Genomic DNA, 55,254 nt, shown 5'->3' with positions numbered 1-55,254 from the left:
GTCAGGGACGGTCGGCCCCGAGGAGCGCCGGGGAGCGAGGCGGCTCATAGACTGGTGCGCTCCCCGCACGTCCCCGTCCCGAGAGGCCGAAAGCCACCGATGAAGCTCGTCTTCGCAGGCACCCCCGAGGTAGCCGTCCCCGCACTGGACGCCCTGATCGCCTCCGACCGGCATGAGGTGGCCGCCGTCGTCACCCGGCCCGACGCCCCCGCGGGCCGCGGCCGCAGGCTCGTCGCGAGTCCGGTGGCCCAGCGTGCGGAGGAAGCCGGGATCGAGGTGCTCAAGCCCGCGAAGCCGCGCGACGAGGAATTCCTGGCGCGGCTGCGTGAGATCGCCCCCGACTGCTGCCCCGTCGTGGCCTATGGCGCGCTGCTCCCCAAGGTCGCCCTGGACGTCCCGGCCCGTGGCTGGGTCAACCTGCACTTTTCGCTGCTGCCCGCCTGGCGCGGTGCCGCGCCTGTGCAGCACGCCGTGATGGCGGGCGACGAGATCACCGGCGCCTCCACCTTCCTGATCGAGCAGGGGCTCGACTCCGGGCCGGTGTACGGGACCGTCACCGAGGTCGTCCGGCCCACCGACACCAGCGGTGACCTGCTCACCCGCCTCGCCTTCGCGGGGTCGGGGCTGCTCGCCGCCACCATGGACGGCATCGAGGACGGCTCCCTGAAGGCCGTGCCGCAGCCCGCCGACGGCATCACCCTCGCCCCGAAGATCACCGTCGAGGACGCCCAGGTGGACTGGGCCGCCCCGGCCCTGCGCGTCGACCGGGTCGTGCGCGGCTGCACCCCGGCGCCCGGCGCCTGGACCGTATTCCGCGGGGAACGCCTGAAGCTCATCCAGGCCGCGCTCGTCGCGGACCGCACGGACCTCGCGCCCGGCGAGCTCGCCGCCGCCAAGAACAACGTGTACGTCGGTACGGGCTCGCACGCCGTGGAGCTGCTCTGGGTCCAGCCGCAGGGCAAGAAGCCGATGCGCGGCGCCGACTGGGCGCGCGGGGTGCGGATCGCCCCGGGTGAGCGCCTCGGGGCAACCGACGTAGGCTGAACAGGTTCGGCCCTCACCCAATAGCGGAGCACCTTTGAACGACCAGCCTGACCGGCGTCCCCAGAAGCAGGGCAAGTCCGGTAACGGTAAGCCCGGCAAGCCCCACCGCCGTCCCAAGAAGGACCCCGTCCGTTTCCTCGCCTTCGAGGCGCTGCGGGCCGTGGACGAGCGCGACGCGTACGCGAACCTCGTCCTGCCGCCGCTCCTGCGCAAGGCCCGCGAGAAGGAAGGGCCCGAGAAGTTCGACGCGCGCGACGCGGCGCTCGCCACCGAGCTGGTCTACGGGACGCTGCGCAGGCAGGGAACGTACGACGCGATCGTGGCCGCCTGCATCGACCGGCCGCTGCGCGAGGTCGATCCGCCGGTACTCGACGTCCTGAACATGGGCGTGCACCAGCTGCTCGGGACCCGCATCCCGACGCACGCCGCCGTCTCGGCCTCCGTGGAACTGGCGCGCGTCGTGCTCGGTGACGGGCGGGCCAAGTTCGTCAACGCGGTCCTGCGCAAGGTGGCAGCCGACGACCTCGACGGCTGGCTCGCGAAGGTCGCGCCGCCCTACGAGGACGACGCCGAGGACCATCTCGCCGTCGTCCACTCGCACCCCCGCTGGGTCGTCTCCGCGCTGTGGGACGCGCTCGGCGGCGGCCGAGCCGGCATCGAGGACCTCCTGGAAGCCGACAACGAGCGGCCCGAAGTAACCCTCGTCGCCCGGCCGGGACGCACCACAGCCGATGAACTCCTCGACCAGGTGGGCGAGGATTCCGCGCTGCCGGGGCGCTGGTCCCCGTATGCCGTGCGGCTCAGCGAAGGCGGCGAACCGGGGTCGATCGAGGCTGTGCGGGAGGGCCGTGCGGGCGTACAGGACGAGGGCAGTCAGCTCGTCGCGGTCGCACTTGCGAACGCTCCCTTGGAGGGGCGCGACGAGAGGTGGCTCGACGGCTGCGCGGGCCCCGGCGGCAAGGCGGCCATGCTCGCCGGTCTCGCCGCCGGGCGGGGCGCGGCCCTGCTCGCCGCCGAGAAGCAGCCGCACCGGGCCCGTCTCGTCGCCCAGGCACTGCGCGGCAACCCGGGCCCCTACGAGGTCATCGCCGCCGACGGCACCCGGCCGCCGTGGCAGCCCGGCACCTTCGACCGCGTCCTGATGGACGTGCCCTGCACGGGACTCGGCGCCCTGCGCCGCCGCCCCGAGGCCCGCTGGCGCCGCCGCCCCGAGGACCTTGACGGGTTCGCCCCGCTCCAACGGGGGCTGCTGCGCACGGCGTTGGAGTCCGTTCGCGTCGGCGGTGTCGTCGGGTACGCCACCTGCTCGCCGCACCTCGCGGAGACGCGCGCCGTCGTCGACGACGTGCTCAAGCACCACGAGGGCGCCGAGCTCATCGACGCCCGGCCGCTGATCCCGGGCGTCCCGGCGCTCGGTGAAGGACCCGACGTCCAGCTGTGGCCGCATCTGCACGGCACGGACGCGATGTATCTAGCGCTGATCCGGCGCACTGCCTGAGGCGGCCTGCGCCGGAGCCGGGGCCGGGGTGCGGAGCGCCGGGTCCTTGCTCAGTGCGTGCGGCCACCACACCTTCGGCCCCACGTCCAGGAAGAGCGCGGTGACCAGGACGGAACGTACGACGAAGGTGTCGAGCAGGACGCCGAGCGCGACCGCGAAGCCGATCTCGGCGAACGCCACCATCGGGAGCGTGCCGAGCGCGGCGAACGTGCCCGCGAGGACCAGGCCCGCCGACGTGATGACGGCGCCGGTCGCGGAGAGGCCCGTCACCACGCCCGCACGGGTGCCCTGTCGGCCCGCTTCCTCACGGATGCGGGTCGACAGGAAGATGTTGTAGTCGATGCCGAGCGCCACCAGGAACACGAAGACGAAGAGCGGGAAGTCCGTGGACTCGCCCGCGTAGTCGAAGAGGTGGCGGAAGGCGAGCGCGCTGATGCCGAGCGCGGCGGAGAAGGAGAGCACCACCGTCGCGATCAGGAGCAGCGGCGCGATCAGGGCGCGCAGCAGCAGGGCGAGGATCAGCAGGACGACCAGGAGGACGAGCGGGATCACCAGCTTGTTGTCGTGGGTCGTCGCACGGTCCATGTCCAGGAGGGCCGCCGTCCCGCCGCCCACCCGCGCGTCCGCGTCGGGCACGGCGTGCACCGCGTCGCGGACCCGCTCCACGGTCCGCTTGGCCGCCTCGCTGTCCGCGGGGTCGGTCGGGGTCGCCTCGAACAGGACCCTGCCCGCGGACTCCCGTTTCGACCCCGGTGGCACAGCGATGCTCGCGGGGTCCACACCGCGCGTCTTGGCGACCGCGGCGCGGACCTCGTCGCGCCGGTCCGCGGCGGCCACGATCACCAGGGGATCGCCGCTGCCCGCAGGGAAGTACTCCGCCTGAAGCTCCTGGCCCACGATCGAGTCCGGCTTGTCCGTGAACGAGTCCGCGTTGCTGAGCCCCTCGGCCCGCAGCTGCGTCAGGCCAAGCGCCAGCGCCGCGAGGGCCACCGCTGTGATGCCCCAGGTGAGGCGCGGGCGGTGGGCGATGCGGCGGCCCATGCCGGCCCAGACGCCGCGCTCGGTGGGCTCGTCCGAGCCGTTGTGCGGGATCAGCGGCCAGAACAGCCACCGGCCGCAGACCACGAGGAGCGCCGGGAACAGCGTCAGCATCGCGATCAGGGCGACCGCGACACCGATGGCGGCCACGGGACCGAGGCCTCGCGTCGAGTTCATGTCGGCGGTCAGGAGCACCAGCATGCTCACGACGACCGTGGCGCCGGACGCGATGACGGCGGGGCCCGCCCGGTGCAGGGCGAGCTGCATCGCCTCGTGCCGGTCCTCGTGGCGGCGCAGCTCCTCGCGGTAGCGGGCGACCAGGAGCAGGGCATAGTCCGTCCCCGCGCCGAAGACGAGGACGGTGAGAATCCCTGCGCTCTGGCCGTTCACCGTCAGGCCGGCGTGCTCCGCCAGGAGGTAGATCAGCGCCTGGGCGGTGAAGAGCGAGACGACCACCGAGATCAGCGGGATGAGCAGGAGGATGGGACTCCGGTAGGTGATCAGGAGGATCACCACGACGACGATGCCCGCCGAGAGCAGCAGTGTCGAGTCGAGGCCCTCGAACGCCTCGGACAAGTCCGCGGACGTACCGCCGGGCCCCGTGACGTGCACCGAGAGCCCGCCTGCGCTCTTGCCCGTGTGCTCACGGATGGAGTCGACGGCGGGCGCGATCCTCTCCCAGCCCTTCTCGTCCATGGTGATGGGCACGAAGACCTGGGCCGCCTGGGCGTCCGATGCGTCCTTGGTGTCATAGGCGGGGCCGCGGGTCTCCGTGCCGCGGATGCCGTGGGCACGCAGCGCCTTGAGCTCGCCGACGTCCTCGGCGATACGGGCCCGGTCCGCGGAGGTCAGTCCGCTCTCGCGGGCGTACACGACGACCGCGGGAATCTGCTCGGGCCTGAACTCCCCGGAGATGTCCAGGACTTGGGTCGATTCCGCGGAGCCGGGCAGCCAGGACGAGGCCTGGTTGTCCTGGGCGTCCGTGAGCTTCTGGGCGAGGGGCGCGGCGACGACGATCGCCACCAGCCAGAACAGCACCACGAGCCACTTGGTGCGCCGCCCGCACACGAGCCAGGCCACGCCTCGGCCCGTCTGCCGCCGTTCGTCCGACTGCTCGTCCGACCGTTCGTCTGGCATGGTTTCCCCCCGCTGCCCCACGTGGTGCCGGTGGACCGCCCAGCATGGCACGCGGTCCATGGTCAAAGGAGCCGGTTGGCCCACGCTTCGGACCGGGGCGGGCAACGGGCGCCGGGCATGGCAGTCTTGGGGCATGGCCGTGCAGATCAACCCCAGCATCCTGTCCGCGGATTTCTCCCGTCTCGCCGAGGAGGCGAAGGCGGTCGAAGGTGCCGACTGGCTCCATGTCGACGTCATGGACAACCACTTCGTCCCCAACCTCACCCTCGGGGTGCCGGTCGTAGAGTCCCTGGCGCGAGCGACGGACACGCCGCTGGACTGCCATCTGATGATCGAGGACGTCGATCGCTGGGCTCCGCAGTACGTCGAAGCGGGCGCCGGATCCGTCACCTTCCACGCGGAGGCTGCCGCGGCGCCCGTCCGCCTGGCCCGCGAGATCCGCGCCAAGGGCGCCCGCGCCTCCATGGCGCTGAAGCCCGCGACGCCCATCGAGCCGTACGAGGACCTGCTCCCCGAGCTCGACATGCTGCTGATCATGACAGTCGAGCCGGGCTTCGGCGGGCAGTCCTTCCTCGACATCATGCTCCCGAAGATCCGCCGTACCCGTGAGCTGATCAGCAAGCACGGTCTGCAGCTCTGGCTCCAGGTGGACGGCGGCGTCTCGGCCGAGACCATCGAGCGCTGCGCAGAGGCCGGCGCCGACGTCTTCGTGGCGGGCTCCGCGGTGTACGGGGCCAAGGACCCGGCGGCGGCGGTACGTGCACTGCGCACCCAAGCGGCCGGGGCGACGGCCGCAGCCGCGTGGGCATGCGGCCACTGAGCCACGGGAACGTGAACGCAGTCCTTCGGGGCTGATCAAGTACGCCGGATCTGCAAGGATGAACGGCGAACCCAGGTTGCGCTGCGGCAATGGGCGTGAAGCCGTGGCAATGCACGCGAAGCCGCACCAATGCGTGTGAACGCGTGAACAACAGTTGTGAATGACAGTGAGGAGATCGTCGTGTCGACGGGCGGCCGGTCAGCCATGCGGATGGGACCCGCGGAGCTGGTGCAGGCGGCGGCCATGGCCCGCCGCTTCTATCTCGAGGGCAAGTCAAAGATCCAGATCGCCGAGGAGTTCGGCGTCAGCCGCTTCAAGGTGGCCCGGGTCCTGGAGACGGCTCTTGAGCGTGATCTCGTACGGATCGAGATCCGTGTGCCCGCCGAGCTGGACGCGGAGCGCTCGGACGCGCTGCGTGCCCGCTACGGCCTGCGGCACGCGGTCGTCGTGGAGTCACCGGCTCCCGCCGACGAGATCGACGAGTCTCCCGACCCCGAGAACCTCGGCGAGGTCGCGGCCGATCTGCTCGGCGAGCTGGTCAACGAGGGCGACGTACTCGGCCTGGCGTGGGGGCGCTCCACCATCCACATGGCGGCCGCCCTCGACCAGCTGCCGCCGTGCACGGTCGTGCAGCTGACGGGTGTGTACGACGCCGGGACCGCCGAACGCGGTTCGGTCGAGGCCGTGCGGCGTGCCGCGCAGGTATCCGGCGGCGAGGCGCATCCCATCTACGCGCCGATGCTCCTGCCGGACCCGGCCACCGCCGCCGCGCTGCGCAACCAGACCGGCATCGCCCGTGCCTTCGAGTACTTCGACAAGGTCACGGTCGCCGCGGTGTCCATCGGCTCGTGGGAGCGGGGCATCTCCACCGTCCACGACATGCTCAGCGACGAGGAGCGCGCGCACTACGCCTCGCTGGGAGTCGCCGCCGAGATGTCCGCGCACCTCTTCGACGCGGAGGGGCGCAGGGTCGGGCGGGACCTCGGGGAGCGGTGCATCACCGTCGAGGCGGACCGGCTTCGGCGGATTCCCGAGGTTGTCGCCATCGCGGGCGGTCGGCGTAAGGCTGCCGCGATCGACGCGGTGCTGCGTTCGGGGCTCGTGACCAGCCTGGTCACGGATACCGCAGCCGCCGATCAGCTGCTGGTCATGGGGACGACGCCACACCCTGCGCTGGACCGGGCGGACCCGGACGGGAACTGAGTCATCCGCGGAGCGGCGGCAAGACCTACTGCACGGATGACCACTACGCGTCCTTCAAGGCGGTACTGAGATGACGTCCGACCCCCTGGAGCCCGTCCTTGAGGCCGTCCGGGCCGCAGGCCTCGGCACCCTCTCCCTCGACCTGAGCGGCGTACGCGACAAGGCCGCCCTCATGGACCGCTGCGCCCGCGCCCTTGAGCTGCCCGAATGGTTCGGCCGTAACTGGGACGCGCTCGCCGACTGCCTCACCGGCCTCGGACGGGCCCCCGGGGAGCGGGGGCGGCTGCTCGTCGTCTCCGGCTGGCAGGAGTACGCCGAAGCGGCGCCCCAGGAGTGGATCGTCGCCCAAGAGGTGTTCACCGACGCCGTGGCGTACGCGCGGGAGCGCGGGACGGGCCTTGAGATCGTTCTCGCTCTGGGCACCCGCCCCTGAGCGGACGGTGACCTTCCGGGGTGTCACTTGGAGGTTCCGACCAGGGCTCCCGCCGCCCGGCTGGGTGATCATCCCAGGGGGCGCATCCCTCAGGACATGGGACACTGAAGTACGTGCTTTTCCCCCGGCCTAACTGTCCGGGGGCCACCTCTGATCGACTGGGATGAGCAGCACGTGCGTTTCCTCAATGACATCCAGCCTGCGTACGACCTGACGTACGACGACGTCTTCATGGTCCCGAGGCGCTCCGCCGTCGGATCGCGCCAGGGCGTGGACCTTTCGTCGCCGGACGGCACCGGCACCACGATCCCGCTGGTCGTCGCGAACATGACCGCGATCGCCGGACGCCGGATGGCCGAGACCGTCGCCCGCCGCGGCGGCCTCGTCGTGATCCCGCAGGACATTCCCATCGAGGTCGTCACCGAGGTCATCTCCTGGGTCAAGACGCGCCACCACGTCCTGGACACCCCGATCGTCCTGGCCCCCACGCAGACCGTCGCCGACGCGCTCGCCCTGCTGTCCAAGCGCTCGCACAACGCGGGCGTCGTCGTGGACACCGACCAGAAGCCGGTCGGCGTCGTCACCGACACGGACCTGAACGGCGTCGACCGCTTCACCCAGCTCTCCGAGGTCATGTCCAAGGACCTGGTGCTCCTGGACGCGGACATCGACCCGCGCGATGCCTTCAACAAGCTGGACCACGCCAACCGCCGCTACGCCCCCGCCGTGGACAAGGACGGCCGCCTCGCCGGCATCCTGACCCGCACGGGCGCCCTGCGCGCGACCCTCTACTCGCCCGCCCTGGACGCCAACGGCAAGCTGCGCATCGCCGCCGCCGTCGGCATCAACGGCGATGTCGCGGCCAAGGCCAAGCAGCTCCTCGACGCGGGCGCCGACACGCTCGTCGTGGACACCGCGCACGGCCACCAGGAGTCGATGATCGCCGCGGTGAAGGCCGTGCGCGGCCTCGACCCGCAGGTGCCGATCGTCGCGGGCAACATCGTCGCCGCCGAGGGCGTACGGGACCTGATCGAGGCCGGTGCCGACATCATCAAGGTCGGCGTGGGCCCCGGCGCCATGTGCACCACGCGCATGATGACCGGCGTCGGCCGGCCGCAGTTCTCCGCGGTGCTCGAATGCGCCGCCGAAGCCGCGAAGTTCGGCAAGCACGTGTGGGCCGACGGCGGTGTCCGCCACCCCCGTGACGTCGCCATGGCGCTGGCCGCCGGTGCGTCGAACGTCATGATCGGTTCGTGGTTCGCCGGGACGTACGAGTCCCCGGGCGACCTGCAGCAGGACGCCCACGGCCGCCTCTACAAGGAGTCGTTCGGCATGGCGTCCGCCCGCGCGGTCAAGAACCGCACGAGCGAGGAGTCGGCGTACGACCGCGCCCGCAAGGCGCTCTTCGAGGAGGGCATCTCGACTTCGCGGATGTTCCTCGACCCGGAGCGTCCCGGCGTCGAGGACCTGATCGACTCGATCATCGCGGGCGTCCGTTCCTCCTGCACGTACGCCGGTGCGGGCTCCCTGGAGGAGTTCGCGGAGCGGGCCACCGTGGGTGTGCAGAGTGCTGCCGGTTACGCGGAGGGCAAGCCCCTCCACGCCAGCTGGAGCTAGCCGCTCCCGCGGGGGCTGCCGTATCCGCTGCGGGTACGTCGTGGCTGGGCGCGCAGTTCCCCGCGCCCCTATGGGGCGCCCCCTGTAGGGGCGCCTCTGTCACGCTCGTACCGCGGCCACATACGCCTCGATGGCCGGGCGCGGTTCCCTGCCCAGCAGGGTGCGCAGTGCCCCCGGGTCCTCCACCCCCGTGCCGTCCAGGAAGCCGCCCGCTATCGCCGCGTACGTGCTCAGGAGCATCGGCACCTGGAAGGGCAGCGCCTGTCCTGCCGCGGTGATCGCCTCGCGGGTCGCGGCGAGCGTGCCCGGTTCGTACGCGCCGCCGGTCGCCGCGGCCAAGTCGGCTCCGCCCAGGGCCTGTTCGCCGACCAGCTCGTAGACGCGGCCCGCATGGGCGGCCGGGTCCGTGGCCACCCGCACCGCGACCTCGGCCAGGTCCTCGCGCGCCACGGCGGCAAGGCGGCCCTCGCCCAGGGGCGCCGCGATGGTCCCGTCCGGTCCTGGCGCGGCTATGGCGGCGAGGAACTCCGCGTACAGGCCGTTGCGAAGCACCGTCCAGTTCAGCGAGGACGCGCGGAGCCTGCGCTCGGTCCAGCGGTGGGCGAGCGCGTACGTCAGGTGGTCGCCGTCGCCGCTGAGGCTGGTGTAGACGAGGTGGTCGACGCCCGCCTTCTCGGCGGCGGAGATCGCGGCCTCGTGGCGGGCGATGACGACGTCGTCCTCGGCGGCCCCCGCGGAGATGATCAGCAGGGTGTCGACGCCGGTGAAGTCAAGGGACGCCGGATCGTCGAAGTCGACGCGGCGTCCGCCGGGGGCGGGGCTGCGGGTGCCGGTGACGACGTCGTCGCGGTCCGCGAGGCGGGCGGTGATGAGGGTGCCGAGGGCGCCCGTGGCGCCGGTGATCATGAGCATGGGAAGGTTCCCCCGTGGTGAGTGGTGGTGCCCGCTGTCCGTGCCGGGTCGGGCCGGGCCGCGTGACCGGCCCTGTGGCTATGGTGAACGGCGGCGCGCCGCCGCATAAGGAGGCACTTTCATGTCAGCAGGGCACACGGCGGTAACCATCCCGTCGGCCGCTCCGGCCCCCGTAGAGCCGGTGATCAGCTGCGAGACCCCGCAGGACGAGTGCGGGGTGCGGGACGTCCTTGACCGGCTCGGCGACAAGTGGTCGGTGTACGTGGTGGTCGAACTCGCCTCGGGCGTCCTGCGGTTCAAGGAGCTGCAGCGCAGGATCCACGGCTCCATCTCACAGCGCATGCTGACGCTCACCGTGCGCCGCCTTGAGCGCGACGGCCTGGTCAAGCGCACGGTGTACCCGACGATCCCGCCCCAGGTCGAGTACGAGCTGACCGAGATGGGCCACAGCCTCACCCACCTCGTGAAGGCCCTCTCGGAGTGGTCCATCGACCACCGCCCGGCCATCGCCGCGGCCCGCGAGTCCTACGACGCCGCCCACGACTGACACGACTGACCCCGCCGCAGCGCCGAGGCCACCGCGTCCGCGATGACGCCGTGGCCCGCGTCCCCCGGATGCACTCCGTCCACCAGCTGCCCGGCGTGCAACAGGCCGCCGCCCGGCAGCAGATCGGCCCCTGCGTCCCGGGCCGCCCGCTCCACCGCGGCCCGCAGGGCGCCGAGCGTCGCGCCGAGTGCGTTCGGCGCCGCCTCGGCGTCCGGGCGGAGCACGGGGGAGACGAGCAGGAGGGGTGCCTTCGGGTGTCCGCGGCGCACCAGGCTCAGGAACGCCAGCGTCGTCTCGTACAGCAGCCTCGCCGAATGCGGCGTACGCGACCAGCAGTTCGTGCCGAACGCGACAGTGATCAAGTCGGCGTCCAGCGCGGCGAGTTGCTCGGCCGACGCCGACTCGCCGCGGGCCGCCCCGGCATACCCGAGGTTCACCGTCTCCACGCCCAGGGCACGCCCCGCGAGCGCGGGCCACGCCAGATGCGGCCGTGAGGCCGACCACCCCTCGGCGATCGAGTCGCCGTAGACCAGCCAGCGCGGTCGCCGGGCGGCAGGTGTCAGCGTGCCGTCGACCGCGCGCACTCCGTGCAGGACGGGCCGCAGCGTCTCCGGCAGGTGGACGGTGATGTCGCCGTTGAGGTAAGGGAGTTGGATGCGCGTCAGGTGCTCGCCCGGTGCCGCCGGGGTGTCGAAGGCGTCCTTGCCCGCGAGCAGCGTGAAGACCGGCGGTGCGGCGAGGAACGCGTCCGCCCCCGAAGCGTCCGCCCCCGACGCGTCCACCCCCGACGCGGGCGACGCGGTGTAGGCGACCTCCACGGCGGACACCCCCCGCGCGGTGAACTCAAGGCGCACCCCGGCCGGGAAGCCCGCCCGCTCCCAGGTGTCCCCGGGCAGCCGCTCCCGGTCGGCCGGATCGGCGCGCACCACGCGGCCGTCCTCGGTCCACCAGGCCGCGCCCCGCACGAACTCCCTCACCGCGCGCCGCCGATCGTCGGGTACGGGAACTTCACGCCGACCCCGCCGTCCACGACGAGCGTCTGCCCTGTGACGTACGAGGAGAGCGGCGAGGCGAAGAAGAGCAGGGCCGATGCGATGTCCGAGGTCTCGGCGACCCGGCCAAGGGGTGCGTTGCGGGCGTTGCGCTCGCGGCCCTCCTCGCCGATCATGGCCGCCACCCGTGGGGTCCAGACGACGCCGGGCGCCACCGCGTTCACGCGCACCCCGCGCGGGCCGTACTCCACTGCCGCCGATCGCACCAGGGAGATGAGGCCCGCCTTGGCCGCGCCGTACGCGGCGTGCAGGGGCGCCGCCGTCAGGCCCGACACCGACGCCACGAAGACCAGGGGGCCGCCGCCCGCGTCGGCGAGCGCCTCGCCGCCGTACTGGACGGCCAGCCAGGCGTGCCGCAGGACGAGGGAGAAGTGCCAGTCCCAGGACGCGTCGTCGAGCTCGGCCAGCGGCGTGTAGCGGGCCATGCCCACGATGTCGATGACACCGCCGACCGCCCCGAACTCCCTTTGTGCGTAAGCGAAGAGGGCCCGCACCTCATCGCGCCGCGACACATCGGCGACGTACGCGATGCCGCCCGTTTCGGCGGCCACCGCCTCGGCGCGGTCCTTGTCGAGGTCCACGCACAGGACCCGCGCCCCGGCCGCGGTGAGCGCGTGCGCACTCTGGCGGCCGATGCCGTTGCCCGCGCCGAGCAGGACGAAGGCGCGGCCGTCCAGACGGTGGAGGGCGGCGTAGTCGGGAACGGGGGAGGTGTCGAGGGGGATGGGGGAGGTGTCGAGGGGCTCGCTCACTGTGCCGCCCGGCGGGGCCGGTACGACGCCAGCTCCGGGATGACTTCCTTGCCCAGGATCTCGATCGTGCGCAGGATCTCCTGGTGCTCAAGAAAGCCCCACTGGACGTAGCAGATGAGCTGGTCGATGCCGAGGTCGGCGTAGCGCTTGGCCTTGCGGACGATCGTCTCCGCGCTCCCGATGAGGATCATGTCCCCGTCGTCGAACTCCTCGACGGGGACGCTCCCTTCGATGATCGGGGTGAGGAAGGGGAAGGTCCGCTCGCGCTCCTCGGGGGTCAGGTGCGGCAGCTCCCAGTCCAGCGTGAACTGGGCGAGATTGCGGTACCACCACGCGACCGAGTCCCAGACCCGCCGCGAGGGCCGGTCCGCGACATGCACCAGCGTGTACGCGCTGACGCGGTCCGTGGTGACGTCCGTGATCGGGGCGGGAGTGCGCGCCGCCGCGCGGTAGGCGGCGACCTGGCGGGCCATCGCCTCCAGTGGCTGCATGATCGAGAAGGAGAGCAGGCCGAGGCCCGCCGCGCCCGCCACCTCCGCCGAACCAGGGGATGTCGCCGCCATCCAGCACGGCGGATGCGGGTCCTGGACCGGCTTCGGCGTGACCATCCGCCGAGGGAAGGAGAACCGCTCGGATTCGTAGGCGAAGTACTCCTCGCGCCACATGCCCGTCACGATCTCGATCGCCTCGCGCCAGTCGGCCCGCGACTGCTCCCGGTCGACGCCAAAAGCGGTCTGTTCCATGGGAGTTGACCGGCCGGTGCCCCACTCCACGCGGCCGTCCGACAGGACGTCCACCGCCGCCACCTTCTCCGCGATCCGCTGCGGCGGAGTGAAGCCGAAGGGGGTGAGGGTCACGCCGAAGCCGAGGCGTATGCGTTCGGTGAGCGCCGCGAGATGGCCGAGGAGCACCTCGGGGGCGGGGCAGTGGGAGCGGCCCTCGCGGAAGTGGTGCTCGACTGCCCACACCGTGCGGAAGCCGACCCGGTCCGCGAGCCGGATCTGCTCCACCGCCTCCCGGTAGGCGCGCTGCTCGGCGGCGCGCTGGCCGTGCGGATGGGGCCCGTCCCAGGGTTTCGGTACGTCGATCTCGTACAGCACATCGAGGTCCATGGCCTGCTGCCTCCCTCTCGACCGGGGTGCGCGATCGGCTCGACCGGAGTGCACCATGGGGGAGATCTGACGAAGTGTCAACCATCTCCCGGGCACCCTGGAACGCAACGGACGAAACGGACCGCGCAACGAAGACCCGCGAGAAGGGGAAGTACGCAACGATCATGCGGTGCCGCGCAAGGTTGCTGCATTACGTACGTGAAGCCCGCCTCATAGAGTCATCCGCTGTACGTGGTGTGGCGGGGACCGCCTGCTCGGCGGTCCCCATCCATGCGTGGGAGCTGCCGCCGGTCCCGCCGCCCTGACCGGCAGCGATGAAGGAGCCACGCGTGCTCGACCAAGGCGCACCCCCGCAGAACCGCCCGAGCCCCCCGGGGGCCCCCGGGTTCGGCGCCCGCTTGATGCGGCGCAAGCCGGTGGAACTCCTGGTCGCTGAGGGCGGCCAGGGCGAGGGTGGCTCGCTCAGGCGTTCCCTCGGCATGTGGCAGCTGACCATGATCAGCATCGGGGCCACGCTCGGCACGGGCATCTTCGTCGTCCTCGGCGAGAGCGTCCCCAAGGCCGGCCCCGCGGTGACCCTCTCCTTCGTGCTCGCCGGGCTCACCGCCCTGTTCTCGGCCCTCTCGTACGCCGAGCTCGCGGGCTCCATACCGGTCGCCGGGTCCTCGTACTCATATGCGTACGCAACGATGGGCGAACTCGTCGCCTGGGTCTGCGGCTGGTGTCTGGTCCTGGAGTACGGCGTATCGGTCGCGGCCGTCGCCGTCGGCTGGGGCGAATACCTCAACGAACTGCTCGACGGCACCATCGGTGTCACCATCCCGGACGTGCTCTCCTCGGCACCCGGTGAGGGCGGCTTCATCAACCTGCCGGGCCTGATCGTCGTGCTCCTCGCGATGGTGTTCCTGCTCGGCGGCGCCAAGGAGTCCGCGCGGGCCAACACGATCATGGTCGTCGTGAAGATCGCCGCGCTCGCGCTCTTCTGCACGATCGGCTTCATGGGCTTCAAGTCCGGCAACTACTCGGACTTCATGCCGCTCGGCACGGCCGGCGTCAGCGCCGCCGCCGCGAGCCTCTTCTTCTCGTACATCGGCTTCGACGCCGCGTCGACCGCCGGTGAGGAGGCGAAGAACCCGCAGCGTGACCTGCCCCGCGCGATCATGCTGTCGCTGATCATCGTCACGGCGCTCTACGTCCTGGTCGCGGCCGTCGCCGTCGGCGCCTGGAACTGGACCGACTTCGAGGGCTCCGAGGCCACGCTCGCCGCGATCATGAACGATGTCACCGGGCAGAGCGTGTGGGGCACGATCCTCGCCGCCGGTGCGGTCATCTCCATCGCGTCCGTCGTCCTCACCGTCCTCTACGGCCAGACGCGTGTGCTGTTCGCGATGTCCCGCGACGGCCTGGTCCCCAAGGCGTTCGGCAAGGTCAGCAAGAAGACGGGCACGCCCCGCGTGAACACCGTCATCGTGTCGCTGTTCTGCGCCGCGCTCGCCTCCGTCATCCCGCTGGGCAAGCTCGTCGACGCCACCAGCATCGGTACGCTCTTCGCCTTCGGTCTGGTCAACATCGCGGTGATCGTGCTGCGCCGGACCCGCCCGGACATGCCGCGCACCTTCCGGGTGCCGCTCGGCTGGCTCTTCCCGGTGCTCGGCTTCGGGTTCTGCGCCTACAACATGTTCAGTCTCGACTCGATCACCTGGATCGTCTTCGGTGTCTGGATGGCCGTCGGCCTCGTGTTCTACTTCCTGTACGGCATGAGCCGCTCCCGATTGGCCTCCGCAGAGAAGTGATCCACCCCCAGTGCGACTGAACGATCTCGACGAACGCATCGTGCACGCCCTCGCCGAGGACGCCCGCCGTTCCTACGCCGACATCGGCCAACTGGTCGGGCTCTCCGCGCCCGCCGTCAAGCGGCGCGTGGACCGGCTGCGGGAGACCGGGGCGATCACGGGGTTCACCGTGCGGGTCGACCCGGCCGCCCTCGGCTGGGAGACCGAGGGGTTCATCGAGATCTACTGCCGTCGCAACACCTCGCCCGAGGCCATCCGCCGTGGCCTCGAGCGGTACCCGGAGATCTCGTCCGCCTCCACCGTCACCGGGGAGGCGGACGCGGTCGTCCAGGTCTTCGCCGCCGACATGCGGCATTTCGAGCGGGTGCTCGAGCGGATCGCCGGGGAGCACTTCGTGGAGCGGACGAAGTCCGTGCTCGTGCTCTCGCCGCTGATGCGGCGGTTCTCGTCGGGGGCTCCCGCGTAGTCGCTTCGCTGGATGGGGCCGCTTGGACACCGCGGGTCCGTCTTGGCTGAGCGCGCAGTTCGCCGCGCCCCTTCGGGGCGCTGTCAGTTGGTCGGGTACGTGAAGCGCCAGGGCTGTACGTGGAAGTCGCCGGTGCCCTTCTTGACCCTCTCGAAGGGGGCCGCGCTCGTGCACTTCGACAGGTTCTTCGTTCCGTCGGGGACGCCCACCGCGGCCCAGCTGTAGCCCAGTCGGTCGTTCTTGCCCAGGTCGTGGACGGCGAAGCCGACGCGGCCGCCCTTGATGTCATTCAGGTTGGTGTCGGTGATGATGCCGGTGGCCGTCGCGACCTTGCCGCCCGTCATCAGGCAGTCGATGCGGCCCTCGGCCCAGGCGCCCTTGCCGCCCGGCTTGTCGAGGTGGACGAAGCGGAAGGTGCCGGTCGCCTTCTCCGGGTGCATCTCGTCGTGCTTGGCCAGATGGGCGTCGAAGGTGAACGTCACGTCCTCCGTGGTCTTGCGGTACAGCTTCGCGCTGCCGGTGAGGGCGGCGGCTTCGCGTGACGTGGCCTTGTGCTCGGCAGCCTTGTGCGCGGCGGCCTCCTGCGACGTGGCCTTGTGCGACCCGCCGTCGTCCGACGCGACGGCCGCGCCCGCCGCTCCGGCCGAGAGGAGCAGGGCCGTCCCCACGGCGACCACGCGGCTGCGCGTGCTGGTGAGGTGGCCGGCGGTGATCCTGGTGCCTGCGTTGCGGCTCACGGGGAGCCTCCGTCCGAAGTGCCGTTCACCCGGTCGTTCCGGGTGAGATCACCGTCTCGCGGCGGGGCCCACCGGCACGTCCGGCCACAGGCGGCAATCCGCCTCCGCCGTGTGGCGGGGAACACCCCCGCCCGGCTACGACCCCGGTCCCACGCCGCCGCGCAACGAATCGCCGCTACGGGCCTCGGACGCGCAACGGATCGAGCACGGGGCCGCAACGCCTGCGCCTTGTCCGGGCATGGCCGCCGACCGTACGGTCTAACGGTCCCCACCAGTCCCTTCGTACGCCTCCGAGGTCCGCCATGCCCCCGCTGCGCACCGCCCTGCTCCAGAGCTCGGGCCGCCTTGGCTCCGTCGACGCCAATCTGAAGGCGCTCGACGAGGCCGCCGCCCGTGCCGCCGCGGCCGGCGCGGGCCTCCTCGTGGCTCCCGAGCTGTACCTCACCGGGTACGCGATCGGCGACGACGTCGCGCGTCTGGCGGAGCCCGCCGACGGGCCGGCCGCCGCCGCGATCGCCGAGACCGCCGCCCGGCACGGCCTCGCGCTCGCCTACGGCTACCCGGAGCGGGACGGCGAGGACGTCTTCAACTCCGTACAGCTCATCGGTCCCGACGGCTCGCGCCTGGCGAACTACCGCAAGACCCACCTCTTCGGCTGCTTCGAGCGCGACTCCTTCACCCCGGGCGAACAGTCCGTCGTCCAGGCCGAGGTGGGCGGTCTGCGGATCGGTTTGATGATCTGCTACGACGTGGAGTTCCCGGAGAACGTCCGCGCGCACGCCCTCGCGGGCACCGATCTGCTGCTGGTGCCCACGGCCCAGATGCACCCCTTCCAGTTCGTCGCCGAGTCCGTGATTCCGGTGCGGGCCTTCGAGAACCAGATGTACGTCGCGTACGTCAACCGGGTCGGCCAGGAAGGGGAGTTCGAGTTCGTCGGGCTCTCCACGCTCGCCGGACCCGACGGAGTCGCGCGCACCCGGGCCGGACGGGACGAGCAGCTGGTGTTCGCCGACGCGGACCCGGCCTTCCTCGCCGCGTCACGCGAGGCGAACCCCTACCTCCGCGACCGCCGCCCGGGCCTGTACGCGTCCCTGATCTGACCTCGGTCCGACACCCCCGAGCCTCCCCCTTCTTCTGTCCTGCCGTTCCCGCAAGGAGTCCGTACCCCATGACGTCCACGGTGCCCACCGCCGTCCAGCACACCGACGCCCAACCGCCGATCACCATGTTCGGTCCGGACTTCCCGTACGCGTACGACGATTTCCTCGCCCACCCGGCGGGCCTCGGCCAGATACCCGCGACCGAGCACGGCACGGAGGTCGCGGTCATCGGCGGCGGCCTCTCCGGCATCATCGCGGCGTACGAACTGATGAAGATGGGCCTCAAGCCCGTCGTCTACGAGGCCGACCAGATCGGCGGCCGGCTGCGCACCGTCGGCTTCGACGGCTGCGACCCCTCGCTCACCGCCGAGATGGGCGCGATGCGCTTCCCGCCGTCCTCGACGGCGCTCCAGCACTACATCGACCTGGTGGGCCTCAAGACCCAGGCGTTCCCCAACCCGCTCGCGGAGTCCACTCCCTCGACGGTCGTCGACCTCAAGGGCGAGTCCCACTACGCCGAGACCGTCGCCGACCTGCCGCAGGTCTACCGCGATGTCGCCGCGGCGTGGAACTCCTGCCTTGAGGAGGGCGCCGACTTCTCCGACATGAACCGCGCCCTGCGCGAGCGCGACGTGCCCAAGATCCGCGAGATCTGGTCCAAGCTCGTCGAGAAGCTCGACAACCAGACCTTCTACGGCTTCCTCTGCGAGTCCGAGGCCTTCAAGTCCTTCAGGCACCGCGAGATCTTCGGCCAGGTCGGCTTCGGCACGGGCGGCTGGGACACCGACTTCCCGAACTCCATCCTGGAGATCCTGCGCGTCGTCTACACCGAGGCCGACGACCACCACCGCGGCATCGTCGGCGGCAGCCAGCAGCTGCCGCTGCGCATGTGGGACCGCGAGCCGCAGAAGATCGTGCACTGGGAGCCCGGTACGTCCCTGAGCTCGCTGCACGAGGGCGGCACGCCGAAGCCCGCCGTGACCCGGCTCGACCGCACCGCGGGCAACCGCGTCACCGTCACCGACGCCTCGGGCGACATCCGCACCTACCAGGCGGCGATCTTCACCGCCCAGTCGTGGATGCTGCTCTCCAAGATCGCCTGCGACGACACGCTCTTCCCCATCGACCACTGGACGGCGATGGAGCGGACCCACTACATGGAGTCCTCGAAGCTCTTCGTGCCGGTGGACCGGCCGTTCTGGCTGGACAAGGATGAGCAGACCGGCCGTGACGTCATGTCGATGACGCTCACCGACCGCATGACGCGCGGGACCTACCTGCTGGACGACGGTCCGGACAAGCCCGCCGTCATCTGCCTCTCCTACACCTGGTGCGACGACAGCCTGAAGTGGCTGCCGCTGTCGGCGAACGAGCGCATGGAGGTCATGCTCAAGTCGCTCGGCGAGATCTATCCCAAGGTCGACATCCGCAAGCACATCATCGGCAACCCGGTGACGGTGTCGTGGGAGAACGAGCCGTACTTCATGGGCGCGTTCAAGGCAAACCTGCCGGGCCACTACCGCTACCAGCGGCGCCTGTTCACGCACTTCATGCAGGAGTCGCTGCCCGAGGACAAGCGGGGGATCTTCCTCGCCGGGGATGACATCTCCTGGACGGCGGGCTGGGCCGAGGGGGCGGTCCAGACCGCGCTGAACGCCGTGTGGGGGGTCATGCATCACTTTGGCGGGGCCACTGATGCGACTAACCCCGGGCCCGGGGATGTGTACGACGAGATCGCGCCTGTCGAGTTGCCTGAGGACTGAGCGCCGTTCTTCCTGGGCGCGTGGGAATCTGCCAGCTCGTTGTGGCTGGTCGCGCAGTTCCCCGCGCCCCTATAGGGGCGCCGCCCCTCAGGGGCCCTACACCCCGGCCGCCCTCGCCGCCTCGTACACCTCCGCCGCCAAGTCCTTCAGTTCCTCGCCGTCCCGTGTGCTGCCCTGCAGTTCGATGAGGATCTCCTCCACTGCGCCCACCGAGGCGTGCGCCGCGAGGTCCTCGATGATCTGCGCGACGTTGCCCTGGAAGGGGGAGCGGCCCTCGCCCTCGTACGCCTTCGCGGTGTAACGGGTGTTGACCCGCAGGACGCTCTGCACCGGCTCCTTGCGCCCCCGCTCGGCGGCCAGCTCCGTCAGGGCGCGGGCCTGCTCGGCCAGCTTCTCGGCGCCCATGCCCACCGGCATCCAGCCGTCGGCGCGGTCGACGAGCCTGCGCGAGGCGCGGGGACTGTTGGCGGGCAGCAGGATCGGGATGGGGCGGGCGGGCTTGGGGCCGACCACCGAGGGCGCGATCTTCGTCAGCGCCCCTTCGTACGACACCGGGTCCGGACCCCACACCGCGTGGCAGACGTCGATCAGCTCGTCCAGGACCTTGCCGCGCTGCTCGAAGGGGGCCACCGACGCCGCGGCGTACTCGTCGTGCGACCAGCCTGTGCCGAGGCCCGCGACCACCCGGCCGCCACTCGCCGCGTCAAGGGTGGCCAGCGAGCGCGCCAGCTGGAACGGCACGTGCAGCGGGGCGACCAGGACGCTGGTGCCCAGCCGTGCCCGCTCGGTGGCGGCGGCGGCCAGTGTCAGGGTGATCAGCGGATCGGGCACCGAGCGGTACGAGTCGGGCCAGGGCAGGCCCTCGATGCCGTATAGACCCTGGGTGGCGGGCTCTGGGTACAGGACACGTTCGTAGACCCACAGGCTTTCGTACCCGATCTCCTCGGCCGCGCGTGCCACCGCGGGCACGTCGCGTCCCATGCTGTACTGCCGGCCCTGCGGGAGGCTGAGTCCGAGTCGAGTCGCCATCCTGGTGCTCCTTCGCATCCGTCGCATCCGGGGTCTCTCATGTCTCAACGTACGGCGACCGCAGGGGAGTTCCCCGGCGGGGAGTGATCAGTCCGGCAGGGGAGTGAGCAGCATCCGCCCCACCAGGCCGACCGCCCCGTCGAGCCGTGCGCGGAACTTCTCCGCGACGGAGGGCAGGTCACCCAGCGCCCGCATCGTCAGCGCCGTCGCCCACGCGCCGTCCCTGGCCCGCTCCAGACTCCAGGAACCAAGGAGATGGGTCAGCGGGTCGGCGATCTGGAGGAGGTCGGGGCCCGGCATCAGATCCTCGCGGATGCGCTCCTCAAGCGATACGAGGATGTCGCCCACCCGGTCGAACTCGTCCTCAAGATCGGCCGGTTCGCAGCCGAGCGTACGACAGGCGTCCACGACGGCCAGCGGAAGATCGTGCCCGATGTGCGCATTGATGCCCGCGAGCGCGAACTGCAGGGGACGTACGCCGGGATGGCGCCGGAACTGGAAGAGCGGCCGCCAGCACGCGGGCGGCAGACGGTCGGCGGCCACCGTGTCCACCGCCGTCAGATAGCGCTCGGCGAAGAGCACGTCCAGCGTGACCGCGGCCCCGGCATCAGGGAACAGGCCGCGGCCGACGTGCCGGCCGACCTCTTCGGTGACCGAAAGATAGACCCGGTTGAAGACCCCCACCCCGTCGCCCGAGGGGAAACCCGCCCCCAGCGCGCGCATCCGCGTCACCACCCCGTCGACCCGGTGTGCCGGGCCTGTGAACTCCGCGAACCGCTCCAACTGCGCCATGGTGGCAGCGTCCCAGTCTTAGGCTGGCCCGCGTGCCGCCGCACCGGACGCTTCCCCAGAACGAGGGAACGGCGACCGTGTGTACCCCTGGGGAGGGGAGCGGCACGGCCGTGTCAGGGGGACACGGAGGAGGGGGAGGAGCGGCACCGTGACAGGCAACCGCGCAAGACATCGCGCCGAGCGCCGGGCCGAGCGCGGGCGCGCCACCCGCCACGGCGTCATGGTCGCGGCGGCCTCGGTCGTGGCCGCCGTCGGCACCGTCACCGGCATGGTCTCCGCCCTGGACGAGGGCGGCGGCAGCGACCGGGCGCGCCCCAAGGTGACCGATTCCCCGACGCTCGAACCGCTGCCCGCCGTGCCGACGCCGTCCGAGTCGTCGGAGTCGGCCGAGCCGAGCCCGTCAAGGACATCCTCCTCCCCGTCCGCGAAGCCGAAACCGAAGGCGTCGACGAAGCGGCCCGAGCCGAGCAGGACGGCACCCACCCTCAACTCCCTCTACCGCCATGGCGATTCGCAGGTCCTCGACTGGGTCAGGGCCAACCGGGGCGACCCGCGGCGCCCGCTCATCGAGTCACGGATCGCAGGCGAACCCGCGGCTGTCTGGTTCGCCGACTACACACCGCGGAGCATCACCTCGCGGGTCAGGGCGGTGACGTCAAGCGCCAAGAGCCGCGTTCCCGTGGTCGTGCCGTACGCGATACCGGACCGCGACTGCGGGGGCGCGTCGGAGGGTGGGGCGCCGGATCTGGCGGCGTACGACGCGTGGATCGCGAAGTTCGCCGCGGGCCTCGGCTCCGGTGAGGTCATCGTCATCCTCGAACCGGACGCGATCGCCCAGTCCGAGTGCCTCTCCGCGAAGGAGCGCACCGCACGCTACGCCTCGCTGGCCCGGGCGGGCCGCACCCTGAAGGCCGCCGACCCCAGGGCCAGGGTCTACTTCGACGCCGGACATTCCGGCTGGAACGCGGTGGCTCAGCAGGCCGGGCGGCTGCGGTCGGCGGGCGCCGCGTCCCCCGCCTCGTCCGACGGCGTCTTCACGAACGTATCCAACTTCCACCGCACCGCCGACGAGGCCGCCTACGCCCGCAAGGTCCTCTCCGCGCTCGGCGGCCCCTCCGGCCTGGGCGCCGTCATCGACACGAGCCGCAACGGAAACGGCGCCCCGGCGGACGGCGAGTGGTGCGATCCGGCGGGCCGTGCGCTCGGACAGAGCCCGACGCTGCGCACCGGCCGGGCCCGGATCGACGCCTATCTGTGGGTCAAACCGCCGGGCGAGTCCGACGGCTGCAGGGGCGAGCCCGGGACTTTCACACCGGGGTACGCCTACGACTTGGCGCGCGGCTGAGGGCCGCCTGCCTCGGGGCCCTCGCCGTCCTCGTCGTACGTGGACGTGCCCGAATCGAGCAGCGGCTCCTGCGACTTGAGGTGGGGCGGGGCGAAGGCGCGAAGGACGTGGTAGCCGGTGATCACGACGATCGTGCCGAGGGCGATGCCGCTCAGCTCGAAGTTGTCGGAGATCTTCAGCGAGACGCCGCCGACGCCGATGATGATGCCCGCGGCGGCCGGGACGAGGTTCAGCGGATTGCGCAGATCCACCCCGGCGTTGATCCAGATCTGCGCGCCGAGCAGGCCGATCATGCCGTAGAGGATGACGGTGATGCCGCCGAGCACTCCGCCCGGGATGGCCGCCACGACCGCGCCGAACTTGGGGCAGAGACCGAAGAGCAGGGCGAAGCCCGCGGCGGCCCAGTACGCGGCCGTGGAGTAGACGCGGGTCGCGGCCATCACGCCGATGTTCTCGGAGTACGTCGTGTTGGGCGGGCCGCCGACCGCGGTGGAGAGCATGGACGCGGCGCCGTCGGCGGAGATCGCGGTGCCGAGCTTGTCGTCCAGGGAGTCCCCGGTCATCTCGCCGACCGCCTTGACGTGCCCGGCGTTCTCCGCGACCAGCGCGATGACGACGGGCAGCGCGACGAGGATCGCCGACCACTCGAAGCTCGGCGCGTGGAAGGACGGCAGCCCGATCCAGTCGGCGTTGCCGACGGCGGAGAGGTCGAGGCGCCAGTGGTCGACGACCTTGCCCGAGCCGTCCGCGGAGTGGATCTTGCCGAAGATCAGGTCGAGGGCCCAGGACAGCGCGTATCCGAAGATCAGCCCCAGGAAGATCGCGACGCGCGACCAGAACCCGCGCAGGCACACCACGGCCAAACCGGTGAACAGCATCACCAGGAGCGCCGTCCACTGGTCCTGCGGCCAGTACGTGGAGGCGGTGACCGGCGCCAGATTGAAGCCGATGAGCATGACGACGGCGCCGGTGACGATCGGCGGCATCGCGGCGTGGATGATCCGCGCCCCGAACTTCTGGACGGCGAGGCCCACCAGGAACAGCGCGGCGCCGACCACGAAGACCGCGCCCGTCACGGTCGCGGAGGAGCCGCCCTGCGCGCGGATGACCGCGGCCACGCCCACGAAGGAGAGGGAACAGCCCAGGTAGCTGGGCACCCGGCCGCGCGTGGCCAGCAGGAAGATGACGGTCGCGACACCCGACATCATGATCGCCAGGTTCGGGTCGAGGCCCATCAGGACGGGCGCCACGAAGGACGCCCCGAACATGGCGACCACGTGCTGGGCGCCGAGCCCGAAGGTGCGCGGCCAAGAGAGCCGCTCGTCGGGACGGACGACGGCTCCCGGCGCGGGCGTGCGCCCGTCGCCGTGCAGTCTCCAGCGCACGCCGAGATCCATGGTTCTGTTCCGCCTTCTGTGCGCCGACTTTGTCCGGACCGTTTGTCAAGACCTGAATGAGTCAGCGCAATGTTAATCCGGCATAAGTTCTATCGTTTCTCGTTCAGGGCTTCGGGCCGGGTGCCGTCGCATCCGCCGCACCGACCGGCGTGGCCTCGCGGCCGGCCGGACGCAGGACCCCGGCGAACACCGCGAGCCCGCAGGCGAGCACCGTGACCAGGCCGAAGGAGACCACCAGGCTCGTCGCGTCGGCGAGCGTGCCGATCGCGGACGGGGCGATCAGGCCCGAGGTGTACGTGATGGTCGCCACGCCCGCGATGGCCTGGCTCGGAGCCGGACCGCTGCGCCCGGCCGCGGCGAAGGCGAGGGGCACCACGACCGCGATGCCGAGCCCCATCAGCGCGAACCCGCCCATGGCGACCGCCGGATGCGGCGCCACCACCACGAGCAGACCGCCGAGCGCCGCGACCACGCCGCCCACGCGCACCGTGCGGACCGCCCCGAAGCGGTCCACCACCGCGTCGCCCGCGAGCCGCGCGATCGCCATGGTGAGCGTGAAGCCGGTGGTGGAGGCGGCGGCGACACCGGCCGACGAGTCGAGGACGTCCCGCAGATAGACCGCCGACCAGTCAAGGCTCGCGCCCTCCGCGAAGACCGCGCAGAAGCCGACCGCGCCGATCAGGAGCGCCGACTTGGGCGGCAGCGAGAAACGCGGCGGCGCCGCATCGCCGGGCGTGCTGCGCAGATCGAGCACGCCCTGGCAGGCGACGAGGCCGATCGCGGTGAGCGCCACGGCGGCGAGCGCGTGGTGCAGCCGGGCGTCGGAGCCGAGGTGGGCGGCGACCGTGCCGGCCGCGGAGCCGATCAGGGCGCCGACGCTCCACATGCCGTGCAGGCCCGACATGATCGACTTCTTCATGCGGGTCTCGACCTCGACGCCGAGGGCGTTCATCGCCACGTCCGACATGCCCGCCGTCGCGCCGTAGACGAACAGGGCGAAGCAGAGCGTGAGCACGTTCGGCGCGAGCGAGGGGAGGATGAGCGACATCGTCCACAGGGCGAGCAGCCCGCGCAGCGCGGTCCGGGCGCCGAAGCGGTGGCTGACCGAGCCCGCGAGCGGCATGGCCACGGAGGCGCCGATCGCGGGGAAGGCCAGGGCGAGACCGAGCAGCCCCGCGCTGAGGTCGGCGTGCTCCTGGATCCAGGGCACGCGGGTCGCGAAGGAGCCGGTCACGGCGCCGTGCACGCAGAAGACGGCGGCCACGGCGTACCGCGCCCGCTTCAACTGACGTACGTCGTAGGCCACTTCACTCATCGATGCCCCGCCCCTCCCAAGGTCCGCCCGCTACGGCGACGTAAACTATCAGGAACCCTGCCTGATAAATAGCGGCTTTATGGAAGGATCCCCGGCATGCCCGCATCACCGAGCACTGCCCGGGCCATCAACGACCGGCTCGCCCTGGGGCTTCTGCAGCGCGAAGGGCCGCTGACGGCCAACCAGTTGAAGCAGCTGACCGGCCTGTCCCGGCCCTCGGTCGCCGACCTCGTCGAGCGCCTCCAGGGCTCCGGCCTGATCGCCGTCGTAGGAGAGGCGGGTGCCCAGCGCCGGGGGCCCAATGCCCGGCTGTACGGGATCGTCGCCGACCGGGCGCACCTCGCCGCCCTCGACGTACGCACCGGGGGCGTCTCCGTGGTCGTCACCGATCTGCTCGGCGCGGTGCTCGCCGAGGCCTCCGCGCCCATCGGGCCCGACACCGGCACCGGGCCCGCCGTCGAGCGTGCCGTCGCCCTGGTGGAACGCGCCGCGCGGGATGGCGGCGTCCAGCGGCTGCACACCGTCGCCATCGGCGCCCCCGGCCTCATCGACCCCGCCACCGGTGAACTGCGGGACACCACGTCGCTGCCCGCCTGGCACCGAGGCCTCGCGGGCGCACTCCAGGAACGGCTGCCGGCTCGCGTGCTCGTGGAGAACGAGACCAACCTCGCCGCCCGCGCCGAACAGCGTGACGGCGCCGCCCACGACCGCGACACCTTCGTGCTCCTGTGGCTCGGCGAAGGCGTCGGCGCCGCCGTCGTGCTCGACGGGGTCCTGCGCCGCGGGGCGTCGGGCGGCACCGGGGAGATCGGCTTCCTGCCGGTGCCGGGCACCAAGGTGCTGCCGTCCGCCACCGGCTGCGAGGGCGGCTTCCACTCGCTGGCCTGCGCCGCCGCGCTGCGTGAACTCGGCGCGGAGCACGGCCTGGTGGGCGGGGGCGACGCCGCGGATCTGGTGCGCCATGCTGTGGAGTCCGGCCACTCCGGTTTTCTGGACGCCGCCGCCGACCGCGTCGCCGTGGGCGCCGCCGCCATGGCCGCGGTCCTCGACCCCGGCTGCGTCGTACTCGGCGGCGAGGTGGGCCGCGCGGGGGGCGACGCGCTCGCGGCCCGGGTCGAGGCCCGCGTCGCCGCCATGTCACCGCTGCGCACGGAGGTGCGGGCGAGCGCGCTCGGCGGCTCGGCCGTGCTGCGGGGCGCGCTGCTCGCGGCCAGGGACGCGGCGCAGGACGAGGTGTTCGGTCCGCGCCGCTGAGCCACCGCGAGGGGGCCCTGAGGCATCCGGGGGAGGGGTCGTCACCGCCGGTCAGAGGGCTGTCACAGGCTGCTGTGAGCCAGGCCACAGGGGTTCGCCCGTATGGGCGTCGATCAGGCGTGGCACACTGGCCTCGTACCAAAAGCAGCGCACTCCGGGGTCGGTGTAATTCCGAACCGGCGGTTATAGTCCGCGACCCGGCCGCCTCCAGTGGCCGGTTGACCAGGTGAAACTCCTGGACCGACGGTGAAAGTCCGGATGGGAGGCAGTGCGCGGCGGGCGGGCATTCGTGCACGTCGCCGTAGTGGCTTGTTCTTGGGATTCCCGGACTTCTCCGGGTTCCCCCAGGGAGAAGTCCCGTTTCCGGCGTCGCTCCCGGTGTCGCAGTCCGTACATTCTGTCGTCATCGACAGGCCCCGGAGTCCGTGCCCTATGAGGCAGGAGGACCCGGTGGCCACCGCAGCCGCAGCCACAGCGAATGAGCACGAGCGCGCCGCCATGCGCCGCGCCGTCACGCTCGCCGCCCTCGGACTCGGCTCCACAAGCCCCAACCCCGTCGTCGGCTGCGTCATCATCGACGCCTCCGGACAGAGCGTCGGCGAGGGCTACCACCAGCACGCGGGCGGCCCGCACGCCGAGATCCACGCTCTGCGCGCGGCCGGCGACAAGGCCCGCGGTGCCACCGCCCTGGTCACCCTCGAACCCTGCAACCACACCGGACGCACCGGCCCCTGCGCCCAGGCGCTCATCGACGCCGGGATCGCCCGCGTCGTCTACGCGGTCGGCGACCCCAACCCCGCCGCGACCGGTGGCGCGCAGCGGCTGCGTACCGCCGGAGTCTCCGTGGAAGCCGGGCTCCTGGCCGAAGAGGCCGCTGCCGGGAACGCCGCCTGGCTGACCTCCGTACGGCTCGGCCGGCCGCACATCACCTGGAAGTACGCCGCGACGCTCGACGGCCGCATCGCCGCCGCCGACGGCACCAGCCGCTGGATCACCTCCGCCGAGGCCCGCGCCGACGTCCACCGGCTGCGCGCCGAGTGCGACGCGGTCGTCGTCGGCTCCGGCACCCAGCGCGCCGACGACCCGCACCTCGCCGTGCGGGACATCGACGGAGCCGTCCAGCCGCTGCGCGTCGTCGTCGACACGAACGGCACCGCCGTGACACCCGGCGCCCGCGTCCTGGACGACGCGGCGCCCACGCTCATCGCGGTCGCCGACAACGTGACCACCGAAGGCGATGCCGAGACGGTCCGACTCCCGCGCGCCGCCGGTGGGTTGGACATCCCGGCCCTCCTCGCCGAGCTGCACGCGCGCGGGGTGCGGTCCGTCCTCCTCGAAGGCGGACCGACGCTCGCCGGAGCCTTCGTCGCCGCGGGCGCCGTCGACCGCGTCGTCGGCTACCTCGCCCCCGTCCTCCTCGGCGCGGGCCCCGCCGTCCTCAGCGGCGGCGGAATCACGACCATCACCGAAGCGTTGCGGCTCGACGTGAGCGAGACCGTCCGCATCGGCCCCGATCTGCGCGTCACCGCGACCCTCGTAGCGAAGGAGCACTGAAGTGTTCACCGGAATCGTCGAAGAGCTGGGCGAGATCACCGCCGTCGAGAACCTGGACGACGCGTCCCGCTTCCGCGTCCGTGGCCCCGTCGTCACCGACGGCGCGAAGCACGGCGACTCCATCGCGGTCAACGGCGTCTGTCTGACGGTCGTGGAACACGAGGGCGAGGAGTTCACCGCCGATGTGATGGCCGAGACCCTGAACCGCTCCAGCCTTGGCGCGCTCGCGCCCGGCTCGCGGGTCAACCTGGAGCGGCCCACCGCCGTGGGCGACCGCCTCGGCGGCCACATCGTGCAGGGGCACGTCGACGCTGTCGGGACCGTCGTCGACCGCAAGCCCTCCGAGAACTGGGAGATCGTCAAGATCTCGCTCCCCGCGGATCTCGCCCGCTACGTGGTCGAGAAGGGCTCCATCACCGTCGACGGCGTCAGCCTGACAGTGGTCGACGCCGGACCCGACTACTTCACCATCAGCCTCATCCCCACCACCCTCGCCCTGACCACGCTCGGCATCAAGCAGCCCGGCGACCCGGTCAACCTCGAGGTGGACATCATCGCGAAGTACGTCGAGCGGATGCTCGGCGACCGCGCACACCCCGCGGTCGGAGCCCAGGAGGCCACGAAGTGAACTGGCTCAACTCCGAAGCCTTCACGGCCTTCGGGCAGCACGTGATCTGGTCCGACATGGTGGGCAACACCGTCGGCCTGATCGCCCTCGCGCTCGGCTGGCGGCGCTCCATATGGACCTGGCCCGCCCAGTTCCTGTCCGGTGTCATCCTCGTCGGCGCCTACGCGTCAGCCCACCTCTCCGGGGGCGTCGGCAAGCAGCTCCTCGTCATCGGCGTAGCCCTGTGGGGCTGGCGCCTGTGGACGAGCGGCAAGCAGCAGGCGCAGGACGGCTCCATCGCCGTCCGGTTCGCCACCTGGAAGGAGCGCGGGATCCTGCTCGGCGGCACGGCCGTCGGCACCCTCGCGGTCGGCGCCCTGTTCTCCGCCGTCCCCGACCTGTCCTGGAACCCCTGGCCCGACGCCTACATCTTCGTCGGCACGCTCGCCGCGATGGTCGCCCAGGCCCGCGGCCTCGTCGAGTTCTGGTTCGCCTGGCTCCTCGTCGACGTGGTCGGCGTGCCGCTCGCGTTCAGCAGCGGCCTCGCCTTCTCCGGTCTTGTGTACGTCATCTATCTCGCCCTCGTCCTGTGGGGCATGCGCGACTGGTGGCTGCGGTCGCGCACTGTGTCCTCGCAGGCCTCGCAGCCCGACATGGAAGGAGCCCCGGCATGAGCGCGGCACCTGTTTGGTACAGCACGGGTCATGAAGAAGACGCCTCCGACCTGGCCCTCGACGCCGTCGAGTCGGCCATCCGCGACATCGCCGCCGGGCGGCCCGTCGTGGTCGTCGACGACGAGGACCGCGAGAACGAAGGCGACCTCGTCATCGCCGCCGAGAAGGCGACCCCCGAGATCATCGCCTTCATGATGAGCGAGTGCCGGGGTCTGATCTGCGCGCCCATGGAGGGCGACGAACTGGACCGCCTGTGGCTCCCGCAGATGGTCGAGAACAACACCGAGTCGATGCGGACGGCCTTCACGGTCTCCGTCGACGCGAGCGGCGCGCACGGCGTCACCACCGGCATCTCGGCCGCCGACCGCGCCACCACGCTCCAGCTGCTCGCCGCGGGCACCTACGAGCCCGACGACTTCGTGCGGCCGGGCCACATCTTCCCGCTGCGCGCCAAGTCCGGCGGCGTCCTGGTCCGGGGCGGCCACACGGAGGCCGCGGTCGACCTGGCAAGGCTCGCGGGCCTGCGCCCCGCCGGGGCCATCGTCGAGATCGCCGGCGAGGACGGCACGATGCTCCGCCTCCCTGAGCTGATCCCGTTCGCCCGCAAGCACGGCCTGACGATCATCTCCATCGAGGACCTCATCGCCTACCGCCGCAGCGCCGAGCCGACGGTCCGCCGCGAGGCCGAGGTCCATCTGCCGACCGCATTCGGCGAGTTCACGGCGTTCGGCTACCGCTCCACCGTCGACGGCGTCGAGCACGTCGCCCTGGTCCACGGCGAGATCGGCGAGGGCGACGACATCCTGGTCCGCCTCCACTCCGAGTGCCTGACCGGCGACGTCTTCCACTCGCTGCGCTGCGACTGCGGCCCGCAGCTCGAAGCGTCCATGCGGCGCATCACGGACGAGGGACGCGGCATCGTGGTCTACCTCCGTGGCCACGAGGGGCGCGGCATCGGCCTCGTATCCAAGCTGCGCGCCTACGAGCTCCAGGAGCGCGGCAGCGACACCCTGGACGCCAACCTCGAACTCGGCCTGCCCGCCGACGCCCGGGACTACGGCGCGGGCGCGAGGATCCTCGACGACCTCGGCGTACGGAGCGTACGGCTGATGACGAACAACCCCGACAAGACCGACGCGGTGATCCGGCACGGCCTGAAGGTCACAGGACGCGAGCCCATGGCGGTCCAGGCCGGCGAGCACAACCTGCGGTACCTGCGGACCAAGCGGGACCGGATGGGGCACGACCTGCCCTGGCTGGACACCCCTGAGGTGTCCGCCTGCGGCAATCAGTAAGTACTGGCATACGAGAAGTACCGGCAATACGAGAACCAGGAGAAGCGCGTGAGCGGCAAGGGTGCACCGGAACTGAGCGTGAAGAACTGCGGAGACCTGCGGGTCGCGGTGATCGCCGCCCAGTGGCACGAGAAGGTCATGGACGGCCTCGTCGACGGCGCGCTGCGCGCCCTGCACGAGCTCGGCATCGACGAGCCGACCGTCCTGCGGGTGCCCGGCAGCTTCGAGCTGCCGGTCGTCGCCAAGGTCCTCGCGGGCCGCGGCTACGACGCGATCGTGGCGCTCGGCGTCGTCATCCGCGGCGGAACCCCGCACTTCGAGTACGTGTGCCAGGGCGTCACCCAGGGCCTGACCCAGGTCAGCATCGACACCGGAGTGCCCGTCGGCTTCGGCGTGCTCACCTGCGACACCGAGGAGCAGGCCCTGGACAGGGCGGGCATCGAGGGCTCCCGCGAGGACAAGGGGCACGAAGCGGTCACCGCCGCCGTCGCCACCGCGACCACGCTGCGTACGATCTCCGAACCCTGGCGGTGAGCAGGGCCGGAGAGCCGCGTAAAGTAAGCGACATCATGTCCAAGAAGACTTTCGAGGAGCTCTTCACCGAGCTCCAGCACAAGGCCGCCAACGGCGACCCCGCCACGTCGCGCACCGCCGAGCTGGTGGACAAGGGCGTCCATGCCATCGGCAAGAAGGTCGTCGAGGAGGCCGCCGAAGTCTGGATGGCCGCCGAGCATGAGGGCAAGGAAGCCGCCGCCGAGGAGATCTCCCAGCTCCTGTACCACGTACAGGTGATGATGGTCGCCCGCGGCATCTCCCTCGACGACGTGTACGCGCACCTCTGAGCCGTACGCCCACAGCCAGCCAACTCCCCCTGAACGCAAAGGAATCCGTCCTCATGCTGCGCATCGCCGTCCCCAACAAGGGTTCACTGTCCGGACCTGCGTCGGCGATGCTCCATGAGGCCGGATACCAGCAGCGCAAGGAGTCCAAGGAGCTCGTCCTCGTCGACCCCGACAACGAGGTGGAGTTCTTCTACCTGCGGCCCAAGGACATCGCGATCTACGTCTCGGCCGGCCGCCTGGACATCGGCATCACCGGTCAGGACCTGCTGGTCGACTCCGGTGCCAACGCCGAGACGATCCTGCCGCTCGGCTTCGCCCGCTCCACCTTCCGCTTCGCCGCCAAGCCCGGCACGGCGAGCACCATCGCGGACCTCGCGGGCAAGACCGTCGCGACCTCGTACGAGGGCATCGTCGCCAAGCACCTCGCGGACAGCGGCGTGGACGCCTCCGTCGTCCACCTGGACGGCGCCGTCGAGACCGCCATCGAGCTGGGCGTCGCCCAGGTCATCGCGGACGTCGTGGAGACCGGCACCTCGCTGCGCAACGCGGGCCTCGAAGTGTTCGGCGACCCGATCATGAAGTCCGAGGCCGTCGTCATCCGGCGCACCGGCGCCGACGGCGACGACCCCAAGGTGCAGCAGTTCCTGCGCCGCCTCCAGGGCGTCCTGGTGGCCAGGGCGTACGTGATGATGGACTACGACTGCCGCGCCGAGCACCTGGAGCAGGCCGTCGCCCTCACCCCGGGCCTGGAGTCGCCGACGATCTCGCCGCTGCACAACGAAGGCTGGGTCGCCGTCCGCTCCATGGTCCCCGCCAAGGAGGCCCAGCGGATCATGGACGACCTGTACGCCATCGGGGCGCGGGCCATCCTGACCACGGCCATCCACGCCTGCCGCCTCTGATGACCCGGCAGGAGAACCCGGCCATGACAGACACGCCAGACACACCGGACAAGCCCGGTGCCCCCGCGCTGCCCGCCCTGCCCGTCACCTTCCGGCCCGGCCGGACCCGGGCCGTGCTGCTCGGCGCGGGAGTGGCGATCTTCGTGGTCCTCACGGTGGTCGCCCTGCTCATCCCGAACCTCAGCCCGGGCGAGCGCATCAGCTTCATCTTCACCGGGGCGCTGCTCTTCGGCGTACTCATGCTCCTGAGCAGGCCCAAGGTCGTCGCCGACGAATCCGGTGTGACGGTCGTCAACATCGCCACCCGCAGGCGCCTCGCCTGGGCCGAGATCGTCCAGGTCAACCTGCGCCCCGGCGACCCCTGGGTGTTCCTCGACCTCAGTGACGGCACCAGCCTCGCCGCCATGGGCATCCAGCCCGGCATCGCCAAGGAGCGGGCCATCAGCGACGCCCGCGCCCTGCGCGCCCTCGCCGACGCCCGCACCCCGCGGGGCTGACGTTTCGGCCCTGGTCTTGATTAATCTGGTGGCGGGGCACGCATGGTGTGCCGCCCCGCCCCTGACGGGCCCGCCCGGCCCCCAGGGGCTCCTGCTACCCGAGGAGTGACTCCCTCCGGCGATGGACGGTTCGTCCTGTAGTACATGCGCCGCCCCCTCCCGAAACACCGGGACCGGTCAGACCAGGGAGGCGGCGGCATGACGACTTCCCTGCTGCTTCTCGGGGCGGCATTCCTGCTGATTCTCGCCAACGGCTTCTTCGTGGCCGCGGAGTTCGGGCTCGTCACCGTCGAGCGCCCGGACGCCGAGAAGGCCGCAGCCGACGGCGACCGACGGGCCCGTACGGTCGTCGACGCCCTCAAGGAGCTGTCCTTCCAGCTCTCCGGCACCCAACTCGGCATCACCATCACCTCACTCGTGGTGGGCATGCTCGCCGAACCGGCCCTCGCGCATCTGCTCGCGGGCCCCTTCACGGCCACCGGCCTTCCGGAGGGCGCCGTACCGGGTGTCTCCGTAGTGGTCGGCATGCTCCTCGCGTCCGCCGTGCAGATGGTGATCGGCGAGCTCGTCCCGAAGAACTGGGCGGTCTCCAAGCCGCTGCAGGTCGCGCGGTTCGTCGCGGGCCCGCAGCACGTGTTCGCGCGGCTCTTCAGGCCCGTGATCTCCCTCCTGAACACCACGGCCAACCGCCTCGTACGGCTGCTCGGCGTCGAGCCCGCCGACGAGCTGGCCTCGGCGCGCACCCCCGGCGAACTGGTCTCCCTCGCCCGCCACTCGGCGCAGGCGGGGACCCTCGAACAGGACACCGCGGACCTGTTCGTCCGCACGCTGTCCCTCGGCGAGCTGACCGCGCAGCACGTCATGACCCCGCGGGTGAAGGTCAGCGCGCTGCAGACGTCGGCGACCGCCGAGGACGTGGTGAACCTGACCCGCGCCACGGGACTCTCGCGCTTCCCCGTGTACCGCGAGCGCATCGACGAGATCGTCGGCATGGTGCACCTCAAGGACGCCCTCGCGGTCCCCGCCCACGAGCGCCTGCGGGCGCCCGTGAGCCGTATCGCGCAGGCGCCGCTCCTGGTGCCCGAGACGCTGCCCGTGCAGCAGCTCCTTGAGCAGTTGCGCAGTCAGCAGCCGATAGCCGTGGTCGTCGACGAGTACGGCGGCACGGCCGGCGTGGTCACCCTGGAGGACATCGTCGAGGAACTCGTCGGCGAGGTCCGCGACGAACACGACCTGCTCGACCTGCCCGACATCATCGTGGCACCGGCGGAGGACGGCAGACCCGCGTGGGACGCCGACGGTAGCTGCCGCGTCGACACGCTCCAGAGGATAGGACTCGACGTCCCCGAAGGGCCCTACGAGACCGTGGCGGGGCTCGTCGCCGATCTCCTCGGCCGTATCCCCGCCCCCGGTGACCGGGCCGAACTCCCGGGCTGGCGGCTCGCGGTGCGCCAGGTCGACCACAAGCGAGCCGAGCGGGTCCGTCTCGTAGCGGTCCCGGAAGCCCCGGAAGGCTCAGTCACCCCGGAAGCCGTGAGCGTGCCGGAGGCCGCCCGATGAGCATGCTCCAACTTCTCTTCGCCCTCCTCCTCGTCCTCGCCAACGGCTTCTTCGTGGGCGCCGAGTTCGCGCTCGTCTCCGTACGGCGCAGTCAGATCGAGCCGCTGAACACCAAGCGGTCCCGCCAGGTCCTCTACGGCCTTGAGCATCTGCCGCAGATGATGGCGGCGGCCCAGTTCGGCATCACCGTGTGCTCGTTGACGCTCGGCGCGGTCGCCGAGCCCACCGTCGCGCATCTCCTGGAGCCCGTCTTCGAAGCGGCGCACATCCCCGAAGGGGCGATCCACCCGCTCACGTACGCCATCGCGCTCGCCGTCGTCGTCTTCCTCCACCTCGTCATCGGCGAGATGGTCCCGAAGAACCTCGCGATGGCCGCCCCGGAGAGGACCGCGCTCTGGTTCAGCCCCGGTCTCGTCGCCTTCGCCCGCGTCTGCCGCCCGGTCACGGTGGCGCTCGGTGCGTGCGCGCGAGGCGTCCTCACGCTCTTCGGGGTCGAGCCCAAGGACGAGGTCGAGGCCGTCTTCACCAGCGAGCAGCTCAACCGCCTCGTCGGTGACTCGGGCCAGGCGGGACTCCTCGACCCCGAGGAGCAGGAGCGCCTGGAGGACGCCCTGGAGCTGGGTTCGCGCCCGGTGACGGACGTCCTGCTCGACGGTGCCTCACTGGTGACGGTGGGCGCCGGGGTCACCCCCTCCCAGGTCATCGAGCTCACCGGGCGCACCGGCTACTCCCGCTTCCCGGTCTGCGCGGAGAACGGCGCCTTCATGGGCTACCTCCACGTGAAGGACGTACTCGATCTGACCGAGGGCGCGGACACCGACCGCGCGGTGCCGCAGCAGGTCTGGCGCCCGATGACGACGCTGCGCGCCGAACTCCCCCTGGACGACGCCCTGACGGTGATGCGCCGCGCCGCGACGCATCTGGCGCAGGTCGCCGACGCCTCGGGCAAGGTGCTCGGCCTGGTCGCCCTGGAGGACGTACTGGAACTCCTGGTCGGTGAGGTCCGTGACCCCGCGCACCGGGTCGCGGTGCCGCGCCGGCCTCAGGAGGTCCGGGACGGCGCTCTGGTGTGACCGGGCGGGGGCTTCGGACCCCGGGGTGTCAGATCCCTGGTGGGGCCTGGGGCCCCCGCCCCGACAGCACCTCTCCGTAGGCCTGCATCAGGTCCGGGAGCCGCAGTGTCGACAAGTCGTCGCGGCTCGGGTCGCCGGGGTATCCGGTCAGGCGCAGGTCGCGGTAGGCGCAGCTCTTCTCGTAGAGCGTGCGCAGGAAGCGGCCGTTGCCGAGCTCGTCGATCCACGCCTGGTCGACGACGTGCCCGCTGATGGAGCGCAGCTCGTCCAGCGCCTCCTCGTCCCACACGTCGCCGTTCTCTGCGGCCAGCACCTCGCCGATGGAGGTGAGCTCCAGCGGGCGGTACGAGGGGAAGTCCACGCGGGTCGTGAAGCGGGACGAGAGGCCGGGGTTGGCGGCGAGCAGACGGTCCATGCCCTCGGGGTAGCCGGCGAGGATCACGACCAGGTGGTCGCGGTTGTCCTCGGCGCGCTTGAGGAGGACCTGGAGGGCCTCGTCGCCGTACGCGTCGCCCTTGCCGTAGCCCGAGTTGGACAGGGAGTAGGCCTCGTCCACGAAGAGGACGCCGCCGATCGCCGAGTCGATCAGCTCGTTCGCTTTCACGGCGGTCTGGCCGAGATACTCGCCGACCAGGTCCGCGCGCTGTGCCTCCACCAGGTGGTCGCCGCCGAGCAGGCCGAGCGCGTAGAACGCCCTGCCGAGGATGCGGGCCACCGTGGTCTTGCCGGTGCCCGAGGGGCCGGAGAAGACGAAGTGTCGTTTCGGCGGCTGGACGGGCAGCCCTTGCGCGGCCCGCAGCCGCGCCATGTTCAACTGCGCGGAGAGCGCCTTGACCTGCCGCTTCACCGGTTCGAGGCCGACCATTCCCTCCAGCTCGGCAAGCGCCGCCTCAAGAAGCGCGGGGTCGGTGGGTCCTGGGGGCAGCTGCGGCAGTCCCGGCTGGATGGGGATCACGGCCTTCTCGCGCACCGCGTCGGTCTCGGCCGGCGGGCCGCCGACGGGCAGTTCGGGCTCGGTGACCCGCAGGTCGCGGCCTTCCGTACCGAAGAGCGGCTCGATCCCCTCGGGCCCGTCCACCACGTCCTGCCCGAAGCCGGTCAGGGCGATCGACGCCAGGTCGCTGACCTCGTCGTACCCGTCGCCCTCCGAGATCGCCGCGAGCCGCGCGGAGGTGTCCATGAAGGAGGGATCGACCCGGTGCACCGCGCGGTAGAGCGGAAGCGCCGCCGCCGAGCGGCCCGTGCCCTCGTGCGCGCGGGCCAGCCAGTAGCGAAGCTCCTTGCGCTGCGGCTGCTCGCTGCGGCAGCGCATCAGGGCGGCGGACAGGAGGGGCTCCGCCTGCCCGTACATCTCCAGGCGTACGCGGGCCATGCCGCCGAAGAGCCCTGCCTCGATGCCCAGCATCGCGTCGTCGATCAGCGAGTCCGTGTGGCGGACCAACTGCTCCCAGTCCTTGACCAGATAGGACCGGCAGGCGTGCAGGAAGCGCACCTGCGGATCCGCGTCGACCGGCGGAAGCCCCGCCAACGCCCGGTCGAGCTCCGGGACATGACGCCCGTCGAGCCAGTGCGAGGCGTGCGCGAGGAGTAAGTCGCGGGTGCTCTCCAGGACGGGCTGCACCCACCAGCCGAGCCAGTACCAGGAGTTGAGTGTGCGGCCGTGCCGGGTGCGCTGTTCGCCGAACCTGTCGCGGTGCTGGAACATCCGAAGGAGTGCCGTCGTCGTGTCGATGCGCAGCGCGTGCAGTCCGAGCCAGCCGTCGGCCATCCCCGGATCCATCCGCACCGCGGCGCGGAATTCCTCCTCGGCCTGGGGATAGGCGCCCATCGTGTAGGCGTCGACGCCCCTCAGCCAGGCGAGGTCGGCCGGGGCGGGTGAGCCCACCGCGTCGAAGTCCATCACGTCCCCCACAAACCGTGCCCCCGTTTGTGTACCGCCGGACCGGTGCCCGTCGGCAACTTCGCTGAACCGCCGTGCTGCGGACGGACGTTGCCTCGGTGCGCGGCGCGGCCGTCCGTAAGCCGCACCGAAAAGCATCGTACCTGCGGGGGAGCGCTCGGCCGTAGGGTGCCGCAGCGCGGGATCGGGCAGGCGAGAGGGAGGGCGTCGTCACCGAGGGTGAGTGAATGGCGGCTCGCAGCGCCCGAAATGCGAGCTCGCTAGGCAGAACGAAGCCCCCGATCACGGGGGAACAACCGGGGGCTTCGCGTCTGCGGGGCGGCCCCGAAAGGCCGCACATTCAGAACGTAAGTCCTGTAAGGGCCCTCGGTCAAGCCGAGTTGAGGCACTCATGAAAACTGGCGCGAACTTCTGGGAGCGCTCTTTGCGAGGGTCAGCGGACCGCCGACGGTCCATCACGCTGTGTGACGGTTTGGCTCTGCGCAGCCGTCTCATCAGGCCCCGGCAGCACCTCATATCCCTCGCGCCACTGTCGTACCAAAGTCTGGGCAAAGGGGCGCGAAGGGTCTTTTGCGAAGTGCCGGCGCTCCGCGGGCTCCCACTGGTCCCAGAACTCACTCTGGACCGTCCCGTCCCGGTGGCGCCCCCGCCCCCACGCTTCTCCTTGCGGCAACTCCATCCACAGCAGTCGCGCCAGGAACGGACGCAGCGCGCGGCGGCCCGCGCCGACGCCCTCGATGATGATCACGGGGGCGGGCGGCAGGGTGCGGACATCGGGGCCGAAGCGGCGCGCGTTCCAGTCGTACGTCTCGTAGTGCGCCGTTTCGCCGTGCGAGAGCGGCGTGATCACCTGCCGCCGCAGCCGCTCCGTCCAGCCGAACAGCTCGTCGTGGCTCGCGATGTCGTCGAGGCGCAGGACGGGGGCGCCGCCCAGGGCCTCGGCGAGGCGGTCGGCGAAGGTGGACTTGCCGGAGCCCGCGTGGCCGTCGACGGCGACGAGGCGGACGGGGCCGCAGGAGGGTGGCCGCCGGAGCAGGATGCCGGCGAGGCGGGAGAGGGCGGCGGGCGTGGGTGGCGGCTGTGCGGTCATCGTTTACCAGCGTACGGGTGCGGATACGGGTGCGGAATGACAGGTTCCGCGCGCCGTCGCAGCTCACGCCAGTGGTCGAGGCCAATATTGGCAGGCGTGCAGGCCGCGAAGCGCTGGCAGAAGTCGGCGTGGAGCAGCCATAGTTGGGCTACCGCCGTGCATCTGACCTGCCCCTTCCGGACCCGCTCCGGAACCCGCGTCGACTGGGGGTCCCGCCATGGACCGAGCTGATGACATGTCCCGCAGAACCGTCCTCGCCGCCGCCGCGGCCGTGGCAGCGGTGGCCGCCGCCGCGAGCCCCTCGCTCGCCGCGGGGGGTATGAGCCGTGCGCCGCGCGCGGAGCGGCCGGTGAGCAACCGCTTCTGGACCTCGTACGCGGACTGGAGCGCGGGCACCGCGAACGGCACCCGTGCCGTCGCCGGAGCCCGTCCCGCCGTGCAGATCGCCAAGGCCGCGGGCCGCACCGAGTACGCCGATCCGCACACCGGCAAGACCGCCACCTGGGAGTACGCCCAGTGGACCTCGCCCCTGCACCGCCCCGCCGTGCCGGCCACGGAGCTCGTCGCGTCCTGGAACGCCCGTACGCCTTCCGGTACCTGGATCCAGGTGGAGCTGCAGGGCACGTACTCGGACAAGAAGAAGACTCCTTGGTACGTCCTCGGCCGCTGGGCCTCGGGTGACGACAAGGGGAAGGACATCCGCCGTACGTCGGTCGACGACCAGAGCGACGGCAAGTCCAGCATCTGGACGGACACCTTCTCCATCGACGACACGACAACGGGGCTTCGCCTCACCTCGTACCGCCTGCGCCTGACCCTGTACCGCAAGCCGGGCGCCGAGGCCACGCCCACGGTGTGGCGGCTCGGCGCGATGTCCTCCGACGTCCCCGACCGCTTCACGGTCCCCGCCTCCGAGCCGGGCCTCGCCAAGGAGCTGACGGTCCCGCGCTACTCGCAGGAGATCCACGCCGGGCAGTACCCGGAGTACGACAACGGAGGCGAGGCGTGGTGCAGCCCCACCTCCTCGCAGATGATCATCGAGTACTGGGGCCGCAAACCGACCGCCGCCGACCTGGCCTGGGTCGACCCGAGCTACGCGGACCCCCAGGTGTGCCACGCGGCCCGCTACACCTTCGACTACCAGTACGCGGGCTGCGGCAACTGGCCCTTCAACGCGGCCTACGCATCGACGTACAAGGACCTCCAGGGCGTCGTCACCCGCCTGGCCTCGCTCACGGAACTGGAGTCACTGATCGCGGCGGGCATCCCGGCCATAACGTCCCAGTCATTCCTCAAGGAGGAACTGACAGGCGCCGGTTACGGCACGGCGGGCCACTTGATGACGGTGATCGGCTTCACGCCCGAGGGCGACGTGATCGCCAACGACCCGGCGTCGGCGAGCGATGCGAAGGTGCGGCGGGTCTACAAGAGGCGGGAGTGGGAGAACATCTGGCTCAGGACCAAGCGCTACAACTCCACAGGGAAGGTGGTGTCGGGGACGGGGGGTGTCTGTTACCTGTACTTCCCGGCGAAGCTGAGCGCGGCGCAGCGCGATGCGCTTGCTGCAGTTGGGATCCGCTGAGTTAGTACGAGGGCCCTCCGGGCAGCCGGAGCGTCCGCGCGAAGTCGTCCAGGGGCTCCATGGCCGCGGCGATCACCTCCGGATCGTCGTGGTGCCCGCGGAGGCAGACGTCCGGGATGCCGGGCGGGGTGTGCCAGTGGTACGTCACCGAGGTCATCATGGTGGTGCTGTCCGCGGGGTAGGAGCGGGTGACCCGGACCCCTTCCTCGCCCAGGTACGGGGAGGCGAAAGCGACACTGCCGGTTCGTTGCTGCCACTCGGGGATGTCCGGGTGCGGCACGGTGGGCGCGGTGATGCCCTCGCAGGAGGCCGCGTCAGGAGCCTCGCAGTGGATGCGGGTGGCGTGCATCACCAGCGGCATGTAGGTCAGCGGAACGGGGTGGTAGATGAACGCCTCGTCGGCCTGGAGCTTGTCCCGGAGCGTCGCCAGCGTCTGCTCGTAGAAGTCCTTGTGGAATCGGCGGAGCTTGCGGGTGAGTTCGATGCCGTGGATGGAGGCCAGACCGGTCAAGTGCAGGTCCAGCCATTCCTTGAAGGTCCGCTTGTCGATCTGGAGGTGCAGATAGCCCCAGAGATGTGGGTTGGCATCCGTGTCGATGTGGAGCGGGGCGCCGAGGTCGGTGCTCCACAGGGTGCCTTCGGACATGAGCGGTCTCTTTCGTCGGGGGCGCGGGCAGGGCGGCAGCCTTCAGGCATAGCTCCAGCGGAAGGTGCCCATGACGGCGTCGAACAGCTCCACGAGGGTGTCGTGGAAGGCGGGGTCCGAGCCGGGCGCGATCAGGGCGCTGAAGGAGAACGTGAGGTACTGGTCGGGGGCGCTGTCCGGGACCGGCACGAAGTACTCGACCTGGCGGTGAGCGACGTCGACGCCCTGTGCGGGATCGGCGGGGACATCTCGCTCCGAGCGCAGCGCCGCGGTGCCGTCGAGCTCCCGCATCTCGGCTCCGGGGGTCTCGGACGCGAGCGCGGCCAGGACCGCTCCTGGGCCGCTCTCGGGCCTGACCCTCGGAATCTCGATCGGTTCCGAGGCGACGATCGAGACGGGCAGCGCGACGCCGTGGAGCCGTTCGGTGGGGAGATAGAGGGTCATTCCCCCCTTGGCACTTGCCCGGCGGACGACCTTCTTCATCTCCTGGGTGAGCTTCAGCCGGGCCTTCGGAATGTCGTCCTTGGGAAAGCCGACGGGCAGCTGCGAGACGGCCTTGCGGACGATGCGGTCCATCGCTTCCTGGGTGCCCGTGTGCAGCGGAATCACGTCCCAGCCGGGCGGCGGCACCAGGTTGAAGCCGGTCGGGGCCGGGCGGTGCTCAGCGGTGGCCATGGCGCTCCCGCATCCCTTCCACGGCATAGGCGACGCCGACGAAGAGCGCCCACGCCGGGGCGGCGATCATGCCCGCCCAGAAACCGAAGAACAGCGAGGGCAGGAAGAAGCCGCCGCCCATGGCGAGATCCCGGGTGAGGTAGGGCGGACGCCCCGCGTACCGGGGGTACTTCGCGAAGACCCAGACGTAGTGCAGGAGGCAGCCGATGATCCCGGCCTCATAGACGTGAAGGACGTCGCTCATCAGGGACTTCGGCACAAGGATCATGATCCCCAATACCGGCAGGAACAGGGGCATTCCGATGAGCAGGGTCAGTCGGAGCCGCCGGTTGGGGCCGGTGCCGAGTCCGGTGCGAGCGGCTTCGGCCTCGGCAATGCGTTGCGCCGAGTACAGGTCCATGATCGTTCCTCAGGGGTGGGGTGGGGTGGGGACGGGCCCGCGGGGTACGTCGCTCCAGGAATTCGTATCGCTACCAGTGGGTGTCGGGGGCGGGCTTCAGGGTGTTGTCCTTCCAGTCCGAGTACGCCTCGTTGTACGGCTTCTCGCCGCTTCCGAACTTCTCATCCGTCACGCTTGTCAGGTCGCTCTTGCCCAGCGCCTTGTCCATGACGTCCATCCCCATGCCGGTCCAGGCAAGGCCAAGGCCCACCTGGTAGGACTTGTACGCTTTGTCCGCGGCTGCCCCCGCAGCGGCCGGGAAGGTGGCCTTGTTCGCCTGCAGCATCTTCGCCATGCCGGCCATCTCCTTGTCGCCGAGGTGCAGCACCGTCGACAGCGGGCTGACCCTCAGCGGCCCCTTGGCCACCAGGCCGACGTTCTGGGAGATGGACTTGCGCATGGCGTTACGGGCCCCACCGATGGCCTGCCGCCCCTGTCCCTCCGGCAGCTTGGTCATCACCCGCCCCATGTCGTCCATGATGCCCTTGACGCCACTGAGCCCTCTGCTCAGGCCGGCGGTCCGGGCGGTCTGAGCAGCGCCCACGGTGGCCTTGGCGCCGCTGGCAAGCTTCGCGGCGGCCCCGAGGCCACCCACCACGAGCAGCCCGCCCACGACGTCGAAGATGACATCCGTCCAGGTGGCATCGCCGGATGCCACCAGAAGGAGTCTGAGCCCGATCGTGAGCGCCGCGATGCCCAGGACGAGCAGGTTCAGGCCGGGGATGAGCAGCGCCAGGAAGCCTGCCGCCGTCGCGATCCAGCCGAGAACATCGATGAAGGCCTTGATCAGGTCCGCATTGTCATGGGCCCAGCCCTTGACGTCGTCCCACCATGAGTCCTCGATGACGTCGTCGATCTCGTCGTTGATTTTGCCGGCGTAGTTGCTGGCGTCGCTGTCGCGGTCCCCGGTGACGGTGTCCAGCCGACTTCTGTATGTCTGCAGCGGGTCGTGATCAGTTCCGCTCACCGACGGGTTCGGCTTCTTGTCCTCGCCCGCCTTCTCGGCGTCCTTGGCCTTCTCCCGCTCGACCTCTGCGTGCTTCTCCTTGGCCTCGCGCAGAATCCGGTCGGCGTCGCCCTGGTGGTCCTCCAGTTTGTTCGCCCACTTGGTGAGGTGTCCGTGTACCCGCTCGTATCGGGAGGCCACCTCCCGCATGTGCTTCTCCAGCGTGCCGGAGTCTTCGCGCAGGCGTTGGACGTACTTCCCCTTGAGCCTGTCCTCGTCCGAGATGGTCTTGAGGTTTCGCGCCTGCTTACGCAGCTTCTCGGCGACCGAGACCATGTGCCGGACCTCTGCCCGGATCTCCTCCGGGTCGCCGGGAACGGGGTCGGCATCGCACAGCGGCTGCCAGTCGACGGGGCGGCGTTTCGATGCCGCTGTAGTCACCGGCCCTTCCTCTCGCCTTTGCCTTTGCCCTTGCTCTGCTCGGCGAGTTCCTGGTCCAGTTTCTCGAATGACTTCTTCGTCTCCGCGACGAGCTTGCCGGTCGATTCCAGGCCCTCGATGAGCCTGGTGCGGTAGTCGTCCCAGTTGTCGACGAAATCACCCATGGCGTCCGCGATGTTCCCGGCACCCCAGTGCTTGTCCATGTCGTCACGACGGTTCTCGATGTCCTTGAACGTCGTGCGCAAATTGCCGAGTTGACGTTCGCAGTCGCTCAAGAACTCATAGTCGACCGTGAGGTCCCTACGGGACACGGCTCTCCCTCCCGTGGCGTGACTGCTGTACCAAATGAGTCACGCCGTCGTCGGAGGGGCGAAGTCGGGCCACCCGTACCATCCGTCCCAGCCTCCAGCGAGACTCCCGGGATGGTACCGAATCCCCTCGCCCAGCCTCAGCCCTGGACCGGAGTCACCACCCAGTCCGGATGTCCCGGCATCGGCGGTGTCTTCGAGCCGTACAGCCACGGGTGCAGGAAGTTCTCCAGGTTCTCTCCCGCTACCTTCGACGCCAGGTCGATGTACTGCTGGGTGCTCGCCGTCTTTCCGTGGAAGTCGCTTACCCAGGCCCGTTCGATCTTCTCGAATGTCGCGTTGCCCACCCGCTCCCGCAAGGCGTAGAGGACCAGTGCCGAGCCGTCGTACCGCATGCGCTTGAAGAGGTTCGGTTCTGTGGGCTCGGCGGGGGCGCCGTAGTCCTTGCGCCACTGGTCGTGGGCCGCGTACGCCGTCTTCATGGCGGCCTCGAAGCTGTCGCCGCCGTGCTCCTCGGAGTACATCCGCTCGTAGAAGCGGGCGTGTCCCTCGCTCACCCACAGGTCGGACCAGCTCTTCAGGGCGACGCTGTCGCCGAACCACTGGTGGGTCAGTTCGTGGACCATGTTCCGCTCCGCGTCGACCTTCGTGCCCAGCAGGTCGGCCTTCGGGATGAGGGAGAGCGTCTGGGTCTCCAGGGCGACGCCCAGGTCCGTGTCGCCGACCAGGAGGCCGTAGCGGTCGAAGGGGTAGGGGCCGAGCTTCTCCTGGAGCCAGGTCAGGTGGTCCGGGGTGAGGCCCCGGTAGGGCGCCGTCGGCTCGACCAGTGTGTCCGGGACCACGTCCCGGAGCGGGAGGCCGCCGGGGCCCTTGCCCTCGATCAGCTGGAACTTTCCGACCGCCATCTGCACCAGCTGCGTGGACAGCGGCTGCTCGGAGTCGTACGTCCAGCGCACCCGGTCACCGGGACGCTCGGCCTTGTCGACCAGCTTGCCGTTGGCCACCGCCGTCAGATCCTTCGGCGTGGTGATGCGGAAGGTGATCGGCGCCCGCTGGCTGGGGTGGTCGTTCGCCGGGAAGATCAGCCGGGCCCCGTTCGGCTGGGGATAGACCACCGTGCCGTCGGCGGTCGGTATCCACCCGTAGTCCTCGATGGCGTCGTCACGGTGCCGCGTCTGCGTCGGGTCGGCGGTGTACGTGACCTTGGCCGTGAACGTACTGCCCTTGGTGAGAGGGGACTTGGGGGTGACCGTCAGCTCGTCCCCGGCGCGGGACGTGCCCGCCGCGGAGCCGTTGACCTTCACGCCGTGCAGGGTGTTGCCCCCGAAGTCGAGGTTGAAGCGGGAGAGCGACTGGGTGGCCGTGGCCTTGATCGTCGCCGTCGCCTCGAACGGGGTCCTCGGCGCCTGCCAGTCGAAGTCCAGGGTGTAGCGGTCGACGTGGTACCCGCCGTTCCCGTCCAGGGGGAACATCGGGTCGCCGAGGCCGGGTGCGCCCGGCGAAGGCTTCCCTGCCGGGGACGGCGCGGCCTGCGAGACCGGGCCGGTCAAGGCCGCCGTCACGGTGACTGCTGCCGCCAGGGCGGCGAGCCGCGCTCTGCGGCGGGGCGTCCGGTACGTGCTCATCGGGAACCTCTCGGTCGGATGGTTGCGCGGACGAGTACAGGCGGCGGGAGGCGCCTGTGGGTGGCCCCCACCGCTTGTATGGAGACGCACAGCCCCTGGCCCGAGTTGCACGGGAGCGGCGAGACGAGTGACCAAGCTCTCGCCCGCGGCGGCGCGATCCGATGGCAAGGTGGACGGGTCAGTGGGGGGAGTCCACTGCCGGACGTCGCGCCGAGAGACGCGCCGCCGCTTACGTATCGAGTGATGCCATGACCGCGACCACTGCCACCGTCACCGCACAGACCCGTGCCACCACCCGCACCGGCGGCCCCGACGAAGACGGCCCGAAGGTGCTCGAGCACGTCCTCGGCTGGACCCTCGTCGTCGTACTCGCGATGCTCGTCACGCAGATCGGTCTGCTGTGACGTCTTCGGTGACCTCTCCCGTGACGTCTGCTGTGACCTCGGTCTCGTACGCGTAGCCGTCGCCGTCCTGATCGAGACCCGCCCGCCAGTGCCGGTCGGGCACACCCACCAGGCCGTACAGCCACCGCACGGGCGAGCGCCGCGACAGGAGCGTGAGCCCCGCGAGCACCGCGAACAGCGGCAGGCCGATCCACCCGCCCAGGAGCCGGACGAGACCGCTCGCGGCCAGCGCGCCCACGAACGGCAGCCCGTAGACCCCGGCCGCCGCGATGGCGATCGCCAGGAGCCGGTGCACTTTGCGGTCCTCGTCCGCGCCCGGCAGCGACCATCCTTCCATCAGCCAGCCGATCTCGGTCAGCAGCATCGTGCCGATCACGGCCGCGCCGAAGACGAGCAGCGCCAGGAACGTCCCGGACGTACAGAAGTCCAGTACGTGATTGACGACGCTGTCCCGCCGCCAGTGCGCGAAGTCGCGTGCGCCGGGGGAGAGGAACCGCTCGTACCCCCTGCCGTCCCAGCCGTGGATCAAGGTCCCGAAGAGCAGGAAGTACCCGCCCACGCACTGGAGATACGCCCAGTAGCCGGCACCCACCAGGACGAGCCCTTGCGCCACCAGGAACCCGAGGATCGCGGCGACGGGAATCCCGCCCGCGTAGAAGAGCACGAACCCCGCCCACACCCCCTCGTGCCCGTCCGCGACGTGCATCGTCGCCCACGCCGGGTTCTGCCACAGCAGGAAGAGGCCCGTCGGCACCATCAGGACCGCCGCGAAGAGCGCCGTAAGGGCCAGATAGGGATTGGCGGCGCGACTGCGCGTCCGCGGACCCTCACCCGCGTTGATCCGTTCCCACACCTGTAGCTGCCGCCCGGCGGAGAGCGCGAACGTCGCGCCGATCGCGTACGCCCAGAAGAGGGCGGCCTGAATCTGGATCATGCTGATGCCTTCAGCTCGAGTCCGCCCGCCACGATCAAGTCCGATGTGACCAGGGCCTGTTCGGCCTGGACGTCGGTCATGAAGACGAACGGCGGAATGACGGGCGGCACCGGCAGCTTGTCGGGTGTGAAGGTCAGACAGAGCAGTCCCTCGAGGCAGCCCCTGAACTTCGTCAGGTAGAGCGTGACAGAGCCGCTGAGGTCCAAAGTGTCGGCGCCCAGGGCCAGTTCGCGGCTCCCGTCGCGTGTGGTGAGCCGGTAGTCGGTGAGCGAGGCGGCCTTCATCCGCAGCACCATGACCTTCAACGGACCGTCCACCGTGGGGATCTCGCGTACGCCCGCCAGCGTGAAGCCCTGCGGCGAGAAGAGCGTGGTGGTGACCGTCGGCGGCGTCCTCGCCGCCACGAACGCTTCGCCAGGTGCCGCCATAACCACGTCGCCGGGCGCCGCCTTCGCCGGAGTGCCGCCCCACAGCGTCGCCCCCACGATGATCACCGGAAGCAGCACACCGAGCGTCCGCGTGCCCTGCCCGTCCCGCACCCTCGGCCGCTCGGGATCCTCCCCTGAATCGGCGCCCTCAGGCACCGGCGTCCACCCGAACCCCATCGCGCTGCCCAGGATGCCGAGCACCATGCCCACCAGGAACCCGCCGAGATTCGTCGCCGCGAACGAAAGCACCGACAGGATCAGGGCGTTGACGCTCACATAGTGGTGGGCGTGCGGCAGCAGCCACAGGAAGATCCCGGCGGCGACCAGGGCGAGCCCGATGCCGATCGCCGCGAGCCCGCCGAGCCCCAGGCTGACCAGGACGGTCAGCGGCGACAGCGGCACGAGGAGCAGTTCGGCGCCGCCGAGGACCAGGAACAGGCCACCCCAGAACGGCCGGGTGCGCCGCCACCTGCGCAGCACCCGGCGCGGTTCGCGCAGCGGAAGGCGTTCGTCGAGCCAGCCGCCGCCGTCCCTGCCCCACGCCCTGACTCCGGCTCTTCGGCCGCCGGTCAGAAGCACTTCTTGCCGCCGATGCTGACGTCGAGCTTCATGCCCTTGAGCCGGAAGTTCCCGCCGGTCGCCGACCACGCGTGCGACTTCACCCCGGAGACGGTGATGTCCCCGGCCTGGAGGCCGAACTTCCCCTTCTCGCCCTGGACTCCGGACACCTCGTCGAGGGTCGATGCGTCCCGGCCGATCTCGGCCGTGCCGAAGCGGGCGTCGCCCTTCAGATCCTCGCCGTCGATGATGAGATTGCTCGCGGTGACCTCGCCCGCCGAGCCGCCCGCGGTCAGCTTGAACACCACGGTGCCGACCGGGGTCTTGACCTCGGCGGCCTGGCAGATGTCGGAGAGGGTCGCGTCACCGATCCCGAGGAGCGCCACCGGGTGCCCCTTGCCGTCGATGTCCCGGTCGGTCTGTACGTAGGAGGACAGGCCCTGGCTGGTGAGCTTGCCCGATGACACCTGGAAGCTGGTGCCCGAGACGGCGAAGGAGGCGGCGAGCGCCCCCTCGGCCATCACGGAAGCCATCGCGCCGACGGCCAGGACGGCCGGCAGAGCCACGACGGCCGTCTTCTTCCAGGCGGTTCTGCCTTCACGCAAGGGGGTACGCGATGTGCTCATGAGTTTCCTCCCGTACGTCGTCCACGTGCGCAGGGGAAGTGCGAAGAGAGCACCATCGGGTGCGGAACCAGCAGGTGGCGCGGTTCTGCCATACTGCGGATACCCGAGGCAGTTGGAGACTAGGGCCGAAATTGAATAATAGTCAACAGCGCGGTGCCGACCGTCCGGCGGACGCCCGCCCGCAGGCGCGCGGCACCGAACGATCCGTGGCGCGCCGCGCCGAACTCATCACCATCGGGCGGAAGTTGTTCGCCGACACGTCGTACGACGCCCTGTCGATGGACGACATCGCCAAGCAGGCGTCCGTCGCCAAGGGGCTGATCTACTACTACTTCAAGTCCAAGCGCGGCTACTACCTCGCGATCATCGAGGACTCGGTAGCCGAACTGGTCGCCCGCGCCGGACGCCATGACGACCTCCCGCCCGTGGAGCGCGTGCACAGCACCATCGAGGGCTATCTGCGCTACGCCGAGCACCATCAGGCGGCGTACCGCACCATCATCAGCGGCGGCGTCGGCTTCGACGCCGAGGTGCACGCCATACGCGACGGAGTGCGCGAGGCGTTGATCGGGGCGATCGCCGAGGGGGCGTACGGCCGCCGGGAGATCCCGGAGCTGGCGCGCACGGCGCTGCTCGGCTGGCTGTGCAGCGTCGAGGGCGTCACGCTCGACTGGATCGGCCACCGGACCCTGTCGCGCGAGACGGTCTGCGACCTCCTCGTGCGGACGCTCGGCGACGCCCTGCGCGTGATCGAGGACTTCGAGCCGTCCTTCCCTGCCCCGCCGCGGCCATGAGGAAGGGGCGGCAGCCATTCGGCTCCCGCCCCAACACCCGTGTATGGCAGTTCAGTTGATGGCCTTGATCAGCTCGCCGTCGGCCGTGTCGCCGCTGAGCTCCCAGAAGAAGGTGCCGCCGAGCCCCGCCTGGTTCTTGTAGTCCATCTTCCCCGCGATGGTGGCCGGGGTGTCATAGCTCCACCAGTCGGTGCCGCAGTGCGCGTACGCGGTCCCGCCGACGGTCCCGTTGGCCGGGCACTTGGTCTTCAGTTCCTTGTAGTCGTCGATGCCCGCCTCGTACGTGCCCGCGGCGGCCCCGGTCGCGGTGCCACCGGGCTCCTTCTGTGTGACGCCCGTCCAGCCGCGCCCGTAGAAGCCGATGCCGAGCAGCAGCTTCTCGGACGGGACACCCAGCCCCTGGAGCTTCAGAATCGTCGCGTCGGTGTTCCAGTTCGCCTTGGGCGCGCCCTCGTACGTCTTGAGCGGCGAGTGCGGGGCAGTCGGGCCCTTCGCGTCCCAGGCGCCGAAGTAGTCGTACGTCATCGGGTTGTACCAGTCGACGTAACGCGCGGCGCCCGCGTAGTCGGCGGCGTCGATCTTGCCGCCCTCCTCGGCGTCGGCCGGGATGGCGGAGGTCACGAGGTTGTCGGCGCCGAACTTCGAACGCACCGCGGACATCAGGTCCTTGTACGCCGCGCGCCCGCTGGTGTCACAGGTCAGACCGCAGGCGTTGGGGTACTCCCAGTCGATGTCGATGCCGTCGAAGACGTCGGCCCACTTGGAGTTCTCGACCAGGTCGTAGCAGGACTGGGCGAAGGCCGCCGGGTCCTTGGCGGCCTCGGTGAAGCCGCCGGACCAGGTCCAGCCGCCGAAGGACCACAGGACCTTCAGGTCGGGGTGCAGCTTCTTGAGTTTGCGCAGCTGGTTGAAGTTGCCGCGCAGGTCCTGGTCCCAGGTGTCGGCGACGCCGTCGACGGACTGGTCGGCGGTGTACGCCTTGTCGGTCGCCGCGTAGGCGTCGCCCGTCGTGCACTTGCCGCCCTGGACGTTGCCGAAGGCGTAGTTGATGTGCGTGAGCTTGTCGGCCGAGCCGGACGTCTGAATGTTCTTGACGTGGTAGTTCCGGTCGTAGACACCCCACTCGGTGAAGTATCCGACGACCTTGGAACCGGCTGCGGCCTTCGCGCCCGAGGCCGTGGCCTCGGCGGATCCGGTGTCCTGCCCGGCGGCGGTGCCCGCCCCGGCGAGCAGTCCGGCGCCGAGTACGGCGCAACAGGCGGTGGCGACGAGGGCGCGGAAGGGCGCGCGGGGGAGGTGCGGTCTGAGCATCGTTTCTCCTCGTGGGGGGAGAGGGCGCATGGGGGGACATGGTGCTGTGACCTGCGGGTGCCTGTCGGAGAGCCGGATGAGGGGAACGGAATTCCGACTTGGCATGAACGCGGTAAGGCGCTCGGCTGGACTCTAGGAGGACTAGACCAGTGGGGTCAATGGTTCGGACCAATTTCAACGACCCTCTTGTGGTTGTCGGTTATCTTTTGAGTAAGCGGTCGTTAACTAGTGACGGGCCGCCGCCGATCGGGCATACTCAACGCGCCACAGCCGCTGGTCACAGCACCTTCCGCGACCCGGAAGGGCACCACCGGCCGGGCCGTGAGACACGGTGGCGCCCGCACTACCCCGCGGGTCCGCCGCAGTGCCGAAAGGGAGGATGCGAGCGCCATGCCTGAGCGAACCTTGCAGCAGCCGGTGGACCGTCAGCTGCCGACGGATGAGGCGCGGGACCTGTTCTCGCTCGTCCGTGAACTCGTCCAGCGGGAGATCACTCCCCGCGCGGCCGAGGAGGAGGACGCCGGGCACTTCCCGCGCGAGGTCTTCACCCTCCTCTCCGAGTCCGGACTGCTCGGGCTTCCGTACGCCTCCGAGTTCGGCGGCGGTGACCAGCCGTACGAGGTCTACCTCCAGGTCCTTGAAGAGCTCGCCGCGGCCCGGCTCACCGTCGGCCTCGGCGTCAGCGTCCACTCCCTGTCCTGCCACGCGCTCGCGGGCTACGGCACGAAGGAGCAGCAGGCGGAGCACCTCCCCGCCATGCTCGGCGGCGGACTGCTCGGGGCGTACTGCCTCTCCGAGCCCGCGTCAGGCTCCGACGCCGCTTCCCTGCGGACCAAGGCCGTGCGCGAGGGCGACGACTGGGTGATCACCGGCACCAAGGCGTGGATCACGCACGGCGGAGTCGCCGACTTCTACACCGTCCTCGCCCGCACCGGCGGCGAAGGCGCCCGCGGTATCTCGGCCTTCCTGGTGCCGGGTGACGCGGAGGGCCTGGACGCGGCGCTGCCCGAGAAGAAGATGGGCATGAAGGGCTCGCCCACCGCTCAAGTGCACTTCGACGGCGTACGGGTCTCCGACGCCCGCCGCATCGGCGAGGAGGGCCAGGGCTTCGCGATCGCGCTCTCGGCGCTCGACTCCGGGCGGCTCGGCATCGCGGCCTGCGCGGTCGGCGTGGCCCAGGCGGCACTCGACGAGGCGCTCCGATACGCCACCGAGCGGCGGCAGTTCGGGCGGCCGATCGCGGACTTCCAGGGTCTTCGCTTCATGCTCGCGGACATGGCGACGCAGATCGAGGCGGGCCGGGCGCTCTACCTCGCGGCCGCGCGGCTGCGGGACGCGGGTCGCCCCTTCTCCAAGCAGGCGGCCATGGCCAAGCTGCTGTGCACGGACACCGCGATGAAGGTCACGACGGACGCCGTGCAGGTGCTCGGCGGCTATGGCTACACCGCGGACTTCCCGGTGGAGCGCTTCATGCGCGAGGCCAAGGTGCTCCAGATCGTCGAGGGCACCAATCAGATCCAGCGGATGGTCATCGCCCGTCACCTCGCGGGTCCCGAATCGCGCTGAACTGGCCGATCCTGACCGGCGGCGCCGCCAGCCGTACCCACTCCGGGTCGTGGCGCCCCGGCAGGGTCTTGCCGCGCTCGGCCCAGTGCCGGATCAGGGCGCGGTAGATGGGCGGGTCTTGCAGGTGCGGCTGCTGCTGAGGCGGCTGAGGGTGAGGCTGCGGCTGTTGGGGGTGCTGGGGTCCCTGGGAGTGCTGAGGCCCTTGCGGGTACTGAGGGCTCTGCGGGTACTGGGGCTGCTGGGGGTATTGCGGAACCGATTCTGCTGGCAGTGGGGGAGCCATCAGCAGGGGGCGCCTGCGGCGGCCGGTCGGCGGATGTGCGGTGGGCGTCGGCGTGGGGGTGGTCATACCGGGCCAACGCGCCTCGCGCGGGACAAGTCACCGCCCCGCGGATTCGAGCGTCAGTTCACCAGCGGCCCCTCGGAGTGGCGGACCCGGGCCCTTGCGGAGCCCTGTGCGGCCGGTCCAGGCCTGCGCACGGCTGCCGAATGCCCGTGCATGGCTGCGCGAAGGCCCGCGCACAGCTCGGCGAAGGCGCACGCACAGCTCGGTGAAGGCCCGCGCACAGTTCGGCGAAGGCGCGCGCACGGCCCCGGAACACCGGTCGGCACGTGTCTGGCTCCGGCACGCTGCCTGACGTACCGTCAACTCCGCGCCGGGGCCCGGTCTTCGGCCCGCACCCGCCAACTTCACTGCTCCCAGGGAGGTTTGCCGTGGCAGACGACCGCCCCGTACCGCTCGACGAGTACCCGATCCATCAGGTGCCGCTCTCCATGAAGCAGGTCGCGACGGGCGACCGCAACGCCTACGACCGCTGCATCTTCCACCTCTTCGACCACGAGGGACGCGCCCTCCTCATCCTCGGGCTCGGCGTCTATCCGAACGTCGGTGTGATCGACGCCTACGCCACCCTGCGCAGAGGGAATACGCTGCACGCCGTACGCGCGTCCGACGCACTCGGCGACGACCGGATGAACCTCTCCGTCGGCCCGCTGACCATCACCGTCGAGGAGCCGCTGCGCAGGCTGCGCCTGACGTGCGCCGCCGACCCGGACGACCCCGCGTCGCTCTCGTACGACATCACGTGGACCGCCTCCTTCCCCGCCCTCTGGGAGCCGCACCACATCCAGCGGCGCGGCGACCGGCTCTCCCTCGAAGGGCGCCGCTTCGTCCAGGCGGGCGGCTGCTCCGGGGTGATCCGTGTCGGCGGCGAGGACATACCCGTGACGGCGGGGGAGTGGACCTCGACCCGCGACCGCAGCTGGGGTGTGCGGCCGATCCCCGGCGAGGAACGCGGGCGCCTGGAGGAGGAGTTCGGCACCGAGGGGTTCCACTGGATCTGGAGCCCGGTGCGCTTCGACGACCGCTTCCTGATGGTCATCGCCCAGGAGGACGCGGACGGCTACCGGTCCCTCAACGAGGCGACGCTCGTACGGCCCGGGGCGCGCGACCGCCAACTCGGCTGGCCCCAGGCGGACATCACCTACCGCTCGGGCACGCGTCATCCCGAGCGCGCCGTCATCCACCTCACCGACCCCGACGACCGCAAGCCTCTGGAGCTGGACGTCGAGGTCCTGGCCTCGCTGCCGCTGGCCGTGGGTGCCGGCTATCCGCCCGCGGACGACTGGCAGCACGGCACCTGGCAAGGGCGCGGCTGGAGCGACCGCAGGGACTACGACCTGTCGGACCCGGCGGCGCACCCGATGGCCGCCTACGGAGTCATCGACCACGCTGCCCGGTTCACCCTCGAAGGGCGTACGGGATACGGCATCTTCGAGCACGGCAGCTTCGGCCGCCACGACCCGAGCGGCTTCACCGGCTTCGACTCCGTGGCCCCCTGAGCCCCCTGAGTCGGCGCCCTGAGACGGCCCCCAGAGATGGTCCCCGAGAGGAGCTCCGCGATGGCGCAAGCACCCCGTCAGCCCCGCCCCCGTACCACCACCCGCGAACCCGAGGAGCTCGCCCGCAGGCTCACGTCCTGGCTCGGCGCGCGGCTGCCCGGCGCCAAGGCCACCGGCGTGCGGGTACCGGAGTCCAACGGCATGTCGAGCGAGACGCTCCTGTTCGACATAGAGCACCCCGAACCGCCGCTGCGGGCCTGCGCGTTGCGCGTGGCGGCGGACCCGGCCGCGTACACGATCTTCCCGGTGTACGACCTGCCGCGTCAGCACCGCACGATGCGGCTCGTCGCCGAAAGCTCCGACCTTCCCGTGCCGCGCGTGCTGTGGCTCGAAGAGGACCCGGGACCGCTCGGCGCGCCCTTCTTCGTCATGGAGCGGGTCGAGGGGCGCGTGCCGCCGGACGTCATGCCCTATACGTACGAGGGGAATTGGCTCTACTCCGCGAGCGACGCCGAACGCGCGCACCTGGAGGAGGCGTCGATCCGCCTGGTCGCCCACCTGCACGACCAAGTACCGCTCGCCCAGGCCGAGTTCCTCGCCCTGCCCGGTGACGGCAGCCCGCTGCACCGCCACGTCGACGCCCAACGCGCCTACTACGAATGGGTGGTAGACGGACTTCCCCGTTCACCGCTCATCGAGAGCGCCTTCGACCGGCTTGTGGAGTGGTGGCCGCGTGACGAGGGCGAGACCGTCCTCAACTGGGGCGACGCACGCATCGGGAACGTCATCTACGACGGCTTCGAGCCCGCGGCCGTACTCGACTGGGAGATGGCCGCGCTCGCACCCCGCGAGGTCGACCTGGGCTGGCTGATCTATCTGCACCGCTTCTTCCAGGACCTGACGGTGAGCTTCGGGCAGGAGGGCCTGCCCGACTTCCTGCGCCGCGACCGCGTCGAGGAGCGCTACGCCCAACTCACCGGCCACACACCGCGGTCCATGGACTTCTACACGCTGTACGCGGCGCTGCGGCAGGCCGTCGTCATGCTGCGCGTCGCCTACCGCCAGGTGCACTTCGGCGAGGTCGCGGTCCCCGCGGACCCGGACACGCTGATCCTGCACCACGCCGGCCTGGCGGCCATGGTGCAGGGCAGCTACTGGTAGGCGTCAGGCCGCGGAACGCCGGTCCTGCTCGGGCACGTGGAAGGGGCGCGAGGCCTGGCCGCCGACGTGCGAGAAGGGCTGTGTCCGCCAGTCCAGACTCTGAGGGAGCGTCAGGAGCAGGGCGGTGTCCTGCTCCTGAGCCTCCATCGTGTCGTCGGCGGGCTCCGCTTCGGCCGCGGAGCGACCCGTCCCCGCGCACACCGTGAGCCCGAACGGGTTCCACGGAGTGGCACACAGCGCGTGCTCGGGCAGCACGTCCTCGTCGGCCAGGAGTGCGATCGGCTGCGCGCAGTCGGGGCACGTCACCCGGTACATCTCGAAGGTGTCGTACTCGTCGAACTCGGTGTCAGCCGGTTCGACGCCCTCCGATACGGGTGCGGACGTGGATTCATCGGAGCGCTGCTGCTTACTGCGGGCAGGGCGACCGGGGCGCTTCAAGTTCTGCATGGGATTCTCCCCCTTGGGTGGGCCGAGAAGGCGCTGCGGCCTCGGCCACAGCAAGCACTTCCCGTCCCGTCGTAGAGGTAATCGTGGCATCCCTTCGGACAGGGTCACAGGTATGTGTCGTTCGTCACATGCCCGGAGAAGATGCCGCCGTCGCGCCTTCCGGTATCCGAAGGGATCAAGAGCCCTGTAGGTTCGGCGCATGGAGGAGCTGGACCGACAGATCGTGCAGCTGCTCGTCAAGGACGGGCGGATGAGCTACACCGACCTGGGCAAGGCCACGGGCCTGTCCACGTCGGCCGTGCACCAGCGGGTGCGCCGGCTTGAGCAGCGCGGCGTCATCCGCGGCTATGCCGCGGTCGTGGACCCGGAAA

The 55,254-nt window shown here is 70.7% G+C and carries 53 protein-coding genes and 1 riboswitch (1 of these 54 cut by a window edge); of the genes, 30 read left to right on the top strand and 23 right to left on the bottom strand.

Annotated elements, in window-relative coordinates; translation table 11 throughout:
* The first annotated feature begins 99 nt into the window (after window positions 1-99).
* Window positions 100-1,044, top strand: coding sequence for a methionyl-tRNA formyltransferase (gene fmt, locus ACGFX9_RS07040; protein WP_393466059.1), 945 nt, complete (start codon window positions 100-102; stop codon window positions 1,042-1,044).
* Window positions 1,045-1,078: 34 nt separating this feature from the next.
* Window positions 1,079-2,542 carry an RsmB/NOP family class I SAM-dependent RNA methyltransferase gene (locus ACGFX9_RS07035; RefSeq protein WP_393466056.1) on the top strand — a complete coding sequence of 488 codons (1,464 nt, stop codon included), beginning with the start codon at window positions 1,079-1,081 and terminating at the stop codon, window positions 2,540-2,542.
* Here the strand turns inward: ACGFX9_RS07035 and ACGFX9_RS07030 are convergent.
* Window positions 2,516-4,717: an MMPL family transporter gene (locus tag ACGFX9_RS07030; RefSeq protein WP_393466053.1), complete on the bottom strand. Its 2,202-nt coding sequence runs from the start codon at window positions 4,715-4,717 to the stop codon at window positions 2,516-2,518. The genes ACGFX9_RS07035 and ACGFX9_RS07030 overlap by 27 nt on opposite strands.
* 133 nt (window positions 4,718-4,850) lie before the next feature.
* Here ACGFX9_RS07030 and rpe point away from each other — a divergent pair, with 133 nt between their 5' ends.
* The 4 genes from rpe (at window position 4,851) to ACGFX9_RS07010 (ending at window position 8,790) form a co-directional block, all read left to right on the top strand.
* Window positions 4,851-5,537 carry a ribulose-phosphate 3-epimerase gene (gene rpe, locus ACGFX9_RS07025; RefSeq protein WP_393466049.1) on the top strand — a complete coding sequence of 229 codons (687 nt, stop codon included), beginning with the start codon at window positions 4,851-4,853 and terminating at the stop codon, window positions 5,535-5,537.
* 156 nt (window positions 5,538-5,693) lie between these two features.
* A complete protein-coding gene (locus ACGFX9_RS07020; RefSeq protein WP_393466046.1) occupies window positions 5,694-6,740 on the top strand; it encodes a sugar-binding transcriptional regulator in 1,047 nt (348 codons plus the stop codon).
* 70 nt (window positions 6,741-6,810) lie between these two features.
* The gene (locus tag ACGFX9_RS07015) at window positions 6,811-7,173 is read left to right on the top strand and encodes a barstar family protein (protein WP_393466042.1); all 363 of its coding nucleotides are present in this window, start codon (window positions 6,811-6,813) and stop codon (window positions 7,171-7,173) included.
* Window positions 7,174-7,347: 174 nt separating this feature from the next.
* Window positions 7,348-8,790, top strand: coding sequence for a GuaB1 family IMP dehydrogenase-related protein (locus tag ACGFX9_RS07010; protein WP_393466039.1), 1,443 nt, complete (start codon window positions 7,348-7,350; stop codon window positions 8,788-8,790).
* Between the two features lie 99 nt (window positions 8,791-8,889).
* Here ACGFX9_RS07010 and ACGFX9_RS07005 read toward each other — a convergent pair whose 3' ends face one another.
* The gene (locus tag ACGFX9_RS07005) at window positions 8,890-9,702 is read right to left on the bottom strand and encodes an NAD(P)H-binding protein (protein ID WP_393466036.1); all 813 of its coding nucleotides are present in this window, start codon (window positions 9,700-9,702) and stop codon (window positions 8,890-8,892) included.
* A 121-nt stretch (window positions 9,703-9,823) separates the two neighbouring features.
* Here ACGFX9_RS07005 and ACGFX9_RS07000 point away from each other — a divergent pair, with 121 nt between their 5' ends.
* Window positions 9,824-10,249 (top strand): winged helix-turn-helix transcriptional regulator, encoded by a 426-nt coding sequence (locus tag ACGFX9_RS07000; protein WP_393466033.1) that lies wholly within the window; start codon window positions 9,824-9,826, stop codon window positions 10,247-10,249.
* Here ACGFX9_RS07000 and ACGFX9_RS06995 read toward each other — a convergent pair.
* Genes ACGFX9_RS06995 through ACGFX9_RS06985 form a run of 3 tightly spaced genes read right to left on the bottom strand, consistent with a single transcriptional unit; the run spans window position 10,228 to window position 13,165 of the window.
* The gene (locus ACGFX9_RS06995; RefSeq protein ID WP_393466030.1) at window positions 10,228-11,226 is read right to left on the bottom strand and encodes a GDSL-type esterase/lipase family protein; all 999 of its coding nucleotides are present in this window, start codon (window positions 11,224-11,226) and stop codon (window positions 10,228-10,230) included. The two genes, ACGFX9_RS07000 and ACGFX9_RS06995, sit on opposite strands and share 22 nt — an antisense overlap.
* The gene (locus ACGFX9_RS06990; protein ID WP_393466027.1) at window positions 11,223-12,053 is read right to left on the bottom strand and encodes an SDR family NAD(P)-dependent oxidoreductase; all 831 of its coding nucleotides are present in this window, start codon (window positions 12,051-12,053) and stop codon (window positions 11,223-11,225) included. Before ACGFX9_RS06990 ends, ACGFX9_RS06995 begins: the two co-directional genes overlap by 4 nt.
* Window positions 12,050-13,165, bottom strand: a complete 1,116-nt coding sequence (locus tag ACGFX9_RS06985; protein WP_393466024.1) for an LLM class flavin-dependent oxidoreductase — start codon at window positions 13,163-13,165, stop codon at window positions 12,050-12,052. The genes ACGFX9_RS06990 and ACGFX9_RS06985 overlap by 4 nt, the downstream gene beginning before the upstream one ends.
* 329 nt (window positions 13,166-13,494) lie before the next feature.
* Here ACGFX9_RS06985 and ACGFX9_RS06980 point away from each other — a divergent pair, with 329 nt between their 5' ends.
* The gene (locus ACGFX9_RS06980; protein ID WP_393466022.1) at window positions 13,495-14,958 is read left to right on the top strand and encodes an amino acid permease; all 1,464 of its coding nucleotides are present in this window, start codon (window positions 13,495-13,497) and stop codon (window positions 14,956-14,958) included.
* A 10-nt stretch (window positions 14,959-14,968) separates the two neighbouring features.
* Window positions 14,969-15,424, top strand: coding sequence for an Lrp/AsnC family transcriptional regulator (locus tag ACGFX9_RS06975; protein ID WP_393466019.1), 456 nt, complete (start codon window positions 14,969-14,971; stop codon window positions 15,422-15,424).
* Window positions 15,425-15,507: 83 nt separating this feature from the next.
* Here ACGFX9_RS06975 and ACGFX9_RS06970 read toward each other — a convergent pair whose 3' ends face one another.
* Complete coding sequence (locus ACGFX9_RS06970; RefSeq protein WP_393466016.1) at window positions 15,508-16,161, bottom strand: Repetin; 654 nt, start codon at window positions 16,159-16,161, stop codon at window positions 15,508-15,510.
* 311 nt (window positions 16,162-16,472) lie between these two features.
* On the opposite strand from ACGFX9_RS06970, the gene ACGFX9_RS06965 reads away from it, so the two are divergent.
* Complete coding sequence (locus ACGFX9_RS06965) at window positions 16,473-17,261, top strand: carbon-nitrogen hydrolase family protein (protein WP_393468243.1); 789 nt, start codon at window positions 16,473-16,475, stop codon at window positions 17,259-17,261.
* A gap of 68 nt (window positions 17,262-17,329) precedes the next feature.
* Window positions 17,330-19,024 (top strand): flavin monoamine oxidase family protein, encoded by a 1,695-nt coding sequence (locus ACGFX9_RS06960; RefSeq protein WP_393466013.1) that lies wholly within the window; start codon window positions 17,330-17,332, stop codon window positions 19,022-19,024.
* Window positions 19,025-19,120: 96 nt separating this feature from the next.
* Here the strand turns inward: ACGFX9_RS06960 and ACGFX9_RS06955 are convergent, their stop codons facing one another.
* The gene (locus tag ACGFX9_RS06955; RefSeq protein ID WP_393466010.1) at window positions 19,121-20,053 is read right to left on the bottom strand and encodes an LLM class F420-dependent oxidoreductase; all 933 of its coding nucleotides are present in this window, start codon (window positions 20,051-20,053) and stop codon (window positions 19,121-19,123) included.
* An 87-nt stretch (window positions 20,054-20,140) separates the two neighbouring features.
* Window positions 20,141-20,845: a DUF5995 family protein gene (locus tag ACGFX9_RS06950; RefSeq protein WP_393466007.1), complete on the bottom strand. Its 705-nt coding sequence runs from the start codon at window positions 20,843-20,845 to the stop codon at window positions 20,141-20,143.
* 220 nt (window positions 20,846-21,065) lie between these two features.
* On the opposite strand from ACGFX9_RS06950, the gene ACGFX9_RS06945 reads away from it, so the two are divergent.
* Window positions 21,066-22,190 carry a glycoside hydrolase family 6 protein gene (locus ACGFX9_RS06945; RefSeq protein WP_393468240.1) on the top strand — a complete coding sequence of 375 codons (1,125 nt, stop codon included), beginning with the start codon at window positions 21,066-21,068 and terminating at the stop codon, window positions 22,188-22,190.
* Here ACGFX9_RS06945 and ACGFX9_RS06940 read toward each other — a convergent pair.
* Window positions 22,169-23,587: a uracil-xanthine permease family protein gene (locus tag ACGFX9_RS06940; RefSeq protein WP_393466004.1), complete on the bottom strand. Its 1,419-nt coding sequence runs from the start codon at window positions 23,585-23,587 to the stop codon at window positions 22,169-22,171. The two genes, ACGFX9_RS06945 and ACGFX9_RS06940, sit on opposite strands and share 22 nt — an antisense overlap.
* Window positions 23,588-23,690: 103 nt before the next feature.
* Window positions 23,691-24,902 carry an MFS transporter gene (locus tag ACGFX9_RS06935; RefSeq protein ID WP_393466001.1) on the bottom strand — a complete coding sequence of 404 codons (1,212 nt, stop codon included), beginning with the start codon at window positions 24,900-24,902 and terminating at the stop codon, window positions 23,691-23,693.
* 96 nt (window positions 24,903-24,998) lie between these two features.
* Between ACGFX9_RS06935 and ACGFX9_RS06930 the strand changes: the two genes are divergently transcribed.
* The 11 genes from ACGFX9_RS06930 to ACGFX9_RS06880 all read left to right on the top strand — a co-directional run bounded on the left by ACGFX9_RS06930 (window position 24,999) and on the right by ACGFX9_RS06880 (window position 35,160).
* Window positions 24,999-26,156, top strand: a complete 1,158-nt coding sequence (locus tag ACGFX9_RS06930; RefSeq protein ID WP_393465998.1) for an ROK family transcriptional regulator — start codon at window positions 24,999-25,001, stop codon at window positions 26,154-26,156.
* A 145-nt stretch (window positions 26,157-26,301) separates the two neighbouring features.
* Window positions 26,302-26,432: riboswitch (FMN riboswitch) on the top strand.
* Window positions 26,433-26,588: 156 nt separating this feature from the next.
* Complete coding sequence (gene ribD, locus ACGFX9_RS06925; RefSeq protein ID WP_393465996.1) at window positions 26,589-27,710, top strand: bifunctional diaminohydroxyphosphoribosylaminopyrimidine deaminase/5-amino-6-(5-phosphoribosylamino)uracil reductase RibD; 1,122 nt, start codon at window positions 26,589-26,591, stop codon at window positions 27,708-27,710.
* A gap of 1 nt (window position 27,711) precedes the next feature.
* Window positions 27,712-28,338, top strand: a complete 627-nt coding sequence (locus tag ACGFX9_RS06920; protein ID WP_393465993.1) for a riboflavin synthase — start codon at window positions 27,712-27,714, stop codon at window positions 28,336-28,338.
* Window positions 28,339-28,394: 56 nt separating this feature from the next.
* Window positions 28,395-28,991, top strand: a complete 597-nt coding sequence (locus ACGFX9_RS06915; protein ID WP_393468237.1) for a nicotinamide riboside transporter PnuC — start codon at window positions 28,395-28,397, stop codon at window positions 28,989-28,991.
* Window positions 28,988-30,286: a bifunctional 3,4-dihydroxy-2-butanone-4-phosphate synthase/GTP cyclohydrolase II gene (locus tag ACGFX9_RS06910; RefSeq protein WP_393465991.1), complete on the top strand. Its 1,299-nt coding sequence runs from the start codon at window positions 28,988-28,990 to the stop codon at window positions 30,284-30,286. The genes ACGFX9_RS06915 and ACGFX9_RS06910 overlap by 4 nt, the downstream gene beginning before the upstream one ends.
* Window positions 30,287-30,334: 48 nt before the next feature.
* Window positions 30,335-30,820 (top strand): 6,7-dimethyl-8-ribityllumazine synthase, encoded by a 486-nt coding sequence (gene ribH / locus ACGFX9_RS06905; protein WP_160503731.1) that lies wholly within the window; start codon window positions 30,335-30,337, stop codon window positions 30,818-30,820.
* 35 nt (window positions 30,821-30,855) lie between these two features.
* Entirely contained in the window at window positions 30,856-31,128 is a 273-nt protein-coding gene (locus ACGFX9_RS06900) for a phosphoribosyl-ATP diphosphatase (protein ID WP_055564821.1), read from the top strand.
* A gap of 53 nt (window positions 31,129-31,181) precedes the next feature.
* Complete coding sequence (gene hisG / locus ACGFX9_RS06895) at window positions 31,182-32,030, top strand: ATP phosphoribosyltransferase (protein WP_393465988.1); 849 nt, start codon at window positions 31,182-31,184, stop codon at window positions 32,028-32,030.
* A 23-nt stretch (window positions 32,031-32,053) separates the two neighbouring features.
* On the top strand, window positions 32,054-32,527 hold the full coding sequence (locus tag ACGFX9_RS06890; RefSeq protein ID WP_393465986.1) for a PH domain-containing protein: 474 nt from the start codon (window positions 32,054-32,056) through the stop codon (window positions 32,525-32,527).
* Window positions 32,528-32,725: 198 nt separating this feature from the next.
* A complete protein-coding gene (locus ACGFX9_RS06885) occupies window positions 32,726-34,087 on the top strand; it encodes a hemolysin family protein (RefSeq protein WP_393465983.1) in 1,362 nt (453 codons plus the stop codon).
* Complete coding sequence (locus tag ACGFX9_RS06880) at window positions 34,084-35,160, top strand: hemolysin family protein (protein WP_393465978.1); 1,077 nt, start codon at window positions 34,084-34,086, stop codon at window positions 35,158-35,160. Before ACGFX9_RS06885 ends, ACGFX9_RS06880 begins: the two co-directional genes overlap by 4 nt.
* A gap of 28 nt (window positions 35,161-35,188) precedes the next feature.
* On the opposite strand, the gene ACGFX9_RS06875 is transcribed toward ACGFX9_RS06880, so the two are convergent.
* Together ACGFX9_RS06875 and ACGFX9_RS06870 are read right to left on the bottom strand one after the other, a co-directional pair.
* Window positions 35,189-37,060, bottom strand: a complete 1,872-nt coding sequence (locus tag ACGFX9_RS06875; protein WP_393465975.1) for an AAA family ATPase — start codon at window positions 37,058-37,060, stop codon at window positions 35,189-35,191.
* Between the two features lie 433 nt (window positions 37,061-37,493).
* Window positions 37,494-38,150, bottom strand: coding sequence for a uridine kinase (locus tag ACGFX9_RS06870; protein ID WP_393465972.1), 657 nt, complete (start codon window positions 38,148-38,150; stop codon window positions 37,494-37,496).
* Between the two features lie 217 nt (window positions 38,151-38,367).
* Here ACGFX9_RS06870 and ACGFX9_RS06865 point away from each other — a divergent pair, with 217 nt between their 5' ends.
* Entirely contained in the window at window positions 38,368-39,732 is a 1,365-nt protein-coding gene (locus ACGFX9_RS06865; RefSeq protein WP_393465969.1) for a peptidase C39 family protein, read from the top strand.
* A gap of 1 nt (window position 39,733) precedes the next feature.
* Here ACGFX9_RS06865 and ACGFX9_RS06860 read toward each other — a convergent pair whose 3' ends face one another.
* The 6 genes from ACGFX9_RS06860 to ACGFX9_RS06835 form a co-directional block, all read right to left on the bottom strand.
* The gene (locus tag ACGFX9_RS06860; RefSeq protein ID WP_393465967.1) at window positions 39,734-40,378 is read right to left on the bottom strand and encodes a hypothetical protein; all 645 of its coding nucleotides are present in this window, start codon (window positions 40,376-40,378) and stop codon (window positions 39,734-39,736) included.
* A gap of 42 nt (window positions 40,379-40,420) precedes the next feature.
* Window positions 40,421-41,053, bottom strand: a complete 633-nt coding sequence (locus tag ACGFX9_RS06855) for a hypothetical protein (RefSeq protein ID WP_393465964.1) — start codon at window positions 41,051-41,053, stop codon at window positions 40,421-40,423.
* The gene (locus tag ACGFX9_RS06850; protein ID WP_393465961.1) at window positions 41,040-41,453 is read right to left on the bottom strand and encodes a hypothetical protein; all 414 of its coding nucleotides are present in this window, start codon (window positions 41,451-41,453) and stop codon (window positions 41,040-41,042) included. The genes ACGFX9_RS06855 and ACGFX9_RS06850 overlap by 14 nt, the downstream gene beginning before the upstream one ends.
* A 70-nt stretch (window positions 41,454-41,523) precedes the next feature.
* Window positions 41,524-42,879: a hypothetical protein gene (locus ACGFX9_RS06845; protein ID WP_393465958.1), complete on the bottom strand. Its 1,356-nt coding sequence runs from the start codon at window positions 42,877-42,879 to the stop codon at window positions 41,524-41,526.
* The gene (locus tag ACGFX9_RS06840) at window positions 42,876-43,190 is read right to left on the bottom strand and encodes a hypothetical protein (RefSeq protein WP_393465955.1); all 315 of its coding nucleotides are present in this window, start codon (window positions 43,188-43,190) and stop codon (window positions 42,876-42,878) included. The genes ACGFX9_RS06845 and ACGFX9_RS06840 overlap by 4 nt, the downstream gene beginning before the upstream one ends.
* 137 nt (window positions 43,191-43,327) lie before the next feature.
* A complete protein-coding gene (locus ACGFX9_RS06835) occupies window positions 43,328-44,812 on the bottom strand; it encodes a M1 family metallopeptidase (RefSeq protein ID WP_393465953.1) in 1,485 nt (494 codons plus the stop codon).
* A gap of 248 nt (window positions 44,813-45,060) precedes the next feature.
* Here ACGFX9_RS06835 and ACGFX9_RS06830 point away from each other — a divergent pair, with 248 nt between their 5' ends.
* Window positions 45,061-45,216, top strand: a complete 156-nt coding sequence (locus ACGFX9_RS06830; RefSeq protein ID WP_393465950.1) for an SCO1431 family membrane protein — start codon at window positions 45,061-45,063, stop codon at window positions 45,214-45,216.
* Here the strand turns inward: ACGFX9_RS06830 and ACGFX9_RS06825 are convergent.
* The 3 genes from ACGFX9_RS06825 to ACGFX9_RS06815 are packed head-to-tail and all read right to left on the bottom strand — an operon-like array spanning window position 45,194 to window position 47,762.
* The gene (locus tag ACGFX9_RS06825) at window positions 45,194-46,150 is read right to left on the bottom strand and encodes a hypothetical protein (RefSeq protein WP_393465947.1); all 957 of its coding nucleotides are present in this window, start codon (window positions 46,148-46,150) and stop codon (window positions 45,194-45,196) included. The genes ACGFX9_RS06830 and ACGFX9_RS06825 overlap by 23 nt on opposite strands.
* Window positions 46,147-47,157 carry a DUF6114 domain-containing protein gene (locus ACGFX9_RS06820; RefSeq protein ID WP_393465944.1) on the bottom strand — a complete coding sequence of 337 codons (1,011 nt, stop codon included), beginning with the start codon at window positions 47,155-47,157 and terminating at the stop codon, window positions 46,147-46,149. The genes ACGFX9_RS06825 and ACGFX9_RS06820 overlap by 4 nt, the downstream gene beginning before the upstream one ends.
* Window positions 47,148-47,762, bottom strand: a complete 615-nt coding sequence (locus ACGFX9_RS06815; RefSeq protein WP_393465941.1) for a DUF6230 family protein — start codon at window positions 47,760-47,762, stop codon at window positions 47,148-47,150. Before ACGFX9_RS06815 ends, ACGFX9_RS06820 begins: the two co-directional genes overlap by 10 nt.
* Window positions 47,763-47,893: 131 nt before the next feature.
* Here ACGFX9_RS06815 and ACGFX9_RS06810 point away from each other — a divergent pair, with 131 nt between their 5' ends.
* A complete protein-coding gene (locus ACGFX9_RS06810; RefSeq protein ID WP_393465939.1) occupies window positions 47,894-48,556 on the top strand; it encodes a TetR/AcrR family transcriptional regulator in 663 nt (220 codons plus the stop codon).
* 51 nt (window positions 48,557-48,607) lie between these two features.
* Here ACGFX9_RS06810 and ACGFX9_RS06805 read toward each other — a convergent pair whose 3' ends face one another.
* Window positions 48,608-49,867: a glycoside hydrolase family 18 protein gene (locus tag ACGFX9_RS06805; RefSeq protein ID WP_393465936.1), complete on the bottom strand. Its 1,260-nt coding sequence runs from the start codon at window positions 49,865-49,867 to the stop codon at window positions 48,608-48,610.
* Between the two features lie 390 nt (window positions 49,868-50,257).
* Between ACGFX9_RS06805 and ACGFX9_RS06800 the strand changes: the two genes are divergently transcribed.
* The 3 genes from ACGFX9_RS06800 to ACGFX9_RS06790 all read left to right on the top strand — a co-directional run bounded on the left by ACGFX9_RS06800 (window position 50,258) and on the right by ACGFX9_RS06790 (window position 54,436).
* Window positions 50,258-51,433: an acyl-CoA dehydrogenase family protein gene (locus ACGFX9_RS06800; protein WP_393465933.1), complete on the top strand. Its 1,176-nt coding sequence runs from the start codon at window positions 50,258-50,260 to the stop codon at window positions 51,431-51,433.
* 714 nt (window positions 51,434-52,147) lie between these two features.
* Window positions 52,148-53,275 (top strand): hypothetical protein, encoded by a 1,128-nt coding sequence (locus ACGFX9_RS06795; protein WP_393465930.1) that lies wholly within the window; start codon window positions 52,148-52,150, stop codon window positions 53,273-53,275.
* 60 nt (window positions 53,276-53,335) lie between these two features.
* Window positions 53,336-54,436, top strand: coding sequence for a phosphotransferase family protein (locus ACGFX9_RS06790; protein ID WP_393465927.1), 1,101 nt, complete (start codon window positions 53,336-53,338; stop codon window positions 54,434-54,436).
* A gap of 3 nt (window positions 54,437-54,439) precedes the next feature.
* On the opposite strand, the gene ACGFX9_RS06785 is transcribed toward ACGFX9_RS06790, so the two are convergent.
* A complete protein-coding gene (locus ACGFX9_RS06785; RefSeq protein ID WP_393465924.1) occupies window positions 54,440-54,883 on the bottom strand; it encodes a hypothetical protein in 444 nt (147 codons plus the stop codon).
* Window positions 54,884-55,082: 199 nt separating this feature from the next.
* Here ACGFX9_RS06785 and ACGFX9_RS06780 point away from each other — a divergent pair, with 199 nt between their 5' ends.
* On the top strand, window positions 55,083-55,254 hold the start of the coding sequence (locus ACGFX9_RS06780; protein WP_393465920.1) for an Lrp/AsnC family transcriptional regulator. Its footprint extends 269 nt past the window's final position; 172 of the gene's 441 nt are visible here — the first part of the coding sequence; the start codon lies at window positions 55,083-55,085; its stop codon lies off the right edge, out of view.

It is taken from the genome of Streptomyces sp. NPDC048436 (assembly GCF_043200355.1).
Classification (GTDB): Bacteria; Actinomycetota; Actinomycetes; order Streptomycetales; family Streptomycetaceae; genus Streptomyces.
Note: the sequence above shows the minus strand (reverse complement) of the source record. Positions and strands in the feature narration are given on the sequence as shown.

Bases quoted from the DNA above. Each gene is read 5' to 3' on its own strand.
- ACGFX9_RS06890 (WP_393465986.1), top strand. From the start codon at position 32,054: ATGACAGACACGCCAGACACACCGGACAAGCCCGGTGCCCCCGCGCTG.
- ribD (WP_393465996.1), top strand. From the start codon at position 26,589: ATGAGGCAGGAGGACCCGGTGGCCACCGCAGCCGCAGCCACAGCGAAT.
- ACGFX9_RS06885 (WP_393465983.1), top strand. From the start codon at position 32,726: ATGACGACTTCCCTGCTGCTTCTCGGGGCGGCATTCCTGCTGATTCTC.
- rpe (WP_393466049.1), top strand. From the start codon at position 4,851: ATGGCCGTGCAGATCAACCCCAGCATCCTGTCCGCGGATTTCTCCCGT.
- ACGFX9_RS06950 (WP_393466007.1), bottom strand. From the start codon at position 20,845: ATGGCGCAGTTGGAGCGGTTCGCGGAGTTCACAGGCCCGGCACACCGG.
- ACGFX9_RS06850 (WP_393465961.1), bottom strand. From the start codon at position 41,453: ATGGACCTGTACTCGGCGCAACGCATTGCCGAGGCCGAAGCCGCTCGC.
- ACGFX9_RS06825 (WP_393465947.1), bottom strand. From the start codon at position 46,150: ATGATCCAGATTCAGGCCGCCCTCTTCTGGGCGTACGCGATCGGCGCG.
- ACGFX9_RS06830 (WP_393465950.1), top strand. From the start codon at position 45,061: ATGACCGCGACCACTGCCACCGTCACCGCACAGACCCGTGCCACCACC.
- ACGFX9_RS06915 (WP_393468237.1), top strand. From the start codon at position 28,395: ATGGTGGGCAACACCGTCGGCCTGATCGCCCTCGCGCTCGGCTGGCGG.
- ACGFX9_RS06785 (WP_393465924.1), bottom strand. From the start codon at position 54,883: ATGCAGAACTTGAAGCGCCCCGGTCGCCCTGCCCGCAGTAAGCAGCAG.
- ACGFX9_RS06860 (WP_393465967.1), bottom strand. From the start codon at position 40,378: ATGTCCGAAGGCACCCTGTGGAGCACCGACCTCGGCGCCCCGCTCCAC.
- ACGFX9_RS07005 (WP_393466036.1), bottom strand. From the start codon at position 9,702: ATGCTCATGATCACCGGCGCCACGGGCGCCCTCGGCACCCTCATCACC.
- ACGFX9_RS06865 (WP_393465969.1), top strand. From the start codon at position 38,368: ATGGACCGAGCTGATGACATGTCCCGCAGAACCGTCCTCGCCGCCGCC.
- ACGFX9_RS06815 (WP_393465941.1), bottom strand. From the start codon at position 47,762: ATGAGCACATCGCGTACCCCCTTGCGTGAAGGCAGAACCGCCTGGAAG.
- ACGFX9_RS06900 (WP_055564821.1), top strand. From the start codon at position 30,856: ATGTCCAAGAAGACTTTCGAGGAGCTCTTCACCGAGCTCCAGCACAAG.
- ACGFX9_RS06875 (WP_393465975.1), bottom strand. From the start codon at position 37,060: ATGGACTTCGACGCGGTGGGCTCACCCGCCCCGGCCGACCTCGCCTGG.
- ACGFX9_RS06805 (WP_393465936.1), bottom strand. From the start codon at position 49,867: ATGCTCAGACCGCACCTCCCCCGCGCGCCCTTCCGCGCCCTCGTCGCC.
- ACGFX9_RS07000 (WP_393466033.1), top strand. From the start codon at position 9,824: ATGTCAGCAGGGCACACGGCGGTAACCATCCCGTCGGCCGCTCCGGCC.
- ACGFX9_RS06960 (WP_393466013.1), top strand. From the start codon at position 17,330: ATGACGTCCACGGTGCCCACCGCCGTCCAGCACACCGACGCCCAACCG.
- ACGFX9_RS06880 (WP_393465978.1), top strand. From the start codon at position 34,084: ATGAGCATGCTCCAACTTCTCTTCGCCCTCCTCCTCGTCCTCGCCAAC.
- ACGFX9_RS06935 (WP_393466001.1), bottom strand. From the start codon at position 24,902: ATGAGTGAAGTGGCCTACGACGTACGTCAGTTGAAGCGGGCGCGGTAC.
- ACGFX9_RS06945 (WP_393468240.1), top strand. From the start codon at position 21,066: ATGGTCGCGGCGGCCTCGGTCGTGGCCGCCGTCGGCACCGTCACCGGC.
- ACGFX9_RS06835 (WP_393465953.1), bottom strand. From the start codon at position 44,812: ATGAGCACGTACCGGACGCCCCGCCGCAGAGCGCGGCTCGCCGCCCTG.
- ACGFX9_RS06940 (WP_393466004.1), bottom strand. From the start codon at position 23,587: ATGGATCTCGGCGTGCGCTGGAGACTGCACGGCGACGGGCGCACGCCC.
- hisG (WP_393465988.1), top strand. From the start codon at position 31,182: ATGCTGCGCATCGCCGTCCCCAACAAGGGTTCACTGTCCGGACCTGCG.
- ACGFX9_RS07015 (WP_393466042.1), top strand. From the start codon at position 6,811: ATGACGTCCGACCCCCTGGAGCCCGTCCTTGAGGCCGTCCGGGCCGCA.
- ACGFX9_RS06985 (WP_393466024.1), bottom strand. From the start codon at position 13,165: ATGGACCTCGATGTGCTGTACGAGATCGACGTACCGAAACCCTGGGAC.
- ACGFX9_RS06870 (WP_393465972.1), bottom strand. From the start codon at position 38,150: ATGACCGCACAGCCGCCACCCACGCCCGCCGCCCTCTCCCGCCTCGCC.
- ACGFX9_RS06955 (WP_393466010.1), bottom strand. From the start codon at position 20,053: ATGGCGACTCGACTCGGACTCAGCCTCCCGCAGGGCCGGCAGTACAGC.
- ACGFX9_RS06790 (WP_393465927.1), top strand. From the start codon at position 53,336: ATGGCGCAAGCACCCCGTCAGCCCCGCCCCCGTACCACCACCCGCGAA.
- fmt (WP_393466059.1), top strand. From the start codon at position 100: ATGAAGCTCGTCTTCGCAGGCACCCCCGAGGTAGCCGTCCCCGCACTG.
- ACGFX9_RS06800 (WP_393465933.1), top strand. From the start codon at position 50,258: ATGCCTGAGCGAACCTTGCAGCAGCCGGTGGACCGTCAGCTGCCGACG.
- ACGFX9_RS07030 (WP_393466053.1), bottom strand. From the start codon at position 4,717: ATGCCAGACGAACGGTCGGACGAGCAGTCGGACGAACGGCGGCAGACG.
- ACGFX9_RS06855 (WP_393465964.1), bottom strand. From the start codon at position 41,053: ATGGCCACCGCTGAGCACCGCCCGGCCCCGACCGGCTTCAACCTGGTG.
- ACGFX9_RS06910 (WP_393465991.1), top strand. From the start codon at position 28,988: ATGAGCGCGGCACCTGTTTGGTACAGCACGGGTCATGAAGAAGACGCC.
- ACGFX9_RS06930 (WP_393465998.1), top strand. From the start codon at position 24,999: ATGCCCGCATCACCGAGCACTGCCCGGGCCATCAACGACCGGCTCGCC.